This window comes from Novosphingobium sp. SG720 (genome assembly GCF_012275365.1).
In the GTDB taxonomy this organism is placed as follows: Bacteria; Pseudomonadota; Alphaproteobacteria; order Sphingomonadales; family Sphingomonadaceae; genus Novosphingobium; species Novosphingobium rhizosphaerae.
Window position 1 is genome coordinate 1 of record NZ_JAAZQN010000008.1, and the last position, 56,403, is coordinate 56,403.

Below are 56,403 nucleotides of genomic sequence, written 5' to 3' on the forward strand. Positions count from 1 at the left end.
TTGTTGCTAACATCGCGGGGTGGAGCAGCCCGGTAGCTCGTCAGGCTCATAACCTGAAGGTCGCAGGTTCAAATCCTGCCCCCGCAACCAGAATCCCACAAAGCCCCGTCGCTAACGCCTCGGGGCTTCGTTGCACCCAGCACGCGCGCAAGCTCGCAACAGCCCCTCCCACTCGCGGGAGGGGCTGTTGGCGTCAGGGGATGTGGAGAAGGGCGGTGATCGTCAGCCGGGTGCCGGACTGCCAGGACGGGCCGATATCGCCGCAATGCAGGCAGTTGGCGGGATAGACCACCAGGCGATTGTAGCGCAGTTCTGCGGTGCCGATACGGGTGAAGGTGGCGGTATCCGCATCGTGATACGTGGCCTCTGGCATCCCGTGGCGTGCGGCGTCCGTGGCGAGGGCCTGGCGCCAAAGGGGTGCCCGTGCCGGCGTGATGCGTTCGAAGCCCGTGGCACGATGGCGGTGGAAGCTGGTGCCGCCATGCGGCGCGTTGCACAGGTAATGGATCGCGGCATAGATCTGCGGGTCGCTGTCATCGAAATGCGGGATGCGCTGTACCGGCGCGAGACGGCGCGGATCGCGGTCGGCCACGGCGAAATCCCCGCGCAGCACGCGCGCACCCGACAAGCCGGGCAGCGCGGCCAAGGTCTGCCCTAGCCAATCGCACCAGGCCCGGGGTGCTGGCGCGCGGCGGCCTGGATAGAAGTCGCCCTCGCTTGCGGCGAAATCCGCACCGGCAGCAGTGGCTTCCAGGCTTTGCGGGGCAGGGTGCGCCTGATCGACCAGCCATAGCGGCACGCCTTCCTGCCCCATGGACTGCGAGGGATGCACGTCCATCCTAGGCGCCGGGGGTGAACCAGGCCGCTTGCGCCGCCAGCCGCGCGTTCTTGCGCCGCACCAGGCCTGCCACGTGATCGAGCGACAGGCACATGGCGGCCAGGATCATCAGGTCGGCAAAATCGGCAATGGCGCTGCGCGCCCGGCCCAGTGCCACTTCGTCCACGCCATAGAGGCCGGTCAGCAGGCTGGTGCTGCCATCGTGAAACGCCAGGTCCAGCTTCATTTCCCGCACCACCTGGTGCTCGAGCGCGAGGTCGACGAACCGCCGGGTGGCGTCGCGCCCTTGCGCCAGCCGGCCCAGCATGGCCTGCACCGCGCGGAAATAGTCGCTTTCCCGGCCATCCTCGGTCACGATCGGGCAGGGGCCGGCCGGATCGATCGCCGGGCTGGCCATGTCCACGCAGATCACCGCCTCTTCTCCTTCGCCGCCGATGAAGAACGGCAAGCGCAGGAGATTGAGCGGCAGGACGTCGGCCTCCAGCGCGGTACCGTTCCAGAACAGGTTTTCCTGCGGCTCCAGCCCCATCAGCGCGGCGGGGTAGAATTGCCCGGTTTCGCCGTCCTTGGCCAGGAACACCGGGAACTGGCCGGCGACCTTGCGAATCTCGTCGGCCACCAGGGGCACGAGATGGATGGCCGCAGCGCTGGCCGCGGCCTTGGCGGGATCGATGCGCAGGCCGGCGTGGTCGCTGCGGGTCAGTTGCACAAGGTTCATGGCGGCTCTCACAGCGTGGGGAAACGGTGCTGCGCCAGCTTGCCGAGCAAGGCGCGGTTGGTGGGCATCATGCCGGTCAGCTTGCGCTTCATGGCGGCGGTGCGGGTAAAGGCATCTTCGGCCGCATCGCGCTGCGCCAACTGGCCGGCGCGGGGGCGGGTGCGGAAGCCCATGCCATAGAGCACATATTGATAGCTGGCGGCGGGAAACATCTCGTGCGCGCTTGCGAAGTCGTGCTCGCCGGGCGGATTGTCGCGCCACAAGGCCAGTTGGTCCTGCAGATCTTGCGGGATCGTGGCCGGATCGCGGTTGTCGCGCCAGAACGCGGTATCCTCCCGTTCAGACAGGATATAGTGCAGCTTGAGGAACTCGATGATGCGATCCCAGCGATAGCGCGTCATCGTGTTGAAGCGCCGCGCGACGAAATCCATGGCACCGCGCGTGGCGGGCATGCTGGTGGCGATGTAATCGGCCGACAGCTCGATCAGCACCAAGGCCGAGGCCTCCAGCGGTTCGAGGAAGCCAGCCGCCAGCCCCACGGCAACGACATTGTTTTTCCAGAACAGTTCGCGATGGCCCGAGCGGATGGGAATTTCGCGCGGGGTCAGCTTGGCAAAGCCGGGGCCGACATAGGCGGCCAGTTCCTCTTCCACGCGATCCGCACCGGCGTGGCGGGTGGACCAGACATAGCCGATGCCGCGCCGCGTGGGCAGGCCGATGTCCCAGATCCAGCCATGCTTCTGCGCGGTGGAGATGGTGTGCGAGGCGATCGGGCTGTCTTCCTCCACCGGCAACTGCACGGCCATGGCGCGATCGATGAACAGCACGTCGGATCGGTCGATGAATGGCACGCCAAGCGCTTCCCCCAGCAGGCGCGCGGCAAAGCCGGTGCAATCGACATAGAGATCCGCCGCGATCGGCCCATTGCGCTTGCCGACGACGGCCGCGACATCGCCGTTTTCGGCCAGGGTCACGTCCACGATCTCGTCATCGATGTGCGTCACGCCGAGTGTGTCGACGCAATGGCGGGCAAGCAGTTCGCCCAGCTTCACCGCATCGAGATGATAGGCATAGTTGGCGACCCCGGCATATTCCGGCGAAGTCATCAGCTTGGGCGCAAGGGACTGCTCGCACAGCGCCTCTTGAAAGCACACCGCATCGGAGAACGATGGCACGCCGTTGCCGGGCGCGGCGGCCTGGGCATTCCAGTAGGGCGCCAGGTCGAGATCGGGAAAGCCTTCGGGCAGGACCAGCGGATGGTAATAGAAATCGTCGGCCGCGCCCGTGCGCCAGCGGGCGAACTTGGCGCCCTGCTTGAACGAGGCATGGCAGAACCGCATGAAATCGGTTTCGCCAATGCCGATCTTGCGCAGCGTGTTGCGCATGGTGGGCCAGGTGCCTTCGCCCACGCCGATGGTGCCCCGGCTCACGCTTTCGACCAGCGTGACGGCCAGATCGGGGCCATGGCGCGCGGCGATCAGGCCCGCGGTGAGCCAGCCGGCCGATCCGCCGCCGACGATGCAGACCGAGCGGATCGCGCGGTTTTCTGTGGCGGACATTGCCTTCCTTCTCCCATCCCGCCGCCCGGCCCCGGGCGCCAAAGGCACGCGCCGGTCGTTGCCAGCGCGTGCCCCTTGATCATCACGTTATGTTATACAGGTATCGGTGCACCAGGCATTCAGAAGTTGACCCGTGCCCCGACCTTGAAACGCCGCCCCGAATCCTCGGCATAGAGGAACTGGTTGGTATAATAGGCATATTTCAACGTGCGGGAATTGGTCAGGTTCGCACCTTCGACAAAGACCGAGAATTGCGGCGTGATGTGGTAGGTCGCGCTCGCATCGATCTGCGAATAGGGGCGAACCTGCGTAACGGCCTGGCCGGCGCCGTTGAGCGGCGGCGGGGCCAGGTATTGCAGGAAGCGATCGCGCCAGTTCCAGGCAACGCGCGCCTCGATCCCGTTCTTGTCATAGAACAGCACCGCGTTGGCCGAGTTGGACAGCCCGGTCAGCGCGAACTTGTTGCCCAGGTTCTGCGGATCGAGATGGCGGTTGGAACCGACCAGCGTGCCGTTGAGCTGGAAGCCGAAGCCGCTGTTACCCAAGGTATGCTGCCACGCGGCCTCGATACCGGTGACTGTGGCGTCCTGGCCGTTGACCGGCGCGGTCACGGTGAACTGCGCGGGCAGGCCGGTGGCCGGATCGAGCAGCGGGCCGCCCGTGGCATTGGCGACCGTGCCGGTGGTCTGGTTCAGCACGATGAAGTTGTTGACGCTCTTGAGGTAGACCCCCACCGAAACATAGCTGCCCGCCGCGTAGTACCATTCGGCCGAGAAATCGAGATTGCTCGATTTGAACGGCTTGAGATCGGGATTGCCCCTGCTGGCGGCAAAGTTGCCCGGGCGCAGCGTGACCAGCGTGGTGACCGGCGAGAGCTGCTCCAAAGTGGGCCGGGTGATGGTTTGCGAAGCAGCGAAGCGCAGTGTCACCGCGTCGGTCAATTGCCACTTGAGCGCGATGTTGGGCAGCACGTCGAGATAGTGCGCGCGGCCCACGGTGCGCGTGGTGCCCGAGGATTCCGAACCATACTGGGTCTGGTCGTTGGCCAGCTTGACCAGGCCGGTGTAGGCGGTGGCGAGGCCATTCACATCGGTGCGGGTGTCTTCGAAGCGCACCCCGGCCACGATCGACAGCGGCCGGCCGCCGACATCGCCCTTGAACTCGGTTTCGAGATAGGCGCCCAGCACGCGTTCGGTCACGATGGTGTCGTTCACCAGCGGCGGGGCAAAGGTGAAGCCCGGATTGGTGGCGCGTTGCTGCGCGGTGATGGCGTCGAACAGCGTGGGGCCATCGAACGTCAGCCACTGCGTGGGCAGGCGGTTGGACCCGCTCAACCCCGAGAGGAAATTGCTGCCGGCGTTGAACGTGGTGATCGCCACGCCCGCCGGGGCCGGGGCGTTGTAGCCGCAGGTGGTGCAGCCGGTGCCGCCGTCGTTGGAATAGAGCGAGGTATCCTTGCGGTCGCGCGAGTAATAGAACCCGAAGTTGGCGTTCACCAGGCCTTCGCTGCCATCGCCCTTGTAGGCGAAATCGGCGCGGCCCTGGGTCACCTGGTCACGAATGCCATAGCCGCGCAGCAGCATCACGTGCTGGCACATCGGCTGCCCCGCGCCCACCGGGGTGGTGCTGCCGGCCTGGCCCGAATTGGTCACCGCGCTGCCGCAGGGGCTGGCGGGGTTGGCAAACGTGGGCAGGGTTTCGGTCTGCCACGGCAGGATCGAACTGTCGGACTGATAGCGCGACGAGCCGGTCAGATAGCCGAGCAGCGCGAGATAGGCTTCCTGCCCGCCGTTGGGATCTTCCTTGGCCAGCGAATAGGTGCCGTCGAACGAGGCGGTGAGGTTGGGCGTGACTTTCCATTCCAGGTTCAGCCCGAATTCGCGCGTGTTGGTGCGCTTGTCGAACTTCTTGTAGTGGAAATCGGTGGCGATGCCGCTGGCCTGCGTGAGATCGGTGGCCGTGCCGTTGGCATCGGTGACCACGTCGGTCAGGTTCGAGGCAGTGAACCAGTGGCCGTAGGAGCGGGTCTGCGTCTTGTTGGTGAACTTGGTGTAGAGCGCATCGGCGGTGATCGTCACGGCATCGCTGGGGCGGTATTGCAGCACCACGGTGCCGCCGATCCGCTCGCGGTCCTCGCGCGTGATCTTGCTGTCGAAGTTCTGCGGGATGAAGATGTTGCCCTGCGGGTTGCTGGCGCTCACCGTGCCCTTGCCGCCGTTGACCTGGTCGGCCGGCACCGCCGGGTTGACCAGCCAGCCATCGGTCTGCGCCTGTTGCAGGCGGGTGAAGCGGTGCTGGTAGCTGCCCGAAATCAGGATGCCCAGCTTGCCGTCGTCCAGCGTGTCGGAAAACAGGAACGAAGCGTCGGGCGCGGCTTTCTTGGCGTTGCCATCGTAGTTGGCATCAACCGTGGCGGAAAACTTGCGCCCGCGGTAATCGAACGGGCGCGCGGTCTTGATGTTGACGGTGGAGCCGACCCCGCCCGACTGGTAGCGCGCGGTGGAAGACTTGTAGACTTCCACGCCCGAAACCAGTTCGGACGCCAGCGTGTCGAACGAAAAGGCCCGACCCGAGGCCTGGCTCGGGTCGGTAGGGGTGGCCACCTGGCGGCCATTGACCAGAACCGTGTTGAATTCCGGGCCAAAGCCGCGAACCGTGATGAAGGCGCCTTCGCCGCCGGAGCGGTCGATCGAGACGCCGGTGATGCGCTGGAGGGATTCGGCCAGGTTGGCATCGGGCAGCTTGCCGATGTCCTTGGTGGAAATCGCGTCGACAATGCCGGACGAGGCGCGCTTGATCCCGCGTGCGTTGTCGAGGCTGGCGCGCAGGCCGGTCACGACGATGGCCTGGGGTTCTGCCTCGGGCAGGGCGGCGGGCGGCGGCGGGGGAGCGGCGGCGGCACGGGCCTGCGGTTCGGCGGGCTGGCTGGCCAGGGCCACGGCCGTGCCACCCAGCGGGGCACGCGCCGCGGCGGGGCGAGCGACGACGGCGAATGTGGCCGGGCCGGTTTGCCGCGCGGACAGGCCGGTGCCGGCCAGCAGCCGCTCCAGCGCGTCGGACACGGTCAGGCGGCCGCGCACTTCGTTGGTGCGCACCGAACGGGTCAGCTTGCGCGAGGCGATGATCTGGACATTGGCCTGGTGGCCCAGCACGCCGATGGCGGTTTCAGCCGGCTGTGCGGGAATGGCGAATTGGCGCAGTTCGGTTGCGGCCTGTGCAGCGGCGGGCATCGTCGTCATGCAGACGACGCTGGCCGATGCAAATAAAACGCCACGCAAGGTGGTCGTCATCATAGATCCCTCCCATCAGGATTTCGTATCGCTTCAGACCTTTTCGGTCTGTATCCGCCTAGAGACATGCTCCGGCTGTTTTCCTTCTGCGAATGTGAAAATTTATTTCATGGAATTCACCTCGGCCGCCCGCTCGATACGGATGGTGCGTGGGTCGCTGGTGTTGATGGAAACGTTGAGCGTGGCCTTGATCGTTTCGGCAAAGCCTTCCGGATCGCCGATGCGGAACAGGCCGTCGAACTGTTCGCCCGCCACGTCGGGATCGGCGATGACGATCTGGCGCTGGTTGTAGCGGTTGAATTCATCGGCCGCATCGCGCAGCGTGGTGCCATTGAGATCGATCATGCCGTTGCGCCAGGCCAGCGCGCGATCGACCGGTGCGGTTTCGCTGGCCTGATAGTGCACCAGCGCGCGGGCATTGATCATCGCGCGCTCCCCGGCGGCAACGCGCAGCTTCTGGCTGGCGTCCTGCGCGGTCCAGGTTTCCACCACGCCTTCGGTGACCAGCACTTCCACGCCTTCCTCGCGCTTGCGTACCGAAAAGGCCGTACCGATCGCCTGCGCCCGCACCGGGCCGGACGCAACCACGAAGGGGCGCTGGGCGTCCTTGGCCACTTCGAACCAGGCCTCGCCCTGCGCCAGTTCGATCTCGCGCGCATGGGGCGTGAGGTTGACCTTGAGCGCGGTGTCGGAATTGATCGTCATGACCGTGCCATCGTCGAGCGGCACGCGGCGGATTTCGCCCAGGCGGGTCACATAGTCGGCGCCCTGGGTCATGGCAAAGCGGGTGGCCACGGCGGCCACGGCGCTGGCCGCGACCAGGCCGCCCAGCACGCCGCGCCGCGCCCAGCCACGGCGGCCGCCCACCGGCTGCGGCACATCGGCAGCGGCTTGCGGCGTGACGGCATCGGGCAGCAGCCAGGCGGCCTGCGCCTGAAGCAGTAGGCCGTGGCGGCGCGGATCGGCGGCCAGCCAGGCTTGCAGGCCGGCTTCGTCTTGCGCGGTCCAGCCGGCGCCATCCATCATGGCCACCCACCGGGCGGCCTGGTCGCGATCGGCAGAAGCGGTGTTGTGGTCCATCGTCATACCGCCTTGCGCCCGGCCTGGTGACCATCGGGCTCACGTTCCAACTGGTCCCACCCAGCGCGGATGGCGCGCACGCCCGACCACACCTGCTTTTCCACGGCCTTTTCGGTCATGCCCATGTGGGCGGCGATTTCCTTTTGCGACCAGCCTTCGATCTTGCGCAGTTCCACGATGCGCCGGCAGCGTTCGGGCAATTGCGCCAGCAGGGCACGCACCCGGTCGAACGCCATGCGCGCGGCGACTTGTTCCTCGGGAGACGGAGTGCCGCTGTCCCGGTAGCTTTCGATCTCGCTGATCGCTTCGAACGGCGCGATCTGCTGCCGCTTGAGCCGGCGCGCCAGCAAGTTGCGGCAGATCGAAAAGAAATAGGCATGCGGGCAGTCGATGTGATCGACGGTATCGAGCATGGCCACGCGGCAATAGGCATCCTGCATCAGTTCATCCACCACGTCAGGCGCAATCCGCCGCTTGACGAACCACGCACGCATGCGCGGTTCGTGCGGCATGATCTCGCGCGCCACCCACAGCGCCAGGGCGCGGCGACGCTCGAGTTGCGCTCGCAGATCCGGTCCCGTCCCATCCTCCATCGGCTTTGGGTTTTCCCTCTTTCCCGTCCCTAGAGACCTGTCCGTCTCGTTTCCTTCCGATTGCGCCAAAATATTTCCAATGAGAAGCGCCGGCTGTCGCTTCTCCCCGTCATCGCGCCGCCATATCGTGCAGCTAGACCGCGTGCCCTTGCTATCACGAAAGACGATCATGACGCCCAAGCACGCCAGGAACGAAACGTCGGCCGGCATTGCGATGCAGGATCGCCGCAGTTTCATCCGCGCGCTCACCGCCGGGGCGGGCGCCGCCGCGCCGTTTACCCAGGCCATTGCCCGCGCGCTGGATATTCCCGGCCATCGCCGCACCGGCACGGTGCAGGATGTGGCGCACGTGGTGATCCTGACCCAGGAAAACCGCGCGTTCGATCACTACTTCGGCACCATGCGCGGGGTGCGCGGCTTTGGCGATCGCTTTGCCGCGCCGGCCCCGGCGTTGCCCGATGCCCCGCGCCGCACCGTGCTGGTGCAGCCCAACGAGCACGAGGGGGCCAGTCCCGCGCTCATCGCGCCGTTCCGCCTCGATACCGCGCACGATTTCCGGCTCTATCGCCCGCTCGGCACGCCGCACAATTTTGCCGATAGCCAGGCCGCATGGGACAATGGCCGCATGGGCGCGTGGACGCGGGCCAAGCACAACCACGCCATGGCCCATTTCACCCGGGCCGACCTGCCGTTCCAATATGCCCTGGCCGAAGCGTTCACCCTGTGTGACGCCTACCACTGCGCCATGCACCTGAGCACCAATCCCAACCGGCTCTACATCTGGACCGGCACGCACGATCCCCTGGGCCGGGCCAATGGCCCGGCGATCGACAACGGCTATGACGAAGCCGGCGCAGATCCGCGCAGCCATGGCGGCTATCTGTGGACGACCTATCCCGAACGGCTCATGGCGGCGGGCATCGGCTTCCAGATCTACCAGGACATGGCCGACAACTTTTCCGACAATCCGCTGGTCGGTTTCCAACGCTATCGCCGGGCGAGCGAGCCAACGGCGAGCGCGGCCGAAGCGCTGCTGGCGCGGCGCACCCTGGCCACGCGCACGCTGGACGATCTGCGCGGCGATGTGATGGCCGGCAAGCTGCCCCAGGTTTCCTGGGTGGTGGCGCCAGCCACGCTTTCGGAGCATCCGGGGGCATCAACCCCCTTGCAGGGTGCAGACTACACCGCCCGCGTGCTCGATGCGCTGACCGCCAACCCCGATGTCTGGGCGCGCACCGTGCTGTTGATCAATTTCGACGAGAACGACGGGTTGTTCGACCATGTCCCGCCGCCCGCCCCGCCTGCCCAGGGGCAAGGGCGGCTGCACGGTGCCACCACCATCCCGGCCGAGGACGAATACCACCGCCACAGCCAGGGTGCGCAGGATGCGCCCTATCTCGGCCGGCCCTATGGCCTGGGGCCGCGCGTGCCGCTCTATGTCGTCTCGCCATGGAGCGCGGGCGGCCATGTCGCGTCCGAAGTGTTCGACCACACCAGTATCCTGCGCTTCCTGGAAACCCGCTTTGGCGTGGCAGAGCCCAATATCAGCGCGTGGCGCCGCGCGGTCTGCGGCGATCTCACGTCGTGCTTCGATTTTGCCAGTGCCGATACGCGCCTGTTCATGGCCGGCCTGCCGGCAACCGCGCAGTTGAGCGCCGCGGCGGGCAAGCTCAAGGAAATCCCCCCGCCGCTGCCGGCCGAACTGGCCGCGCCGGTGCAGGAAACCGGGCTGCGCCGGCGCCGGCCCACGCCCTATCGCCTGGATGCGCGCTTGCAAGCCGATGCGCTGGTCATGGCCAACCGATCGGCCGCGCGGGCGGCGGTGTTCCATGTCTATGACCTGGCAGACCTAGCGGCTGGGCCTGCGCGCTATACCGTGGGGGCGGGGGCAGACCTTGCCCATCCGCTGCCCGGCACGGATGCACCGGTTGATCTCTTCGTGCTGGGCCCCGATGGCTTCCATCGCCGCTTGACCGGCCGGCCCGGCGTTTTTTCGGTGAGTGTGCGTGGCACCGGCGCTGGCCAGGCGATGCTGCGCTGTGAAAACCTTGGGCCTGCGCCGCTGGCGCTGGCCATGCGCGACATGGCCTATGGCGCCGCGCCCGAAACCATCCGCCTTGCTCCGGGCCAGGTGCGCAGCCTGGCCGTGAACCTGGCCGCCAGCCATGGCTGGTATGATCGCGCATTTACCGGCGGCGGGCAGACCTGGCGCATTGCCGGCCACCTGGAAGACGGCGCGCCATCGTGGTCAGACCCGGCAGCGGGCGGGGCCGGGCCGCTGGTGCTGGCCTGATCCCCAAGGGGAATCAGGCCAGCACCAGTTCAGGCCACGGTGCCCAGCGGCAGCGAACGCACGCGCTGGCCGCGCAGGCGCGAAACCGCGTTGGCCACGGCCGGCGGCACGGCGGGCAGGCCGGGTTCGCCGATGCCGCCCATCTTTTCGCCGCTTTCCACGATCTTCACATGCACGCGTGGCATGCGATCGGGGGTGAGGATCGGATAGCCGTCGAAATTGCGGGCGACGCGCTCGCCGTTCTTGTAGGCGGCTTCTTCCACCAGGGTTTGCGACAGGCCCAGCGCCACGGCGGAATTTACCTGCGCCGCGATGATCGCCGGATTGACCACGCTGCCCGGATCGATGGCCTGCCACACCTCGTGCACTTTCACCTGGCCATCGGCGATGGAGACTTCGGCAATGGCCGCCGTCTGCGTGCCGAACGGCGAGGCCATGGCCATGCCGCGCGCGCGCGTGGTGCCATCGGCGGCCTTGAACGGCCCACGCTTCCATCCCCCCGAAAGATCGACCACGGCCTTGAGCAGGGTGGTGAGCCGGGCATTGCCGGAAAGCAGGTGCAGGCGCACCGCATAAGGATCCTGCCCGCCCTTGTCGGCCAGCTCGTCGAGGAAGGCTTCATAGAAGAAGTCGTTCATCGAATTGCCGACCGAGCGCCAATAGGCAACGGTCGTGGGGCTTTTCACGAAGATCTGGGCAATGCGCTTGTTGGGCAGGGCATAGCTCTTGCCCGCCAGCCCTTCGAGCGCGGTGGGATCGATCTGCCCGCTGCGCTTGTCGGCAATGCCCTCGGTCGGCCCTTCGGTGGCGCTGATCGCCTCGATCGCAACGGGCATGCCGGCCGCGTCCAGCGCGCCGCGAAACCGCACGGCGGCCATCGGGCGCAGCGGATCGCGCAGGAATTCCTCCTCGCGCGTCCAGATCAGCTTGACCGGGGCGTTGACCCGCTTGGCCAGTTCGATCGCCTGGGGATAGGGATTGCCGTGCGGATAGAGGAAATGCCGGCCGAAGAAGCCGCCCAGCAACGGCGAGTGGATGCGGATCTTTTCCGGCGGCAGCGCGGCAACCTTGGCCACTTCGGCCAGGAACATGTCGGGCGCCTGGTTGGGAAACCACATGTCCAGCGTGCCATCGGCGTTGAACCGCGCCAGCGCCGAAGGCGGCTCCAACTGGGCGTGGTTGAGATACTGGCTGTGATAGGTGGCGCTGACCGTGGCCTTGGCCGCGGCAAAGGCCTTGGCCACGTCGCCGGCAGTTTCGGCCACTTCCTCGGTGCCCTGTACCGTGGCGAGGTGGGCGGCATGGGCCTGCGTGGAAAAGCTGGCCGGCATCGCGCGATAGGTGGCGCCGGTCGGTTCGGCCCAATCGACTTGCGCGGCTTCCACCGCGCGGCGCGCGTGCCAGAACCGTTGCGCCACCACGGCCACCGCGCCATCGAGCACGTGGACCGAGTGCACGCCCTTCATCGCCTTGATTTCGGCCTCGTTGCGGATCTTGCCCACGGTCAGGCCCAGGCGCGGCGCATGCTGCACGGCGGCGTGCAGCATGCCATCCACTTTGGTGTCGATGGCGAACTGGGCCTTGCCGGTGGACTTGGCGCGCACGTCGAGCCGCGCCTGCGGCTTGCCGATCCAGCGGAAATCCTTGGGGTCTTTCAGCGTGGGCGGGGTGGCCGGCACCGGCAGATCGAGCGCGGTGGGCGCCAGTTCCCCATAGGTCACGCTGCGGCCCGAAGCCTGGTGGACCACGCGGCCCGGCTGGGTGGAAAGCTGGCTTGCCGGCACGCCCAGGCGCTTGGCCGCCGCCTGGATCAGCAGCGCACGGGCGCTGGCGCCCAGGCGGCGCATGGTGTCATAGCTGGTGCGCACCGACATCGAGCCGCCGGTGATGCGCATGCGGCCATAGACCACCTGATAGTCAGGCCCGGTGGGCGCGTTTTCCACCACGAACGTGGCGGGATCGGCATCGAGTTCCTCGCCCACGATCTGGGCCATGGCCGTCCACACGCCCTGGCCACCTTCGGCAAACGGGCTTTGCAGGCGAATGGTGTTGTCGGGATTGATCGCCAGGAACGCGGGCACGCGGGTGCCCGGCGTTACCGCCGGCGCGCTGCCGGCGGCCTGGGCGCGTGCGGCCACCGGCAGGCCAAAGCCCAGCACCAGCGCGCCAGCACCGGCACTGCCGAGAAAGCCCCGGCGCGAGACGTTGACCGGATCGCCGGTGGGCAGAACCTTGGCGAGCGCGGGATCAAGCGGTGTCCATTCGGTCATGCGCCTTGCTCCTGCGCGGCCAGGCCGGCCACGTCGCGCACCGCCGCCTTGATCGCGTTGTAGGTGCCACAGCGGCACAAGTTGGTCATCGCCGCTTCCACGTCGGCATCGCTGGGCTTGGCGTTCTGCTTGAGCAGCGAAGTGGCCGCCATGACCTGACCGGACTGGCAATAGCCGCATTGCGGCACCTGGTGCTTGACCCAGGCTTCCACCACGCGGGCGCCCACGGGATCGGCTTCCACAGCCTCGATCGTGGTGATCTGTGCGCTGGCGACCGATTCCACCGGGGTGACGCAGCTGCGCGTCACCGTACCGTCGATCATCACGGAGCAGGCGCCGCATTGCGCGATGCCGCAGCCATACTTGGTGCCGGTCATGCCCAGGTCGTCGCGCAGCACCCACAGCAAGGGCGTGTCGCCTTCGGCGTCAACCCGACGCTTTTGGCCGTTGATGGTCAATTCGATCATGTGGCGGAGTATTCCCGGTTGGCATTGTGCATGTCCGTTGCATATCGCAATGGAACGGATCTGGCACGTGGAATTTGGGCGGGGCGGGCCTGCGCGCGGGCCTGCCCAAGGCGCCATAGTGGCGCAAAACAGGCGTGAAGGCGTGATGAAAGATGTTCATAGCGGCTTGAAGCAGCCTTCACCAATCGCGGCCGCCGCATGATCGCCTGCAACCCTGCGCGGGCATCGCCTGGCCCTTGAACTCGCTTGCGGCGGGGCACATCTTGCAAGCCATCGGTTTACTTTTTCACCAATGGAGTCTTGCCCGCCCATGACCGCCGACGTTCTGGACGAAACCGCCGCTGCGCCGCAAACCCATGCCTTCGAGGCAGATGTGGCCAAGCTGCTGCACATGATGGTGCATTCCGTCTATTCGGACAAGGATGTCTTCCTGCGCGAGCTGATCTCGAACGCGGCCGATGCCTGCGAGAAGCTGCGCTATGAAGCCATCGCCCAGCCCGATCTGCTGGGTGACGATCCCGCCCCGCGCATCACCATCACGCTCGATGCCGATCAGCGGCAGCTGACGATCGAGGACAACGGCATCGGCATGACCGCCGCCGACATGGCCGAAACGTTGGGCACCATCGCGCGGTCGGGCACCAAGGCGTTCATGGACCGGGTCGCCGCCGCCCAGGGTGGGGAAGACACCCAGTTGATCGGCCAGTTCGGCGTGGGGTTCTATTCCGCGTTCATGGTGGCGCAGAAAGTCGACGTGATCTCGCGCCGCGCCGGGCAGGACGGCGCCGCGCAGTGGTCGTCCGATGGCCTGGGCACTTACACCATCGCGCCAGTCGCGGCCGACCAGGCGCCGGCGCGCGGCACCCGCATCGTGCTGCACTTGCTGGAAGACGCGGCCGACTATGCCCAAGCGCACCGCATCGAACAGATGGTGCGCGCGCAATCGGGCCATGTGCCCGTGCCGATCACGGTGAAGGACAAGCCCGACGCCGAAGGCACGCAGGTGGCCGACGGCACCGCGCTGTGGACCAAGCCGAAAAGCGCGATCACGGCCGAGGAATACAAGGACTTCTACCGCAGCGTGGCCGGGCAGTGGGATGATCCGGCGCTGACCCTGCATTACCGTGCGGAGGGCCGGCACGAATATTCGGTGCTGGCCTTCGTGCCCGAAACCCGGCCGTTCGACTTGTTCGATCCCGATCGCAAGGGGCGGATGAAGCTCTACGTCCGCCGCGTGTTCATCACCGACGAGGCCGAGCTGCTGCCCCGCTACTTGCGCTTCGTGCGCGGGCTGGTGGATTCGGCCGACCTGCCGCTCAACATGTCGCGCGAGATGATCCAGGACAGCCCGATCCTGGCCGCGATCCAGAAAGGCCTGACCGGCAAGGTGCTGGGCGAACTGGAAAAGACCGCCAAGGATGATCCCGCTGCCTATGCCAGGCTGTGGGACACGTTCGGCGCGGTGCTCAAGGAAGGGCTCTACGAGGATTTTGAGCGGCGTGAGACACTGCTGCGCCTGGCCCGGTTCAAGACGACCACCTCGGGCGGGGAATGGCGTTCGCTGCAGGACTATGTCGCGGCGATGAAGGAAAACCAGACCGCGATCTATTATGCCACCGGCAGCGACCTCGATCGCATCGCCAGTTCGCCGCAGCTCGAAGGGTTCCGCGCGCGCGGGGTGGAAGTGCTGCTGCTGCCCGACCAGGTGGACAGCTTCTGGGTGCGCGGCGCGATCGACCTGGATGGCAAGCCGTTCAAGTCGGTCACCCAAGGGGCGGCCGATCTTAGCCTGATCCCGCTGCCCGAAGGCGCTGAGGCGCCCAAGGCCGAGGCGAGCGACGCGGTGGGTGCGTTCCTCGGCTTCGTCAAGGAAACGCTGGGCGATGCGGTGTCCGACGTGCGCGCGTCGGACCGGTTGACCGACAGCGCGGTGTGCCTGGTGGCAAGCGAAAGCGGGCTCGATCGCCAGCTGGAAAAGCTGCTGGCCAATGCCGGGCAATTGCCGGCGGGTTCGGCCCCGGTGCTGGAGGTCAACCCGGCCCATGCGCAGATCGCGCGCCTGGCCGCGCTACCGGCCGAAGACGAGCTCCGCGTGGATGCGGCGCATCTGCTGCTGGACGAAGCGCGCATCGTCGATGGCGAACCGCCGCGTGATCCGCGCGCCTTTGCCGAGCGGCTGGGCCGGTTGATCGCGCGGGCCACGGCCTGACGCGTGCCATGGTCACTGCGCGCCGGATTGCGGTTGCAAGCCCGGCGCGCAGGCGCCAAGGCCGCGCGTGATGCCACGCCTTGCAGGACCAACACCATGAAGATGCGCCACGCAGTCCTGGCTTTCGCTCTGGCGCTGGGCAGCGTCGGGCCCGCCCACGCGCAAGCCGACCTGCCCGCCAAAGTGAGCGTGGACATCTACGCGATCCCTTCGCGGCCGATCGTCGCGGCCGTGGACCAGGCCAGCGCGGATCTGGGCAAGCTGGGCATGACGACGTTTCGTGCGCGCGGCCAGGCGGTGCATGCCACGCTCTATCTCACGCAATATCCCGCCAGCGCGTTGCCCCGGCTGAAAGCCGCGATCGCCCGGCTGGCGCGGGGCCGGCAGGCCATTCCCCTGGCGGTGGACGGCACCGAGCGCACAGCCACCAACTGGCTGTTCCTGCGCGTGAACCGAACCCCGGCGCTGCAGCGGCTGGCCGATGAAGTGACCCTGGCGGCAGAGCCGCTGCGCGATCACGACTTGGCGCCCCCGGCCTGGATGAAGGACTATCCGGCCAAGCTGCCCGCGTTCGAACGCTATGGTTCGCCCAACGTGTTCATGCAGTTCGATCCGCACCTCACCCTGCTGGCCAACGAAACCAATCCGGCACTTGGCACTTATCTTGCCACGCGCGCGCAGCATCCGCCCCAGGCGCAGGGACAGGTGGTCGGGATCGGCATCGGCCTGGTCGATGCCAACGGCCAGATCGTCAAGACTTTGGCGGAGTATCGTTTTGTCGCGCAGCGCTGATCGGCCGCGCTGACGATGGGGGCAGGGGAACATCGTGTCCATGGCATGGGCACCGGCCTTGAAGCGCCGAGTTGGCCCGCCATCACCGCTGTTGAAGCGGCCGAGGCACTGGCGCACTTTCCGACGGCGGGGCGGCTGGCACGGCTTGAATGGCATTCGCCGCGCCCGTTCTCTTCGGCAACGCTTGCGCGCACGAGCACAGGCGAACTGTTCCTCAAGCGGCACCATCGCCGCCTGCGCGATGCGCAAGCGCTGGCCGGCGAACATGCATTCATCGCGCATCTCGGCGCTCGCGGCGTGCCCGTGGCCCAGGTGCTGACCGCCCATGATGGTGCGGGGGCCGTGACAATCGGAGACTGGACCTGGGAAGTGCATGGCAAGGCACCTGGGCTGGATCTCTATCGCGATCGGCAATCGTGGACCCCGTTCCTCGATCCTGGCCATGCCCGCGCCAGCGGCGCCATGCTGGCACGGCTACATCGCGCGGCCGAGGATTTTGCCGCGCCGTCCCGTCCCGCCCGCCCCTTGGTGACGAGCCTGTCGATCCTGCCGGCCGCCGATCCGCTGGCCGCGGCCCAGGCCTATGTCGCGGCGCGGCCGGCGCTGGCAGACTATTGTGCCGCCTTGGACTGGACCGGCCAGCTGGGGCGGGTCCTGGCCGACCATGATGCGGCCACGCTGGCGCCGCAACTGGCGCAGCAGCCTTCGCTCTGGACCCACAACGACTGGCATCCTTCCAATCTGCTGTGGACCGAGCATGGCACCGTGGCGAGCGTCCTCGATTTCGGGTTGGCCGATCGGACTTGCGCACTGCACGACCTGGCGACAGCGCTCGAGCGCTGCGCGGTTCGCTGGCTCGAGCTGCAACCCGACGCACCATTGGACGAGGCTGTCTCCATTGCCGAGCCCGAGACGGCCCGCGCGCTCTTGGCAGGCTACGCGCAGGAACGGCCGCTGACAGCGGGCGATCGCCAGTTGCTCGCGCGGCTCCTGCCGCTCGTGCATATCGAATTCGCCCTCTCCGAGGTCGATTATTTCCACGGCGTGCTGGCGCGCAGGGCCGATGCCGATCTTGCCTGGCATGGCTATCTCATCGGTCATGCCGACTGGTTCAAGACTCCGCCGGGGCAGGCGCTGCTGGGGGTGGTGGCGGGCCAGTGAGGCCGGCCTTGTCGTGGCGCTGAACGTGCCGCAAAAGCGCACCATGTCCATGCTCGAGATCGTTGCCGTCATCGTCAGCTTCCTGACCATCTGGTTGACCGCGCGCCGGCACATGTTGTGCTGGCCGCTGGGGATGGTGGCCTGCGCGCTCTACTTCAAGCTGTTCCTCGATGTGCGGCTCTATGCCGACATGGTGCTGCAGGCGCTGTTCGGCCTGTCGATCGTCTATGGCTGGGTTGCCTGGGCGCGGGGAAGGGACGCGCAAGGCGAAGTGGCCGTGCGCCCGCTGCCGCTGCATGAGGCTGGCGCAGGACTGGCCGTGGGGGCACTGGGCGCGCTGGCGATCGGCTGGCTGACCAGCCGCTATACCAATGCCGCCTTGCCCTGGCTCGATTCCGCGCTGAGCAGTTTCAGCCTTGTCGCGCAACTGTGGACCGCGCGCCGGCAGGCAGCCAGCTGGCTGCTGTGGATCGCGGTCGATGTGATCTATGTCGGCATGTTCGTGTTCAAGGGGCTTTTGCCAACCGCAGGGCTCTATGCCGCGATGACCGGCCTTGCCGTGGTCGGCTATGTGCGTTGGATTGCGGACGAACGTCGCCGCGCGGCGGCATGATTTCTCGCTCCTGAAAACACATCGTTCCGCTGCCTGTCCGGTTTGTCAGGCGGGTTCTCCCAGGCGAACCAGATCGGTGATTGTTTGCAGGGTAGGGGTGGCCACTGCATGCCGCGCGGCGATGGCCAGGATCGCGCCGTTGATCGATTCGATCTCGGTGCGCCGGCCGGCCAGCCTGTCTTGCAGCATCGAGGGTTTGTGCCCCCCATGGTTGGCCAGGGCGAAATCCACTTTGGCCATGGTGCGTGCGCGATCGAACGCGATGCCTTCGGCCTGCGCGACGGCGTCGATTTCGTCGACGATGAGGCCCACGATTCGGCGTGCCGGCGCGCAGTCGAGCCGGCCGACCGGCACCTGGCCCAGCGTGCACAGGGCATTGAGCGCGCTGTTGAAAGCCACCTTGTCCCACACCATCGCTTCGACCGCGGGATCGAACCGGGCGTTGAGACCGGCCTGGTCGAGCGCGCTGGCCACCGCCCGCGCCCGATCGTCGGCCGCCTGGGTCAAGCCCGCCAGCCAGACGTGGCCTTGTCCGTGCGAGGCGACGGCGTTGGCGCCGTGAAGGTCGGCGGGAAAATCGGTAACGCCCCAGACGATGCGATCGCGCGGAAACACCGTGGCGATTGCATCGGTGTTACCCAGCCCGTTTTGCAGCGTCAGCACGGTGCAGCCGCTGTCAACCAGATGCGCTGCCGAAGCGATCGCGCCGGCGCTGTGCATGCCCTTGGTGAACAGGATCACGAGATTGACCGGTCCGGTTATCTCGGCTGCCGGCCGTGCATCGACGCGGGCGTTGCACCGCCCATCGTCCAGCGCCAGGTCGATGCCCTGGCTCGCGATGGTGGCCATGCGCGCCTGGTCAACGTCGGTCACGGTCACGGCATGCCCGGCCAGGGCCAGCTTCGCCGCAAACAGGCAGCCCATCGCCCCGGCGCCGATCACCACAATCTGCTGCATCCGAAAATTCTCCCTCGTGCATGGGCACGCGTACATGCCCATGTGGGTGCGAGTATCCGGACCCGGTTCTGGCGCTGTCAACCCGGCGGCAGAACCGGCATGTAGCGCAGGAAAAAGCGCGCCGCATCGGGCAGCAGACCCGCGCGGCGGCGATAGACCCAGAACTGTCGCTGCGTTTCCAGCGCGGGCACGTCGAGCCGGCGCAACTGGCCGCCGGCAACGTAGGGCGCCAGCAGCGGAACGGGCAGCCAGCAGAGCAGCCGGCTGGCCCCGGCAATGGCGATCATGGTTTCGACCGAACTGGTGCGGGCCACCACGCGCGCCTGGTGACCCAGTTGCCGTGCCAGCGCGTCGAACCGGGTGCGCGGGGTCATTCCGGCATCGGGCATGACCCAGCCTTGCGCAAACACGCTGGCCAGATCGGGGCTGTCGGCAATCGGGTGATCGGCGGCGCAGAACACCGCGAACAGATCGGTGTGGTCGCACTGGCCCAGGCACAGCACGTCCTCGGCATCGTCCTCGACCCGGCCCGATGTGATCGCCAGGTCGATCAGGCGCTGTTCCAGCGCGCGCACCAGCCCGCTATCGACATCCTCCATCGCTTCGAAGGTCAGGTCGGGATTGTCGGCCAGCATCCGGCCGACATGCGTGGCCACCAGCGTGCGCATCACTGCCGCCGCGGCTCCCACGCGCACCACGCCGCGCCGCAATCCGCGATAGGCGGCCAGTTCATCGCGCAGCGTGTCCATTTCGGCCAGCAGATGGCGGGCATGGCGAAGCAGTAGCGCGCCCGGATCGGTCAGCACCATGCCGCGCGTGGTGCGATCGAACAGCGGCTGCTGCAAGCGTTCCTCCATGCGCTGGACCAGGCGGCTGAGCGCGGGCTGGGTGAGATTGGCCTGGCGCGAGGCGCGGCCGAGGCTGCCGCATTCGGCCACGGCGAGAAAGGCTTTCAACTCGCGTTCGTCAAAATCCATGCAGCCAGGTTATGGCTTTTAGCCCAATTTGCAATTGTGCTTATCGTTGAGCGCGTCAGACTGCCGCAAAACACCGGGAGAGTTGCCAATGCAGACCGTGCGTGACGTGACGATTGCGCTGTTGCGCGAACTGGGCATGACCACGGTTTTCGGCAATCCGGGATCGACCGAACTGCCCATGTTTCGCGATTTTCCCGAAGACTTTCGCTATGTCATGGGGCTTCAGGAAAGTGTGGTGCTGGGCATGGCCGATGGCTTTGCCCAGGGCATCGGCTGCGCGGCCATCGTCAACCTGCACAGTTCCGCCGGTGTCGGCCACGCCCTGGGCAACCTGTTCACCGCGTGGAAGAACCAGACGCCGCTGGTGGTTACGGCCGGGCAACAGGCACGCTCGATCCTGCCTTTCGAGCCGTTCCTGTTTGCCGAACGGGCCACCGAGTTCCCGCGTCCCTTCGTCAAATGGGCGTGCGAGCCGGCCCGCGCCCAGGATGTGCCGGCCGCGATCGAGCGCGCCTGGCTGGTGGCGATGGAGCCGCCGCGCGGGCCGACTTTCGTTTCCATCCCGATCGATGATTGGGACCAGCCATGCCCGCCGCATCGGACCCGGCAGGTCCATGCCGATCGACTGGCAGACCCGGCGGCGATCGCCGAATGCGCGGCCAGCCTCGATGCCGCGCGGCGGCCTGCGCTGGTGGTGGCAGCCGGCGTGGCACGGGACGGCGCCTGGGACCAGGTGGTTGCCCTGGCCGAACGCCACCAGGCCTGCGTCTATGTGGCGCCCATGGCGGCGCGCTGCGGTTTTCCCGAAGACCACGCCCTGTTCGGCGGCTTCCTTACCGCCAGTCGCGAGGCGATTGTGAGTGCGCTGGCGGGGCATGACGTGATCCTGGGGCTGGGCGGGCCGGTCCATCTCTATCACGTGGAAGGGCAGGGGCCCCACGCCCCGCCCGATGCCGAGGTGTGGCTGATCGGCGACAATCACGTGCATGCCGCCTGGGCCCCGGCCGGCCGGGCAATCGTGGCGCAGTGCCATCATGCGCTTGATGCCCTGCTTGCCCTGTCCAGCCCGCCCCCGCGCGCGGCGCCGGCGCCGCTGGCGCGCCCCGCCCGGCTCGATGGATCGGCGATGACCGATGGCTATGTGCTGCAACAGCTTGCCGATCTGCGCGCGCCGCAATCGATCATCGTGGAAGAAGCGCCTTCCAGCCGGGGGCCGATGCACGATCACCTGCCGATCGTGCGCCCCAACACGTTCTATACCACGGCGAGCGGCGGGCTGGGCCATGGCCTGCCCGCGGCAGTGGGCATGGCGCTGGCACGGCCGCACGAAAAGGTGATCGCGGTGCTGGGCGATGGCTCTTCGATGTATGCGATCCAGGGGCTGCATGCGGCGGCGCAATGGCATCTGCCGATCACGTTCCTGATCCTCAAGAACGGGCGGTATGAAGCCTTGCACCACTTCGGCCGTCATTTCGGCATGCAGCAACTGGTCGGCACGCATTTTCCAGAGCTGGATTTCGTGGCGCTGGCCGCCGGGCATGGCGTGCCCGGCCGCTCCGCGCACGACACGGCTGCGCTGGATGCAGCGCTGGCCTGGTCGCTGTCGGCCGATGGGCCGACCTTGATCGAAGCCATCATCGACTGAGCCGAGCGGGAGACGGACGATGGGCAATTTCACACTGCGCGACCTGGTGGACGATCGACCAGAGGACGGCGTTTTCCGCGTCAACCGCGCGATATTCACCGATGCCGCGGTGTTTGCGGCAGAACAGCGTGCGATCTTTGAACAGGGCTGGATGTTCCTGGGCATGGAATCGCAGGCCGCCGGGCCGCACGACTTCTTCACCACCACAGTGGGCCGGGTGCCGGTCCTGGTGCAGCGCGATGGCGAGGGGCAGTTGCGCGCTTTCGTCAATTCCTGCCCGCACAAGGGCGCACGCCTGGCCCAATTGCGCCAAGGCAACGCGCGGTTGCATGTCTGCCCCTATCATAGCTGGAGCTTCGACAGCGCGGGGCGCAACCGGGCGATCAAGTGGAAAAGCGCGGGCTGCTATGCCGAGGCGTTCGACCGCGATGACCACGGGCTGGCGGCGCTGCCGCGTTTTGCCAACTATCGCGGTTTCCTGTTCGGCAGTCTTGCCACGGGCGAGATGACGCTGGCCGACTATCTGGGAGATGCGGCCAAGCTGCTCGATCTGGTGGCCGATCAAAGCGAGGAAGGGCTGGAACTGGTGCCGGGCCAGGTGACCTTCACCTTTGCCGCCAACTGGAAGCTGCAGCTCGAAAACTGTTCAGACGCCTATCACTTCACCTCGGCGCATCCCTCTTACATCAGCGTGCTGGAACGACGGCAGCAGGAGATGAGCGCGGATGTCGTCGCCTCTGTCTGGGAAAACAGCGACTACTGGAAGGAAGAGGCCCAGGGCGTGGCCGGGGGCAGCTTCAGCTTTGCCCATGGCCATGTGCTCAACTGGGGCATCTTCGGGATCACGCCGGCCATCCCGCTCTACGAGCAGGCCGGCGCGCTGGGTGAGCGGCTGGGCGAGGGCAAGCGCGACTGGATGTTCAACATGCGCAACCTCACCATCTTTCCCAACCTGCAGATTGCCGAAAACGCGTCTAGCCAGTTGCGCGTGATCCGTCCGATCGGACCGGGGATGACCGAAATGCGCACCTGGTGCATCGCGCCCAAGGGCGAAAGTGCCGCAGCCCGGCGCCAGCGCATCCGGCAGTACGAGGATTTCTTCAACCCCACCGGCATGGCGACGCCCGATGACACGGTGTCTTATGAAAACTGCCAGGCGGGCTTTGCCGGCATGGTCGACCCCTGGCTGCAAGGCCATGGCCGCGGCATGACGGCCAGCGTTGCCGGCGGCAATCGGTTTGGCGATCGCATCGACCTCAAGCCCGATCGCAGCGTGCTGGCGGATTCGCGGCTGTGCGATGAAACGCTGTTGCAGACCTATTATCGCGCGTGGGTGGCGCGCATGGCAAAGGAGCTGGAGGCATGACCGCGGCCCTGACGCACGAGGCGGCGCGCGACCTGCTCTATCGCGAAGCACTGCTGATCGACACCGGCCGCTATGCCGAATGGCTGGCGCTGTTCACTCCCGATATCGAATTCTGGATGCCCACCTGGCGCGACGAGGGCACGCTTTCGACCGATCCCGAGCGCGAGCTTTCGCTGATCTACTATCGCGGCCGCCGCAATCTGGAAGATCGCATCATGCGGCTGCAATCGGGCCTTTCCGTGGCGTCGACCCCGCCGCCGCGCGTGGTGCACATGATTGCCAACATCCTGGTCACCGATGCAGCAAACGGGGCGGTGTCGGCGGCTTTCACGTGCCATCGCTTTGATGTGCGGATGGATCGGACCGACGTGTTCTTCGGGCGCTATGAATACCGGCTGGTTCCCGCAGAGGGCGGGTGGGCCATCGCATCCAAGAAGATCATCCTGCTCAACGATACGATTCCTACGGTGGTGGATATCAACGCGATCTGAGCCCAGTCACACCCGCTCGATGACCATCGCGATGCCCTGGCCCACGCCGATGCACATAGTTGCCAAGGCCAGGTTCCCGCCGGTCAACGCCAGCTCTTCCGTTGCGGTTTGCGCCAGGCGCGCGCCCGACATGCCGAGCGGATGGCCAAGCGCGATGGCGCCGCCATTGGGATTGACGCGCGGGTCCTCGCTCGACAGGCCAAGCTTGCGCAACACGGCCAGGGCCTGGCTGGCGAAGGCCTCGTTCAATTCGATCGTGGAGAGCTGGTCGATGCCGATGCCCAGGCGGCCGAGCAGGCGCTGCGTTGCCGGCACCGGCCCGATGCCCATCACCCGCGGCGCGACCCCGGCCGTGGCCGCACCCAGAATGCGCGCACGCGGGACAAGGCCATGGCGCTTGGCCGCCGCTTCCGAGGCGACGATCAGCGCGCCGGCGCCATCGTTGACTCCGCTGGCATTGCCCGCCGTCACGGTGCCATCGGCGCGCACGACCGGGCGCAGTGCGGCCAGCGCCTCAAGCGTGACTACACGGGGATGTTCATCGCGCTCGACCCGCTGGGGCTCGCCCTTGCGCTGGGGGATGGAGACCGCCACGATCTCGCGCGCCAGGCGGCCCGATTGCTGGGCGGCAGCGGCCTTGGTCTGGCTGCCTTGCGCGAAGAGATCCTGGTCCTCGCGCGAGATGCCATATTCGCTGGCAACGTTTTCCGCCGTTTCCGGCATCGAATCCACGCCATGCGCGGCTTTCATCGCCGGGTTGACGAAGCGCCAGCCAATCGTGGTGTCGAAGATGGCATTGGCGCGCGAAAATGCCGTTTCGGCCTTGGGCATGACGAAGGGCGCGCGGCTCATGCTTTCGACGCCGCCGGCAATCACCAGTTCCGCTTCACCCGACTTGATCGCGCGGGCCGCGATCGCCACGGCGTCAAGCCCGGAGCCACACAGGCGATTGACCGTCGTGCCGGAAACATCCAGCGGCAACCCGGCCAGCAGGCTGGCCATCCGCGCCACGTTGCGGTTGTCTTCGCCCGCCTGGTTGGCGCAGCCCAGGATCACATCGTCGACTTGGGCCCAGTCCACGCCCGGATTGCGATCGGCCAGGGCCCGCAAGGCCATGGCCGCCAGGTCATCGGCACGCAGCGATGACAGCGCACCGGCATAGCGCCCGATCGGGGTACGGATCGCATCACAGATAAAGGCTTCTGGCACTGGGTTTTCCTTGAGCAAACGTGCGGTCGCGCCGGCTTTATGCGGCGGCTGGGACTGCTTTTTCAGGTTTGGCCGGCCGCCGGTAAGCCGCAAAAGTCGATCCGTCCGCCCAGCGGTCGCGGCCGATCTGGACGCATGGAACGCCGGCAGGCATGCCGCCTGGGCAGGCCTGTTCCGATCGGCGGGACAACAGCAGGTTAGGAAGCGACAGCCCATGAGCACGATTTTGGACGCCACCGATCCGAGAACCTTCCGTGACGTTCTGGGATGCTGCCCCACGAGCGTTGCGGTGATCACGGCGTGCGAAGGGGACGAACGGTTCGCGCTGGTGGTGGGTACGTTCACGTCCATCTCGCTCGATCCGCCGCTTGTCGGCTTCTTTCCGGGCAAGGGTTCGGGCACCTGGCCCAAGATCGAGAAGACCGGGCGGTTCTGCGCCAACGTCCTGTCGGCCGAGCAGGTCGCGCTCTGCAAGACGTTCTCCTCGAAAGTCGAAGACAAGTTTGCCGAGGTTGCCTGCGGGGTCACCCCGGCCGGCCTGCCGCTGATCGACGGCGCGGCCGCCTGGGTGGAATGTCGAACCGAATCGGTGATCGAGATCGGCGATCACTATCTGGTCGTTGGCGCGGTGGAGGCCTTGGGGCAGGGCACGGCGTCACCACTGGTGTTCGTCAAGGGCGGCTTTCACGCCCCGCACGCCCTTTAAGCGGCAGTGGGAGCCATGGAACCAGCCGAGCAGGCCGAGCCAACCTGGCGCTTGCGGGCGCAGGCCCCCGCGCCCGGAACGGCGCTGGGCCCGATTGCCGATATCGGGGCGGGCGGAAGGGAATATGTCTTTGGCACGGGCCTCAACGCCTTTAGGATGTTCGTCATCCGCCAGGGCGCGCAGGTCTTTGGCTATCTCAACTTGTGCCCGCATTATTCGCTGCCGCTCAACGTGCGCGAAAACGAGTTTCTTGCGCGCGATGGCCGCCGCATCATGTGCCGCCGCCACCTGGCGGTGTTCCAGGTCGAGGACGGGCTCTGCATCGATGGCGCCTGCGTCGGCAGCAAGCTCGATCCCGTGCCGCTGCGCGTCGATGCTGCGGGCCTGGTGGTGATCGGATAGCCGGCCATGCCCTATTTCATCTTCCGCGCCTATGACGAGCCCGCCACGTCGGCCGAAATCCGTGCCCGCGTGCGGCCCGCCCATCGCGATTATATCCGGCAGGAGCATCACGGCGTGCGCGCAGTAGCAGGCGGCATGGTCGTGGACGACCGTGGCGAGGCGGCACACGGAACCATGCTGGTTCTCGAGGCGCCCGACCGTGGCGCCGTGCTGCGCTATCTCGAAGGCGATCCCTATTGGCACGCAGGATTGTTCGCGCGGTTCGAGGTGGACCGCTGGGAATGGGGGCTGAGCACGCCGCCATAGCGCGCCCAGCCAAGTATCCTATCGCGCGTAGAAAGGTGGAATCTGCGCGTCGACATTGACCCAGACCGATTTGGGCTGGGTATATTCGCGCATCGCTTCAAAGCCCATCTCGCGGCCATAGCCCGATACGCCCACGCCGCCAAAGGGCGAGGCGGGATGAACCCGCTTGTAGCAGTTGATCCAGACCATGCCGGCATGGATCTGGTCGGCAAAACGATGCGCCCGCGTTACGTTCTGCGTCCACAGCCCCGAGCCGAGACCGTAATCGGTCGAATTGGCAATGGCGATCGCTTCCTCGTCGGTCTTGAACGTGGTGACCGTTACGAAGGGGCCGAAGACTTCTTCGCGCTGCACCCGGTCGCCCGGTGCGGCGCGCACGATCGTCGGCTCGATGAAAAAGCCCTTGCTCAGTTCAGGTGCGGCCGGGACTTGCCCGCCCGACAGGATTTCGCCGCCCTGGTCTTGCGCCACCTGGACATACGACAGCACGCGCTCGTGGTGGACGCGCGAGGTCAGCGGCCCCATTTCGGTGTCGGTGTCGAGCGGATCGCCCAGCCGGATCGAACGGGCCAGGCCGATGAACCGATCGAGAAATTCATCGGCGATCTTTTCATGCAGGATCAGGCGCGAGCCGGCGATGCAGGCCTGCCCCTGGTTGTGAAAGATGCCGAAAGCCGATCCGCCAACCGCCGCCGGGATGATCGCGTCCTCGAACACGATGTTCGGTCCCTTGCCACCCAGTTCGAGCTGCACCTTCTTGAGATTGCCGGCCGAGGACCGCACGATCTCGCGCCCGATATTGGTCGATCCGGTGAAGGAAACCTTGCCGATGCCGGGGTGATCGGCAATGCGCTGGCCGGCCGTGTTGCCATAGCCGGTGACGATGTTGACCACGCCCTTGGGAAAGCCGACCTGCTCGATCAGTTCGGCCACGCGCAGGGTGGACAGCGGGGTGATTTCGCTGGGCTTCATCACCACCGTATTGCCCGCTGCCAGCGCGGGGCCGAGCTTCCAACTGACGAACATCAGCGGGAAATTCCAGGGCACGATCTGGCCGACCACGCCGATCGGCTCGCGCTTCACATAATTGAGAAAGCCCGCGTCCACCGGGATGACCGAACCTTCCAGCTTGTCGGCCATGCCGCCGAAATAGCGAAAGCACAGCACCGTGCGCGGCACGTCGAGCCCGATGCAATCGCGCACCGGGTGGCCGGTGTTGGTGGCCTCCAGCCTTGCGAGGTAGTCGGCATCGGCTTCGATCGCATCGGCCAGCTTGAGCAGGAGCCGGCCGCGTTCGTGCGCGGGCAGGCGTGCCCAGCCCGGTGCTGCCGCGCGCGCGGCCTCGACGGCCAGGTCGACATCCTCGGCGCGCGCCTCGGCCACCCGCGTCAGGACAGAGCCGTCGAAGGGGTTGATGACATCGATCTCGCCGCCCGCCAGCGCGTCGACCCACTGACCGTTGATGTAAAGGCGGGTCTTGAGTTCGGATGGGGCAATCGGCTGTAATCTGGGCACGGGGGCATATCCTTGAAAACGGGACAGAAAGGGGCAGGAACTTTGCCAAGTGCCTGCCCCCTGAGCGCGAAATCCGGCTCGGGTGCTACCAGGTGACCGCGACGATCGGTGCCTCGCCCTTGGCGATCAGTTCGGGGATCATCGGCGAACCGTTTTCCCAGACCAGCAGCATGGCACGCTTCTTGGCAAAGCCCTTGTGGCGGATATCGGCGGGCATGCACGAGACGTCGCCCGCGCGGGTGACGACCGTGGCGCGCGGCTTGGCGCTTTCCTTGTCCTTGATTTCCCAGTCGATTTCGTCCGACAGGGTGATGAACCATTCGCAGCGGTCGTTGCCATGGTCCACCGGCAGCGTAAACTCCTCGGTCGTTGGGCAGAACAGGCTTTCGCCCACCACCGAACAGACCGAGGGGTTCCACGTCACGTCCGAACGCGAGAGGTAGTCGAACAGGTTGTAGGCGTGCACTTCGCCTTCAAATCCCGGCTCCGCTTCGATCACCGGCGCCGAGCGATCGATGTCGGGGAACATGCGGTTGGCGGGAAAGCCGTTGGCATCTGTGCGCAGCGGGGTGTCACCGGGCAGGCCGACCATGCGCTTGGCCGAAACACGGGTGCGGGTGATGGCGTCTTCGTTGCTGCCGTTCTTCGATCCCCAGGCCGATCCGGTTTCCATCGGTGCGGCAAACGGGTCGAACCCCTGGTTGGTCCAGTCGCTCATGATCGCCTTGAACAGCGGCATGAGCACTTCGCTGGGGAAGCGCTCCTCATGGTCGCGGCCGGCATCGTGATAGGCGTCGTTATAGCGGCCGGCGAACAGCGTCACCTCGCCATAATGGTTCACCGTGCCCACCACGTCGTCGAAATTGACAGTGCCGTAGAAGAAGCCCCAGGCCACGTCGCGCATCATGGCGCGAAGGAAGGCATCGACCGGCATGGTGTGGGTGCCCTTGGGCCAGCTGATCCGCGCGAAATACTCGTCGCGCGAGAACGTGAAGCTGCCGGCTGTGAACGAGCGGTAGCCGGTGGCGTTGTCGATCGGTCCGATTTCGGTGTGGGTGACAAGCGCTTCGCCCGAGGGCGCTGCGGTCGGGGCGTCTGCTGACATGGCCATGATAGGGATCCCAATCTCAAGAGTTCTGGCAGATCTCTGCCCATTTCTGCACCGTTTCCGGACCTTCGACGGTCTGGATCATGAGGCATCCTGGGCTGGCGGCGTTGAAACGATAGGCGGCGCCACGCGGCAAAAGGCCCTGGTGCCCGCGAGACAGGACGATCCGTCCCATCCTGCGCCCTTCGGGTTCGCCGCCCAGCTTGCGTGCTCCATGGCTGCCTTCGGGGGCGAAAGCGGCGGGGGCGTCGAGCTTGAACAGTTCGATTTCGACTTCGCCGTCCATCGCCAGGGCGAATTCATCATGCGCGGCGGTGTACCAGTCCGATCGACCTTCGGCGCGAGCCACTTCGATCACGTATTCGAAGTTCTTTGCAACAGCCACGCGTTCGTAGGGGCGCGATGTTGCCGCCACTTCGAAGACGTTGGAGAAGACGTAGTTCTTGGGGTCATCATCAATGGGAATGACCTTACCCTTCTCGTAGTCGGTCAGTGAACCGAGACTGGTGCTGTAATCCATTGGTAAGTCCTTGTTCGTCTTGTGTCTGTTCGGCGTCAGAGCGAATGGGGATAGTTCCCAGACAAGGCCGTGGATTGTAAATCGGCAATGGCGGCCCGTCCGCTGGGCGTTCGGCGCGGGCTCAATCGGCGGCGGGTGGCAGGCCCTCCCAGGCGCGTTCGAGCAAGGCCTTGAGGCGCCGTGCCTCGAGCGGGGCGGGGTTCCAGTAAGGCTTGGCGAGGGTCAGTTCGACCACCCGGTCCAGCCCGTCACGCGGCATGCCCAGTTCCTTGAGCGAGACCGGCGCGCCCAGCGCCTGGGCGAGGTTGTGCAGCGCCAAGGGCGCGTCCCTTCGGCCCAGGGCCGCCTCGATCCGCGCGATGGCGTCTGGCGCGTAGGATGCGTTGTAGGCCAGGGCATGGGGCAGGATCACGGCATGGGTCTGGGCGTGGGGCAAGTCGAACGTGCCGCCCAGCGTGTGGCAAAGCTTGTGGTGCAGGGCCATGCCCACCGCGCCCAGCGTCGTGCCGCAGAGCCAGGCGCCATAGAGCGCGTCCGAGCGCGCGGCCAAGTCATGCGGATCGCGCACCAGCCGGGGCAGGGCTGCCGCCAGCGCACGGATGCCCTCTTGCGCCATCAGCGAGATTACGGGGTTGGCCTGCTGGGAATAGAGCCCTTCGACCGAATGGGCGATGGCGTTGAGCGCCGAAACCACCGAGATCGCCACCGGCAGGCTGGAGGTGAGGTCGACATCGTAGAGGATCACCTCGGGCAGGACCCGCAAGCTGGTCTGCGTGGTCTTGATGCCATCTTCGGTCTGACCGATGATCGCGGTGGCTTCCGATCCGGCATAGGTGGTGGGGATGGCGATCTGCGGAAGATCGGTGCGCAGGGCGATCGCCTTGGCCAGGCCGATCGTGGATCCCCCGCCCACGGCGACCAGGCAATCCGCCCCGGCCGCTGTCACGTCGGCCATCGCGGCCAGCGTGACATCGACCGGGGTGTGCATCCGCGCGCCCGTAAACGAGCCGCAGGCCAGATCACCCAGGCGCGCGACCAGATCGCTGGCGACGCCGGCCTGGTCGGGCGTGGAAAGCACGAAGGCGCGTTGTGCGCCAAGCCGGCCGATTTCCTCGGCCAGCGTGCCAAGGCTGCCTGGCCCGAACACGACCCGGGCGGGATGCGATTGGTAGACGAAGGGGGATACCACCGGGGTTCCTCTCAATGCTGGGGCGCGAGCGCCGCGTGCGGCACGGCAAAGCCGCAGCCGGTCTTGGCACGGACTTCGTCCACGCTGACGTTTGGGGCGAGTTCGATCAGCGTGAGGCCATAATCGGGCGATACGGTGAACACGGCCAGGTCGGTGATGATCATTTCCACGCAGGCCATTCCGGTAAGGGGAAGGGTGCATTGCTCGAGGATCTTGGCGCTGCCATCCTTGGAAACGTGGTCCATGATCACGATCACGCGTTTGACGCCGGACACCAGGTCCATCGCCCCGCCCATGCCCTTGACCATCTTGCCCGGGATCATCCAGTTGGCGATGTCACCCTTGGCCGAAACCTGCATCGCACCCAGGATGGCAGCATCGATATGGCCGCCGCGGATCATGGCGAAGCTCTGCGCACTGTCGAAATAGGTGGAGGTCGGCAACTGGGTGATCGTCTGCTTGCCGGCATTGACCAGATCGGGATCGACTTCGTCGGGATAGGGAAACGGCCCCATGCCCAGCATCCCGTTTTCCGATTGCAGCGTGATCTTCACGCCTTGGGGCAGATGATTGGCCACCAGCGTGGGAATGCCGATACCCAGGTTGACGTAATAGCCATCGTGCAGTTCGCGGGCCGCACGGGCGGCCATGGCGTCGCGGGACCAAGGCATCAGGCGTTCTCCAGGCGGGGACGGGTGGTCAATTTTTCGACGCGGCGTTCGGCAATCGTGCTTTTGACAATACGGTCCACGTAGATGCCGGGGATGTGCACCCCGTCGGGATCGAGCGTGCCGTCGGGCACGATCTCATCCACCTCCGCCACGGTGATCTTGCCAGCGGTGGCCATGGGGGCGTTGAAATTGCGCGCCGTCTTGCGGAAGACCAGATTGCCTTCGCTGTCGGCCTTCCACGCCTTGATGATCGACAGATCGGCGCGCAGCCAGGTTTCGCGCACATAGAGATGGCCGTCGAACATCTCGGTCGGCTTGCCTTCGGCCACCACGGTGCCAACACCCGTGCGGGTGTAGAACGCCGGAATGCCCGCGCCACCGGCCCTGATCCGTTCGGCCAGGGTGCCTTGCGGCGTCAGTTCCAGGTCCAGTTCGCCCGACAGATATTGCTGCTCGAACAGTTTGTTGTCGCCGATATAGGACGCGATCATCTTGCGCACCTGGCGGCTGTGCAGCAGCATCCACAGACCGAACCCATCAGCGCCGGCGTTGTTCGAAATCACCGTCAGATCGCGCACGCCCGAGGCGCGAATTTCCGGGATCAGGCTTTCGGGATTGCCGACCAGGCCAAAGCCGCCCGACATGATGGTCATGCCATCGAACAGCAGGCCGGCAATCGCCTGGGCAGGGGTGGCGTAGAGTTTTGATGACATCGATCGATCCCCGAAAATCCCGGCCCTGGATCTAGGCGCTGGGGGCAAGGCAGAAGTTGTAGGAAAGGCAGTTCCACCCCTGGGGGCAGTCCCGCCCATCGGGCGCACGGCCCGCGGCATGGCGTTCCAGATCGACCACCAGCCCCTGCTTCACGCCGAACACCACATCGGAATCGAGATAGTCCCCGCCACCGATGAAGAGATGCGTCACCAGCGTGCGGTGCTGTTCGGCCGCGATCAGGAAATGGACATGGGCGGGGCGCCACGGATGCCGACCGGCAAGGCCGAGCAGGTCACCCACCGGCCCATCGTCGGGAATGGGGTAGGGCGGCGGGGTGATCGTCCAGAATCGCAGGCAGCCTTGCGCATCGGTGCGGAAGCGCCCGCGCAGGAAATAGCCGCTGCCGGCCTCGTGCTGGATATCGTAAAGCCCGTCGTTGTCGCTGTGCCAGACGATCACTTCGGCATCGGGCAAAGGCTGTCCTTCGCCGCCTTTGACGTCGATGGTGACCCGCAGCGGCACGCCGCTTTGTCCGGCGTCCATGGCGGCATCGATCGGCAGGTCCGGCGCGTCCTCGACAAAGAAGGGGCCCAGGATGGTCGATTCCGATGCGCCGTCGGCATTGCGGTGGTCGATCGTATCGACCAGCATCGACAGGCCCAGCACGTCGGACAGGAGAATGAACTCCTGCCGATCGCCGGTGCACATCTGGCCCACGCGGGTGAGAAACGCGATGCCCTGCTGCCACTCGGCAAAAGTCAGCCCGGTTTCCCGCGCAAAGCCATGGAGATGGGTAATGAGAGAGCTCAGGATCTGCCGCAGGCGCGGGTCCGGTGTGTTCCGATACTGGGCAAGCACACGGTCGGTCAGCGCGGCTTCGCTAGCGTGGTTCATAGGTAATGCCTGCTGATGCTGTTCTCCAGCGCCCTGGCGATGTTGGTGGCGCGCATGGCCTTTTCCGCTTCGCTCAAGCCGCTGTCGTCGCGGTGAAAGGGGTGCGGTCTGCCATCGGTCAGCCGCGGTGCGGTTTCCTTGAGGAAGGCCATCAGCACGCCGCCGACCGACAGGCCGCCAAGCGCGACGTAGAGCATGGCCTGGATGCCGAAGTGGCCGATCACGATGCCCGACACCACCAGTGCAAGGCCACCGCCGAAGATTTCTCCCGCGCCGATGATCAGCCCAGCGGTGCTCGAAATCCGGCCTGCGGGTGCAGCTTCGGTGGCGACGGGGCCGGTCAGCAGCGACAGCAGGCCAAAGCTGAAGGCGCTCGCCACGAACAGCAGGGTGAACAGTACCGGCGTGTCTGCGCCGATCCGCGTGAACCAGAACAGAAACGCGGTGCCCGCCACAAAGCCGATGATCGCAGTGACGCGCCGGCCGATGTGGTCAGACAGCGCAGGTAGGCCCCACTGCCCGGCAAACCCGCCAAAGCCGATGGCCGAGGTGACGATACCCATCTGCGCGGGCGTGAGCTTGAGATAGCCGGTCAGGTAGAGAGGAATGTTGGCGCTCAGCACGAAGATCCCGCACATCGCGCAAAACAGCCCCGCCATGGCCAGGGCGACGTTGCGATGGGCAAAGAGATCCGCCAGCCTCGGCTTGTCCGGGTTGGCGTCTTCTGCCTTGGACGGGCGCGCGATCGGGCGCGGCTCGCGGATGACCGAGGCCAGCAGCGCCGTGAGGATCAAGCCCGGTATGGCCACCAGCAGAAAGATCACGCGCCACGAAAAGACGGCGAGCATCTGTGTTGCCAGGATGGGGCCAAAGCCGAGCCCGAACAGGGCAAACGCGCTTTGCTGCAAGCCCTGGTTGAAACCGCGCCGCTTGGGGTGCGAAGCTTCGGCGGTGGAGGCAAAGCTGGTGGGGCAAAAGGCCCCTTCGGCCACGCCCATCAGCCCCCGCGCGACGAACAGCGCAGCCAGCCCGCTGACCATGCCGGACAGGCTCGACATCAGCGAGAAGGCGAGCAGCGAGGGGATCAACACTTTCTTGCGTCCGACGCGGTCGGACAGACCGCCCAGCAGCACCGCGGCAATGCCCCAGCTCACCCCCAGTGCGGCGATGAGATTGTTGAGATTTTGCGGCGTCAGGCCCAGGTCCGCGATCATGCTGGGGCCAAGCGGCGCCACGATCCAGCGATCGAGCCCGACTAGGCCAAAGCCGATGGTCAACAGCGCCACCGCCCGCCGCTCGTAGGCGGGCGTCCAGTCCGCGACCCCGGCATCTTCGCGTAAACCTTGAATTTCCATGACATTCCCCCGCTGCTTCACGCTGCTGACGCGCGCGATTATGGCCGGAACGAGCCACGCCCGGCGCGCCGCGACAAGACGGCGCGCAACACCCATCCGCTGGGTGTACGCTTTTTGTCAGGCGTCCTTCGGGAACAGGGCCTTGCCGGCGACCAGGAAAACCGCCGTCACAAGGTTGAGCGCCACCAGCGCGGCGAACAGCGGCATGTAGGTGTGCTGCGTGTCGAACATCCAGCCGCCCAGAAATGGCGTGATCGCGCTGGCAATGGTCTGCAGCGAGATCGCCACGCCCGAGATCGCGGCAAAGCGATCAGGCGAGGTGCAGCGGCTGAGCAAGGCCATCGCGCCGACCTGGACCGCGCCAAAGCCTGCGCCCAGCACCGGCGGATAGGCATAGAACAACAAGGTGCCATGGGCATTGGCCAGCATGACGAGGCCGAGTGCGAAGGTCACGCTGCCCGCCGCGAGAATGCGCCGCACCCCCAGCTTCTTGCCAAAGGCGCCGATCAGGAAATTGCCGATGAGGGTTGAGGCGGCCATGATCGACATCGAGCTGGCGGCCGCATTGGGATTATGGCCAAAGTCCTGCAGCATGGCCAGGCCATGGGCGATATAGAGCGAACTGCTTGCGCCGGCCGCCATGATGCACAGGATGATCAGCCAGATGCTGATCGAGGCCAGGTTGCCGTTGCCGGTGCCTTCGCCCGGAGGGCCGAAATCCACCACGTGGGCCGAGCGCGGCGCATCGCGCACCACGAAGACGGACAAGGCCAGCGCCACGCAACCCACGGCGGTGAACACCAGCCAGCCCGCGCTCCAGCGATGGCTGTGCTCGATCACCGCGCTGATCACCGGCGCGGCGACAAAGCCGCCCGCACCCATCGTGGCATAGAGAACGGCAAAGGGTCGTGCCCGGTCCTCCACGAACCAGCCGGCGACGCAGGCCTGGTTTGCCACGAAGCCGCCCGCGCTCATGGCCAGGCCCACGATCAGGCCGAACACCCCGATCGCGGCGAGCGAACCATGCACCAGAAACGCCATGATCAGCGAGCCGACGATCAGCGCCGAGCTGCCAAAGATCAGCGTCCGCTGCGCGCCAAAGCGCCCGACGGCACCACCCATCAAGGGGGCGGTCAGGCCGGTGACCATCATGTTGGCCGATACCAGCAAGCCGAGCAGGCTGCGGTCGAGCTTCATTTCCGACACCATCGCGGTGTTCACGACGCTGGCGCCATAGATCGGAAACGCCGCATTGATGCACAGAATGCAGGCGCAGGCTGCAAGAATGCGCAGCTTTTGACTCCGCGTGCCCGTGTCGAATCCGGTTTCCGCCGCAAGGTCCATGATGATCTCCCGAACCCCTCTTAGGTCTTGAGCGCAGGGGTGCCTAGCTCAGCTATGGGAAAGGGCGCGCGCCGTCAGCCGCACAAGGTACGGCGTCCGTGCAGCGTACCAGGTGCGATTGTACGCTGCACGGACGTGCATGGCTCGCTGGTTGCGATGCGTCGGCGGCATGGACCAACACATCCTTCAAAGCTCGTCACCGCGAGCAGACGATAAAGCGAGGAAGGTCATGGTTGTGCTAGAGGCGCGTTCAAAGACATTCGCCGATGTTCCCGAACCGGGCCTGAGCCCGCAGGACATGATTGCACGGGCACGGGCGATGATCCCCACCTTGCGTTCGCGCCAGGCCCAGGCCGAAGCGGCGGGGCGCCTCCTTGAGGTGACCAACCAGGAATTTCTCGACGCTGGCTTCTATCGCATCGTCCAGCCGCGCGTGTTCGGCGGCTACGAGTTCGAGCTCACCACGTATGTCCAGGTGATGATGGAAATCGCCCGGGGCTGTCCGTCAAGCGCCTGGGTCCTGGCGCTGGTTTCGGGCCATCCCATCATGCTGGCGGATTTCGATATTCGCGCGCAGGAAGAGGCCTATGGCGATAAGGGCGATTATCGTTGCCCCTCGGTCGGCTCGCCGGTGCTGATGCAGCGCGAGGGCAATGGCTATCGCGTGTCGGGTAGCTGGGACTATGCCTCGGGCTGCGACGTTTCGACCCATGCCATGGTTAGCGGCATGGCGCGCGACGAAACTGGCGCCATGAGCGCGATGTTGCTGCTGATCGACCGCAAGGACTTCACGATCACCGACAACTGGTCGATGATCGGCATGCAGGGTACCGGATCGCGCAAGGTCGTGGTCAAGGATCTCTACATTCCCGCCTACCGCACGGCGCCGATGTCGATGTGGCAGGCCAGGGGCGGCACGGCGGTTCATCCCAACCCGATGTACAACGGTCGCAAGGGCTCCTACTTCCTGATCGAACTCGGCGCGGTGGTGGTTGGCACGGTGAAGGGCGCGCTCGATCTCTATGAAGAGATCTGCCGCACCAAATCCATGCGGTTCCCGCCCAAGATCCCGCTGTTCGAAAGCCACGAGTTCCAGCAGTATTTCGGCGACGCCCAGGGCAAGGTCGATGCGGCCGAAGCCTTGTTGCTCAAAGTGGTGGAACGCTACGTCGAGGCTTGCGCGGCCGACCCCGTCACGGGCGGCGATTTCAGCGAGGAAACCGACCGCCGGCTGTTCGTCATGGCGCAGGAAGCCTGCCGCCTGGCGTGGGACGCGCTGGAAATCATCTTCACCACGGCCGGGACCAGCATCGGCGCGAAGGATTCCATGCTGGCGCGGATATATCGCGATGCCAGCGTGCAAAAGACCCATTTCGTCCAGCAGCGTTCGCGCACGGCGGTCAACGCTGCCCGGCTGCATTTTGGCCTGCCCGCGCTGACGCCGTTCTGATCCATGGTTGACCAAAGCAAGCTGGACCAGGCGCTCGACCCTGCGGTTGTGCGCGAAGAGTTCAAGCGCAGGAGAGGGCACTGGAACGATGACTGGGAGGCCATGCTGGCCTATTCGCCAGCCTATGTTGCCGCCTATCTGGATTTCTCGGCCTATGTGGCGGACAGGGGCACGCTCAGCGCGAAATTTCGCGAGCTGATCTATGTGGCGACCAACTGCACGCCCACGCACATGTTCGCCAAGGGCTTTCGCAACCATGCGCGCCAGGCGCTGGCGCTGGGTGCGACGCGGGATGAATTGATGGCGGTCGTCGCCACGGTCAGCGCGATGGGGTTTTCGTCCTATGTGATGACCGCGCAGGTCGTGGCCGAGGCACTGCCCAGCGCTCGGTCAGCGCCGGCCGATGCGCAGGTATGGGCCGATCACGCCGCCTTGTTCGGCGATGTTCGGGACGAATTTGCCGCCGGCATCCGGCTCGATCCCGACTTTCATGGCCGCTGGCTGGCATTCGCCACGGCACCCTTGCGTGGCGCGGCGGGCCTGTCGGCCAAGGAGATGCACCTCATCGCGCTGGCGGTCCACGCGCAGTGCACGCAGCTCAACGCCGCCGGCGTGCGCCAGCACGCGCATGCCGCGCTGGCCCACGGCGCAAGCCATGACGAAGTGCTGGACGTGGCGCGTCTGGTATCGAGTATGGGCATCCACGCGATGGTCTTTGCGCTGCCCCTGATCAACGAACTGAGCGGAGAGCAGCCATGAATCTGGGCCGCGCAATTGACTATCCCGCCGGTTCCGTCACCGCGCGTGGCTATCTGGCACTGCCGGCCGATGGCAAGGCCAAGGGCGGCGTGCTGGTCGTGCACGAGGCGCCCGGCGTTGGCCCGCATGTTCGCGCCCGCGCTGAAGCCCTGGCCGGGCTGGGCTATGCCGCGCTCGCTGCAGATCTGCACGGCGAAGGGCGGCTTGCCGCCAGCCCGCCAGAGGCGCGCGCCTGGGTGGACGCGCTGAAATCCGATCCCGACGAATTGATCGCCCGCATGAACGGTGCGCTCGACGCGCTGGTGCGCCACGGCCATGTCAGCAACGGCAATCTGGCCTTGGCGGGTTATTGCTTTGGCGGCTGGTGTGCGCTGGAACTGGCGCGCAGCGGCGCGCCCGTGCGCAGCACCAGCGTGTTTCACGGGGCGCTGGCAAGCGCGCGCGATGCCACGGCCATTCGCGGATCGGTGCTGGTCTGCAGCGGTGACGCCGATCCCTTTGTTCCGGCGGCGCAGATTGCCCATTTCACCGACGAGATGCGGGCGGCCGGCATCGATTGCCAAGTGAGCCTCTACTGTGGGGTGGCCCACGGTTTTACCGACCGCGACGTGCCGGCAATGCCGGGGTTTGGCTATTCGCCCAAGGCCGACCAGCGCGCGTGGCAAACCTTCTTGAACCTGCTGGCAGAGCACTCGGCCGACTGACGTGTCGGCGCAAAGGAACGAGCACATGAAAGATTTTGTCGACAAGGCTGTCCTGATCACCGGTGCTGCCAACGGAATCGGCCTGAGCACGGCGCGCCGGCTGGCCGGTTTGGGCGCGCGCATCGTCATTGCCGATCTCGACCGGGCCGGTGCAGAAGCAGCGGCGGCGAGCCTGGCCAACGGCGCCAAGGGCTATGGCTGCGATGTCAGCAACGATGCTGACGTTGCGGCGCTGCGCGAGGCGGTGGTGGGTAAATTCGGCGGGCTGGACCTGCTGATCAACAACGCTGCCAAGCCGCCGGTGACGGGCTCGGTCCTCTCTACCGAGTTGGAGGAATGGCGGCAGGCGCTCGATGTCAACGTCCTGGGCTATGTCCGCATGATCCGTGCCTTCCTGCCCGGCATGCTGGCGCGCCGCAGCGGCCATATCGTCAACACCTCTTCGGGGCTGGCGCTGCTGCCCGATCCGCCGATCCGCTTCATGGGGCCCTATATCGCCTCCAAGGGCGCGCAGCTGGCGATGAGCTATGCCTTTGCCCATGCGCTCGCGGGCACGGGCGTTTCGCTGTCGGTGTTCTGCCCGGGTATTACCGCCACGTCGGCCAAGCCCGGCGGCCCGCCGCCGGCTATCCCTGGTGCGCCCAAGCCAGAGGATTTCCGCATCGGGGTGCCCGAGCGGCGCACGGTGCGGGTCAGCGCCGATTATGCGTCGGGCGTTTTCGTCGATGGCCTGATCCGCGGTGATTTCCTCGTCTGCTCGCAGGAGGGCTACCTGCCGGATCTCGTCGATTTCGCCGCCGGCAATCTCGATCCCTTCGCGATCGTGCGCCAGGCGCAGGCCGAAGCGGCCTGAACGGGGGGCGACATGGGACGTTTGCGCTATCTCGACAACGCCGATCTGGGGCCTGACCATCAGGAAATCCCGCGGATGAAGTCGAACATCACCCGCGCCGTGGCACATAGCCCTGATCTGGCCCGCCTGGTGGCCGGGCGGGGCATGTATTTCCGGCATAAGAGCAAGCTCGAACCGCGCCTGCGCGAGTTGGCGATCCTGCAAGTTGGCTGGTCCACCCGCTCGGCCTATGAATGGGCGCATCATGTCGATGTGGCGCTCTCGTTCGGGGTGAGCGAGGCGGACATCCACGCCATCGGCCAGGTGGCGCGCGGCGAGGCAACGCATCTCGATCCGCTCGCGCTGGCGGTGCTGGAGGCGGCGCGCAGCCTGACCGAAGACATTGCGCTGGCGCAGGGCGTGTTCGATGCGCTCGCGGCCGCGCTCAGCGCCGACCAGCTTGTCGATCTGCTTGTGGCGATCGGTGAATACAACGGGCTGGTGCGCGTGATGGCCGCGATCGAGATCGATCTTGAGCCCGAGTACGAGGCGTTTCTGGCCCGCTTTCCCTTGCCCGACGCAGCGTGAGCGCAAGGCCTTCGGCCATTGCCGAGCCCTGCCGGCGAAACTGACAAGAAATTGAAAAAAGGAATGAAAAGATGAAACTTCTCAGCTTTACCAAGGATGGGCGCGAAAGCTTCGGCGCGGTTGTCGGGGACAAGGTCGTCGATCTGGGCCGCAAGTTTGCCGGCCGCTATGCCGATATCGTCAGCGTGCTCAAGGCGGATGCGCTGGGCGAGGTGGAAGGCGCCTTGGCGGGCGAGGCGGGCGACTATGCGCTGGCTGACGTCGAAATCCTGCCGGTGATCCCCAATCCGCCCAAGATCATCTGCATCGGCGTGAACTATGACTCGCACCGCACCGAAATCGGCCGCGATCCCAGCGCCCGCCCGATGGTCTTTGCGCGTTTCCCCGCCAGCCAGGCCGGCCACCTGGAGCCGCTGCTGCTGCCCCCCGAAAGCCCGACTTTCGATTACGAGGGCGAAATCGCCGTGATCATCGGCAAGGGTGGCCGGCGCATTTCCGAGGAGGACTGCTGGGAGCACATCGCCGGCTATGCGCCCTACAACGATGCCACGATCCGCGACTGGCAGCGCCACACCGCGCAGTGGGGGCCGGGCAAGAACTGGTACAAGACCGGCGGCTTCGGCCCCTGGATGGCCACCCGCGGCGAGATCGCCGATGGCCAGACGCTGCACCTCAAGACCCGGCTTAACGGGCTGGAAGTGCAGAATGCCACCAGCGACGAGATGATCTTCTCGATCCCCTACCTCATCGCCTATTGCTCCACCTATATCCCGCTTGAGCCCGGCGACGTGATCGTGACCGGCACGCCCGGTGGCGTGGGCGTCCGTCGCGAACCCAAGCTGTTCATGAAGGACGGTGACCTGGTCGAGGTGGAAATCACCGAGGTTGGCGTGCTGCAGAACCCGATCAAGGCCGAACAGGCCTGATCATGGTGGCAGAGGCCGAGCCGGTCATCGACCGGACCACCTTGACCTCGGCCTATGATGGCTTTCGCTTGAGCGCGTGGCACCTTGCCGCGCGCTCAACGCGTCGTGGGGGTGTTGTCGTCCTCCACGAGGTTTTCGGCCTGACACCGCATATGGCCGATGTGATGCAAAGATTGGCGGCACAAGGCTATGACGTGGTTGCGCCCTCGCTGTTCGACCGCATCGAGCCCGGCTTTTTGCGCAGCAACGCGCAAGAAGGCATCGCGGCCGCGCGTGCCACGCCCAATGCGCAGGCGCTGGGCGATATGCACGCGGCCTTTGCCAGGCTGGGAGAAGGGCCGCACTTTGCCGTGGGCTTCTGCTTTGGCGGGGTAATGGCGTGGATCGCCGCGCAGCATCTCGATGGCCTTGCCGGTGCCGTGAGCTTTTACGGGCGACGGATCATCGAAGAGTTGCAGGCGCCGCTGCAATGCCCGGTGCAGATGCATTACGGCGATCGCGACGGCAGCATTCCGCTGTCCGATGTCGCCCAGGTCGCCGCGCGCTATCCTGCCGCCGCGATCCATGTCTATCCGGCCGGCCATGCCTTTTGCCGCGAAGGCGGGAGCAATTTCGATCCGGCCGCACGCGATCTGGCGTTTCAACGCACGCTGGCCTTCATGGCAGGCCTTGCGCGCTAAAGGTGGTGCCACATGGGGGCCCCGGCCACCGAGCTGCGGAACGTGACGAGATGATCGGCGCGGATCGAGCCCACGAACACGGTTCGTCGGTCCGCACCGCCAAAGGCGATGCTGGCAGGGAAATCCACCACCGCGCCTGCCGGATCTTCAAACAGGCATTGGGCCCGCCCATCGGGGGTGATGCGATGGATGCCGTTGCGGGTAACTTCGCTAACCCATAGGCCGCCTTGCGCGTCGAAGGCGAGCCCGTCGACGATCGCGCCATCGAACAGCCGTTCCGGCCCAAAGGTTTCGGCCGTGCCCAGTGTGCCCTCTGGCCCCACCGCCATGCGCAGCACTCTGCCCATCCGGCTTTCCGCCAGATAGGCAAAGCGCATGGCCGGATCGAACCGGATCTCATTGGCAAAGCACAGGCCGCCTGCAGCCAGATGGGCCACCCCGTCTTCCACTTTCAGCACATAGCCATCGGGAATGGGCTGTTCGATCGCGCGCGAGCGCGGTTCGACGCGGGTTGAAATGGTCACCCACAGCCGGCCGTGCGGGTCGAAATGGACGAAGTTCACCGCGCCCAGGGGCTGGCCTTTGAACCGGTCGATCACGCATCGCGTCGTGCCATCGGGCGCAAGCGCGTGCACTGTGCCGCTGTCGATGCCAGCCAGATAGAGCGTGCCGTCGCGATCGAGCGCCACGCCATTGGTGGCTCCGCCCGGGCAGGGGCGATGGTGCCAGGCGCCATCTGCGGCGCAGACGCTGACGCCGCCGCGGCTGTCCGAAACGATGACGCTGCCGTCTTGGGCAACCACCACGCATTCCGGCCGCTGCAGATCGCGTCCCATGCGGCCCAGCGGGGTGAGCGTGACGGCCATGGTTCAGTTGGCGGCAAGCGGCAGGGCGGCGACCAGATCATCGAGTTCGGCGGGCGTTGCAGCGGTGCCGAAGATATAGTGGTCTGGCCGGATGATCACGGCGTCCGTGCCCAGTTGATCGAGATATGCATCGCATTCGCCCTCCACCGTCACGGCGCGGGCCCTTTGCAGCCGGACCTGGCTGGCTGGGGCAAGCTGCGCCACCGTCCCGGCCCTAGCGATCACCGCGACATGGAGGCCGACGCGATCGTCCAGCAAGCGACCATCCGGCAGGCGCGGCTGTGCCGCAAGCGTGCCGGCGACGGGATCGTGCTGCTGCCCCCACAGGCTGCCGCCCAGCCTTGGCCGGATCGGGGTGAGTACCTGGGGCTGGTCGAGCAGCAAGGCGTCGCGCCGGCGCGCCTTGTCGGGGTCGGTTTCCTGGATGATGTCGCCGATGCGGTTGGCCTCGGCGATGTATTGGCTGACGTGCGGGGCCAGTTCCTGCTGATAGCTGTCGAGCAGGTCAGGGCTGGCGCGGCCGTCGAGCGCCCAGTCGATCTTCCAGGCTATATTGATGATGTCGCGCAGGCCCGAACACAGGCCCTGTCCCAAAAACGGCGGCGTCTGGTGCGCGGCATCGCCGGCAACCAGGATGCGCCCGTTGCGCCAGCGCGACGCGATCGCCGAACCGAATGTATAGACCACCGCGCGTTCCAGCACGGTGTGTTCGGGGGTGATCCACCGTTTCAACAAGGCGTAGACGCGCTCGGGCTCGGCAAAGGTGGCGGGATCGTCGCCGGGCATGAGCATCACTTCCCAGCGTCGCCGCAGGCCGGCGCCCTCGATATAGGTAAAGGGGCGGGCCGGATCGCAATATTGCACCGTGCCTTCCGGCAATTCGGGCGCGCCGGGCTGCATGATGAAATCGGCCACCAGCCATTGCTGCGAAGGGGCCAGCACCTTCAGTTCGGCGCCGATCAGGCCGCGCACCGTGGAATTCGCGCCATCGCAGCCGACCACGAAGCGTGCGGCGAATTCCGTCGTTTCGCCCCGGTCGTTCCGCGCGGTGATCGCGACGCGTTCGGCATCCTGTGCCAGGGCGGTGACGCGCAAGCCACGATGCACCGTCACCAGCGAAGACCTAGCGAGGCGCGCCTGCAGCGCATTTTCCAGATCGGGCTGGTGGAACCGGTTGCTGTCGCGCCAGCCGTGCGTGCCAGGTGCGATCGAGCGAGGCCAGTCGATCAGCATTTCCCCTTGCGCGTTTTCGAAACGCATCCGCGCGTAGATGCCCAGCTTTGGGGCCAGCGCTTCGCCGATGCCGGTTGCCTGCAGGATGCGCATCGCCTCACCATCGATGTGGGTGGCGCGCGGCAGCGGATAGGAACTGGGGAACTGTTCGATCACCAGCACTCGGCGCCCTTGCCGCTCCAGCAGGTTGGCAAGACTGGCGCCTGACGGCCCATAGCCGATGATCGCTACGTCGAATATCTGGGTCATGATCTGGTCCGCGGCGCCGTGTCAGAGCGCGCGGATGGTGCGCGCGGTCATGTCGCTCCAATCGGCCATCGGCTTGAAGCCGGGCGCAGCGCGGCAAAGCGCTTCGGTCTCCGCATAGATGTCTTCTTCGCTGTCGAGCAGGTCGATCGGCGTGCGATAGGGCTGGGTGATGTACCAGGGCGTGTCGGTATAGGCTTCCACCCGGTTGCCTTCGGGATCGGCGAAATAGACCGACCAGGCGATGCCGTGGGTCAGCGGTTCGAGCTTGGCCACGTTGTTGTCGACCAGATAGCGGTACACGCGTCGCAGCTCGCCCAGCGTCTTGAGGCGGAACGAAAGCTGGTTGATCAGATGCTGCTCCCCATCCGGGCGCCCGGTTACCAGCACGAGTTGGTGATGCGAGGTGCGGTCGGCCGTGAGGAAGACGATCGAGCGCGCGTCGCTGCGGGCGATGTCGGTGACGGCAAAGCCGAATGCGCCCTGGTAGAAGGCCAGCATCCGATCAAAGTCCTTCACATACAGACCGATATGTCCAATTTCCATCGCTGCACCATCCCGCTTGACCTGGGCGTCGCCCTACCGGCGCGCCCTTGTTGCCGCGGACGGTAGGGGGATGGTGCGCGGCGCGGAACCGACTTGCCTTGGGCGTCCGCCCTGCGAACGGGGCCCAGGCGCGCCGCTAGCCCAAAGTGTCGAAGTTGTAGCTGGTCAGCCTTTCCTCGATCTCGGCCTTGGCGTTGAGCAGCGCGGCGAGAAACTTGTCGATCCCATCGGACAGCCGCACGGCGCGCGAGATCCAGGCGATGTCGATGCAGGCCAGGACGCGGCCGTGAAACTGGATCGGCACCGCGATCGAGGTGGCATGCGGATAGGAAAAACGCTGTTCCACCGCATAGCCCTTTTCGCGAATGGCCTGCAGCATCGGCCGGGTGTGCTCACCCACTTTCGCTTCGGGATCGACGCTGTCGCCGAACTGTTCGAGATGCGACAGGATCTGCTCGGCTTCCTGCGGCGGGCAGAATGCCAGATAAGTCCGGCCTACCGCGCTGGTCAGCATCGAGCGTTGCTGGTCGTTGAATTCCTGCACATCGATGCGGAACGGGTTCTGCAGGTGGGTCGAATCGCGCTGGACCATGGCATAGTCCTCAAAGGTCGCGATCTCGCAGGTCCAGATCACTTCCTTCTGCAGCTTGATCAGGGTGGGCAGCGCCGCCCAATGCGCCCACGCCTTGGCGGTCAGGCCGTTCTCCAGCGTGCGGGTGGCTACCGTGGGGCGATAGATCTTGGCATCGTCCACGCTGATCAGGCCATCGTCGACCAGGGTTCCCAGGATGCGATAGACGGTGGGGCGCGATAGCTGGAGTTCGTCGGCAATGGCCTGGCAGGTGGTGCCGCCGGTCTCGCTGATGATTCTAAGTGCATTGAGCCCACGGGACAGTGCGCGAATGGTGTCGTTCATGGCGTGCCTGACTGTTGAATTGCCCCTCGTGCAAGGCGTTTATCGAACTCCGCGTCGTGACGCCAGAAATGCAGGTACACCAGACGGACCCTTGGCCACTATGGTTGGTCAGCCAAACCCAGACAGCGCATTGATGCCCTGGAGAGCAAAATCGCCTCGGGCAATTTTCAAGCTGGAATGCGGTCGATGTCACTGGAAGATCCTGCGCGCGGCAAGGGCTATGGATGGCGGCTGCGCCTTGGCATGCTGCTGCCGTCCAGCAATCCGGTGGCAGAGCCCGAACTGATCCGCTTTCTGCCCGAAGGCGTCTCGCTGCACACCACCCGGCTCAAGCTGGCCGGGAGCACCCGCGACGATCTCCTGGGCATGACCGATGGCGTGGAGCAGGCGGTCGCGCTGCTGGTCGATGCCGGTGTCGATCGCATCGTGTTCAACTGCACGGCGGTGTCCACGTTCGATCCCGCGATGGGCGAGACATTGCGCCAGCGGATGGAAGTGACCAGCGGCAAGCCTGCCACCAGTACATCGGACGCGATCACCGCGGCCCTGGCCGAACTGGCGCCGCGCCGCATTGCGCTGGTCACCCCGTATATCGATCCCGTGGTCAAGCGCGAAATCGCGTTTCTCGAACACTATGGCTATGAAGTGGTGGTCGATTTCGGGCTCGGGCTGGGCGAGGGCAAGGCCATGTCCGCGATCGAGCCGGGCGAGTGGTATCGCCATGCCATGGCGACCGCCGGCAGTGGGGCGGACCTCGTGTTCCTGAGCTGCACCGCGATCCGCGCCTTCGATGTGATTGCCGATCTGGAGCGCGATCTGGGCCTGCCGGTGATCAGCAGCAACCAGGCGATGCTGTGGTGGTGTTTGCGGCAGGCGGGCCTGCGCGACCGCATTCCCGCGCTTGGCAGGCTGCTGGCCTGACCAGACCAAAATCAAAAAATACTGGGGACGATCAAGGATGGAAGCCGACCAATGAGCATCAGGGGACAGGCGCATATCGTCGGTGCCTTTGAGCATCCGCTGCGCGATCTGCCGCAGCATTCCGTGCAGCAAATCCATGCCGAATGCGCGATGGGCGCACTGGCCGATGCCGGGCTGTCGATCCGCGATGTCGATGGCTATTTCTCGACCGGGCAACTCGGCTTCGGCGGCGTTTCGCTGACTGAATATCTTGGCCTGCGGCCCAGCTGTGTCGATGCCACTTTCGTTGGCGGTTCGTCCTATATTTCGCATGTCGGCCATGCGGCGGCGGCCATTGCCGCGGGCAAGTGCAAGATTGCCCTGATCACCCAGGGCGCGAAAGTGCGCGGCGTGATCCGCGGCGCCAAGCACACCGCCGATACGCCCGAATTCCCGTTCGAAACCGTCTATGGTGAAACCAACGCGGGCATATATGCGCTGGCTGCGCGGCGGCACATGCACGAATACGGCACCACGCCCGCGCAACTGGCCGCGGTCAAGGTGGCGGCCGCTGCCTATGCGCAGCACAATCCCCATGCGCTTTTGCGCAAGCTGGTGACCATCGAAGACGTGGTCAATTCGCCGATGATCGCCGATCCATTGCACCGGCTCGATTGCTGCGTGGTGACCGATGGCGGCGGCGCCATCGTGGTCGTCGCCCCTGAAATCGCGCGCGATCTCAAGCGGCGGTCGGTCAAGGTCCTGGGCCATGCCGAAGCGATCAAGCACAGCGGCGGCCGGCCCAACGATTTCACCAGCACGGGCGCCACCCAATCGGCGCCGCGCGCGCTGGCCGAAGCCGGGATCAGCCTGGCCGACATCGACTATGCCTCGATCTACGATTCCTTCACGATCACCGTGATCATGACGCTGGAGGATTTCGGCTTCTGCAAAAAGGGGCAGGGCGGGGCGTTCGTCGCCGATGGCGCGCTGGCGCTGGATGGCGCGATCCCCGTCAACACCGATGGCGGCGGCCTGTGCAACAACCATCCGGGCTATCAGGGCGGCTTGGTCAAAGTGATCGAAGCCGTGCGCCAGTTGCGCGGAGAGGCCAATGCCAACACGCAGGTGCGCGATTGCCGCATCGCGGTGGCCCACGGCACGGGCGGCGGCATGTCGCGTCAGGCCAGCGTCACGCTTGTGCTGGGCCGGGAGGACGCATGATGAGCAACAGCCCACTGCCCACGCCCGCCCCGTTCGTCTCGCCCGAAACCGAACCTTACTGGTCGGGCGCCAAGGCCGGCAAGCTGGTGCTGCCGCACTGCCGCGCGTGTGACCACACCATCTGGTATCCCAAGGCCTTTTGCGGCGAATGCGGCGCGTTCGATGTCGAATGGCGCGAGGCGTCAGGCCTGGGCACGCTCTACAGCTTCACCCAGGTGTTCCGCGGCGAAGGCCCCTATCGCGAGTGTGCCAGCTTTGTCCTGGCGCTGGTCGATCTGGACGAGGGCGCCCGGGTGCTGACCAATATCGTTGATGCTGATCCCGCCGGCCTTGCCGTCGGCCAACGCCTGCGCGCCGTGTTTCACGATGCCGGCGAGGCCGCTGCGCTGGTGCGATTTACCCCCATTCCAACATCGAGCGACACGTGATGCAGAAGATATTTGACGATTGCGCCGCGGCGCTGGCCGATGTTGCCGATGGCGCTTCGGTGGCCATCGCCGGGTTCGGGGTGGGGCATTCCTATCCCAACAGCCTTGTTCTGGCGCTGCGCGAACAGGGCGCAAAGGGCCTCAAGATCGTGGCCAACTCGCTGGGCGCGGGGGAGGATTTCCGCCCTCACATCCTGGTGAAGAACGATCAGGTGAAAAGCGTGGTGCTCTCGTTCTCGGCGCGGCCGGGTCTGCCATCGCCCGAACAGGCGAAGATCGAGGCGGGCGAGATCGATCTGGAGCTGGTGCCACAGGGCATCCTGGTCGATCGGCTGCGTGCGGCCGGTGCCGGGCTGGCTGCCTTCTACAGCCCCGTCACCGTGGGCACGCCGTTGCAGCAAGGCAAGGAAGTGCGCAATTTCAACGGCCGCGATTTCGTGCTCGAACATGCGCTGCCGGTCGATGTCGCGCTGATCCGTGGCTATCGCGCCGATCGGTTCGGCAATGTCGAATTTCGCGGTAGCAGCGCGCATTTCCACGCCAGCTTTGCCAAGGCGGCGCAAATGGCGGTGGTCGAGGTGGAGGAGATCGTCGAGCCCGGCGTGATCCCGCCAGAGCGGATTGGCCTGCCCGGCATTTTCGTGTCGCGGGTGGTGCGCACCACCGAGCGCTATCCCGCACCCAAGCGAGGGATGGGGCGCCGCGGCGCGGACACCAACCGCGAATACTTCGGCAAGCCCGCGCTTAGCCGCTCGGCGATGGCACGGCAGGTGGCGGCGATGCTGCCCGAAGACGCCTATGTCAATCTCGGCTCTGGCCTGCCGACGCTGGTGGCGGGCCATGCACAGGGCAAGTCCTTCATCCTGCACGCTGAGAATGGCGCGCTGGGTTATGACCTGATCGAAGACCCCGACCTGATCGATGTCGATTTCTTCGATGCCGCGGGCAATTTCATCAAGCTGCGCCCCGGCGGCGCGGTGTTCGACAGCGTGGTTTCGTTCGAAGTCGCGCGCTCGGGCAAGCTGTCGGCCATCGTGCTGGGCGCCTACCAGGTCAGCGAGCGCGGAGACCTGGCGAACTATGGGCTGCCCGGCCAGGTTGGGGGCGGCATTGGCGGCGCGATGGACCTTGCCGCCTCGGGCAGCCGCGTCATCGTGTTGATGGAGCACAGCGACAGCAAGGGGCGGCCCAAGCTGGTGTCCGAGTGCACTTATCCGCTGACGGCGCCGGGCTGCGTGAACGTCGTGGTGACCGATCTGGCCATCATGGAAATGCGCGAAGGCACTTTCACCGTGACCGCTATCGTCGAGGGCTTCTCCAAGGAAGAGATCGCCGCATTGACGCCGATGGCACTCGCATTTTCCGAAGAAATTGCATCCATTCCCGTGAGTTAAGCGCGCCATTATAATAAGCAGGAGGATATTCGCTATGAAAGTTTCCCAAACAGTCACGCTCAACGCTTCGGCCGACGAGGTCTGGAACTACGTGCGCGATTTCTACAACTTTGCCGAATGGCAGCCGCACATCACGTCGATCGAGCGCGGGGTTAACCCCGGTGAGCGCAAGGTGCTGATGAAGCGCGGCAACACCGTGCTCGACCGCATCCACACCCTCGACGATGCCGAAAAGGTGCTGGCCTACGAAATGGTCCCCAACCAGGACCTCCCCCCCGGCGTGCCGCGTCTGGAAGGGTTCCTCGCCAAGTTCCACGTGACTGCCGAGGGCGACAAGGCGCAGGTCGCCTACAGCATCGAAGTGGAAATCCCCGAACCGATGCGTGAAATGGCCGAAAAGGGTATCGGCGCCGATATCTCCGGCGCGCTTGATGGACTCAAGGCCAAGTTCGGCTGAGCCCGCATCGTCCGGCTTGAAAATCGCGTCGCCTCAAAGGCGGCGCGATTTTGCGTTTCCGGCCTGTCGCCAGGCCGGCCTGCTGCGTTGGTCCGCCTGGTGTACATTTTCGGGATTTGCCGCAGCGGCAAAAATATACATATTTATCAATAGTATAATTGATGTTTTCCGGTGAGATCAGCCGTCCGGGGCTGGGCGCGGGGGCCAACAGCCTGCTTTGCGGCCCCCGCCCGACGTAGTATCGTCGCTGGCATAGAAACAAAAATATTTGGGAGATTGCCGGTGACCTACAGGCGCATCCGCTCGCTTCAGCGCGGCATCGATGTTCTGCGCTTCCTCAATTCCGTCAAAGGCGCCCAGCCGACCGACATTTGCAAAGAATTGAAACTGCCTCGCCCCACTGTCCATCGCATCCTTGAAACGCTCGAGGAGATGAAATTGGTTCATCGTGGCTACAACGCCCGCGAATTTCGCCTGACCGGCGGGGTGCAGCGGCTGGCACGGGCCAAGGGCGTGCACGAAGAACTGCGGCAGGCGGCTTGGCCGGTCATGCATGAATTGACCGCGCGCTATCTGTGGCCGTGCGACCTGGCGGTGTTCCAGGACAACGCGATGCTGATTATCGAATCCACCCATCGGCTTAGCCCGTTCTCGTCGGACATCGGCATGGTCGGGCGGCAGCGCTTGATGCTGCTCAGCCCGCTTGGCCGCGCGTTTCTGAGCCATTGCGATGCCCCGCAGCGCGCGCTGATCCTGGAAGCGTTGGCCGCACAGAGGCTGCCCGACGATGGGTTGATGGCCGATCGCGAGGCGATCGATCGCATCGTCGAGCAAGGGCGTCGTGACGGTTTCAGCATGTGTCCCGAACTGCCGCATACGCGCTGCGCCAGCATTGCCGTGCCCATCCGGGCCGGGGGCGAGGTCGTGGCGGCGATGAACCTGGTCTGGGACCTCAAGGAAATGCCGTTCGATCAGGCCCGTGAACAGCTGGGCCCGCCCTTGCTTGCCGGGCGCGACCGGATCGAGCGGCACCTTGCGGATCTCGTCGCCGATGCCCTGTCGGCGCTTGGGGGGGAGCAGGCGATCCCGGTTCATGATGCGGCCTATGCCGCGCTGCCTTTGGCGCAAGACGGGCTTGCCGTCGAATTTGCGGAATAACCACCCGATCCACCTTTCCTTTCTGCAGTTGGAGTGTTGCCTTGAGTACGATTGGTTTTCTCGGAGCCGGGCGCCTTGCCCAGATGCTCGCCCCCAAAGCGGCCAAGGCCGGCTGGGATGTCATCCTGTCAAACTCGCGCGGGCCCGAGAGCCTTGCCGAACTGGTGGCCAAGATCGAAGGCAACGTGTCGGCAGCCACGCCGGCAGACATGGTCAAGGCGGCCGACGTCGTGATCCTGGCCATTCGATGGCCGCAGATCGAAAGTGCGGTCAAGGATATCGACTGGACCGGCAAAGTGGTGATCGACGCCACCAACAACCGCCTTGGGCCCAAGCCCGAGGATGTCATCGAAATCGGCGACGTGCTGTCGAGCGATGTGGTTGCGGGGCTTCTGCCCGGTGCCCGGCTGGTCAAGGCGTTCAACCACGAGCCCATTCCGGTCTATGACCAGACGCTGCCGCCGGCGGGCGAAGAGAATGTGTTGTTCCTGGCCGGTAGCGACAGCGAGGCCAATGCCCTGGTCGCCAAGCTGATCAAGGACCTTGGGGCAGAGCCGGTCGACCTTGGCGCGATCGACGAAGGTGGCAGGCTCATCGCCATGGGCGGGCCGCTCGCCAACAAGTTCAAGCTGTTTACCAAGGCGGGCGCCGAAGCGGCCATTGCTGCTGCACGCTAAGCCAATGCGCGGCGCGTTTCGTGGGGGAGAGTCTCCTCTCGAAACGCGCCGTTCCTTTATCCGGCAAAGTCACGCAGACCGGCGGCGCGAAACGCTTTCGCAATCCGCGCCTGCGCCACGCTTCCCCGCAATCCATCCCGCTGCGGCGCGGTATGCGCCCGTTTTCCGGCATTTCTGACCCCGCGGTCCCGTCCCAATCCACGACACCAAGCGGACGCGCCAAGGCTGGGCGTTGCGCAAACCCCCGGTAAAAGTCTGGATGGGGAGCAGGCCACACAATATGGCAAAAGGGGAGGAAAATGAAAAAGTCTCTACTTGGGCGTCCGCACTTGGCAGCATCTTGCGTCAGTCTGGTCGCTCTTGTGTCCTATGCATCGCCAGTTCTGGCGCAGGCGCAGGACACGCCGGCCAAATCCGCTCCGCAGGCTCCCGAAATCATCGTGACGGCGCAGTATCGTTCGCAAGCGCTTCAGACCATCCCGCTTGCCGTGACCGCCGTTTCGTCCGAACAGATGAAGCAGCGCAACCAGTTGAATCTGGTGGACCTTGCCGCTTCGGCGCCGAGCGTGACCATTCAGCAGGGCAATTCGGGCTATGGCGCCACGCCATCGGTGGCGATCCGCGGCATCGGCGCCAACGACTACAATTTCGCGCTTGAGCCGGCCGTCGGCATCTATGTCGATGATGTCTATCAGCCCACGCTGTTCGGTTCGGCGCTCGATCTCATGGATCTGCAGCGGGTCGAGATCCTGCGCGGGCCCCAAGGCACGCTGGCGGGCCGCAACTCGATCGGTGGCACGGTCAAGCTCGTGTCGAGCCCGGTGACGAACGAGTTGGGCGGTTCGCTGACGGCGGCCTATGGCAGCGCCAACAAGGCGACCATCCGTGGCATCCTCAACCTGCCGCTGACCGATACCCTCGCGGTCCGCGTCTCGGGCTATTTCTCGCGGCAGGACGGCTATGTCGATCGTCTCGACTATGGCTGCCTCCATCCCAATTCCGGCGTGGCGGCACAGACCACTGCGGCGGGTTGCAAGCTCGGTACCGAAGGCGGCACCAAGCATTTCGGCACCCGCGTGGCCTTGCGCTGGACGCCGACCGACCGGCTGGAAGTCAACCTGTCGGGCGATCTCAATTTTGCGCGCGACGAACCGGCTGGCACCATCTTGATCGCGGCGCGCGATACCTATGCCCCGTTTTCCAACAAGACCAATTTCCCGCAATTCGTCACCGGCGGCGGCTTCGTCAACTATTCCACGTATGCTGTGCCCGAGGAAAACTGGAGCCCGGGCGCCTATTCGCGCTCCAACAGCCATGCCGCCTCGCTGAAGGTGGAATACAAGATTTCGGACACCGTCTCGCTGACCTCGATCTCGGCCTATACCGGCTACACCGCCCAGTTCACCAACGACGCCGATGGCGGGCCGCTCAACGCTTCGCTTGAACAGAACGACCTGACGTTCGATGCCTATAGCCAGGAACTGCGCCTGAGCGGCAAGATCGGTGCGTTCGACTGGATCGTTGGCGGCTATTTCTTCAACGGCGATGGCGTGCAGGCGGGCCGTTTCAACCTGGGCTTCACGGGCCCTGCGTTTCTGGTCAACGCCGACACGCAATATACCGACTTCACCCAGGGCGATATCGTGAAGTCCAAGAGCCGCGCCGTGTTCGCGCACACCGACTGGCACCTGGCCGACAGGACGACCCTCACCGTGGGCGCCCGCTACACCCACGAATCCAAGGACTATCATTTCATCCGCGCGGCTGTGACCGTGCCAGAGAGCGACCTCAACGCCTCGGTCAACGGGCTGACGGGCACTTACTCCAAGGGCATTGTCGATTTCCGCGTCAGCCTGGACCAGCGCTGGACGCCCGATGTGATGACTTACGCGACGTTCTCGACCGGTTTCCGCGGAGGCGGCGTGAACCCGCGTCCGTTCGTGCCCTCGCAGATCGCCTCGTTCGGGCCGGAAAAGCTCTACAATTTCGAACTCGGCACCAAATCCTCGCTGTTCGATCGCCGGGTGCAGCTCAATGCTGCGGCATTCTATGACATCTACAATGATTTCCAGCGCACGATCACCAATGGCTATGGCGGTTTTCCCGCTTCGGCGATTCCGCTCAATTCGGGTGACGGACGCCTCTATGGCTTCGAACTGGAACTGAGCGCGCGTGCCACCAACGCTTGGTCGTTCGATGGATCGGCAAGCTACACTCGGTTCAAGACCACGCGGCTCAGCGCCGATGCGCAGGCATCGGGCGTGACCGAGACGATGGACCCGATCTATATGCCCCGGTGGCGCGCCAACTTCGGCACGCAATATGAATTCGATCTGGGCACCGTCGGATCGCTCACACCGCGGATCGATGCGAACTATCAGTCCGATCTGTTCACCAATACGGTGAACGCGGAAGTCAACCGGCTGAAGGGGCGCACCATTTTCAATGCGCACCTGACGTGGAAATCTGCCGACAAGCTGTGGCGCGCGGCGCTGGATGTCAGCAACCTGACCGACAAGTACTACTATCTCAACATCGACGATACGCTTCAGGGCAAGGGCACGGTGCGGGCAACGCCCGCGCGCCCGCGCCAGTTCGTGCTGACGGTCGAACGCAAGTTCTGAACGCCATGGGTGCAGTGCCGCCCGCAGGACGTTCTGTCCTGCGGGCGGCTTGCCGTCGTGTCAGGAAAAGGCGGATGGGTTGGGCGGCGACGGGTTGCGCGCCACGTTCATTACCATCGCCAACATCGCATAATAGCCACAGATCGCGCAGAGCTCGACCACGCCTGCAGGGGCCAGAAGCGCTTGGGCGCGGGTGAACGTCTCGTCGTCCACCTGGCCGGTCGCGTGCAACTGGCGCGTGAAATCGAGCACGGTGCATTCGTCGGGCGCCAGGTCTTGCGGAACGTCGCCGGCGGCGATCGCCGCGATCGCTGCCTCGGCAAGCCCCGCATCGCGTGCAAGCGGAGCATGCACCTGCCATTCGTAGTCCTGTCGCCAATGCCGGGCGGTGGCAATGATCGCCAGTTCGCGCAGCCGGGCCGGGATCGTGCTCTCGAACCGCAAGTAAGCCCCCAGCGCCTGGGCTGGTCCAAATACCCCGGTGCTGTGCAGCAATACGGCAAACGGGCCGCGCACGGCCTGGCGCGGGCCGGCGGCCAGCGCGTCTGCCGCCGCTCTCTGGTCGGCCGTCATCGCCTCGGGCGTGACGGCAGCGATCCGCGGGGCATTTTCGAAGTCCATGTTTACACTCCCATTTCTTGGCAATTCTGTCATCCGGCAAGTCTTGCCGGGTAACAAGGCGGCGTTTTGCTTTGCCCGGCTGATGTACTCGTGGCGGACGAAGACGGGCGGCAACTTGTCCGCTGAACCCATGCGCAGCAAGGTCGATGGCATCAGTTCGCAGGAGTAACGAAGCTGTGCCGAAACCCATTCATGCCGTGATCGAAAGGCAGACCAGTCTGCCTCAACCCGAACCGGGGCTGACACCTGACGAAGTCATCCGGCGCGCGGCGGCGCTGCGTCCGCTGCTGCTCGAAGACCAGGCCAACAGCGAAAAGCGGGGCTGCTGCTCGGTGGAAATGCACGAGCGTTTCCGCAAGGCCGGCTTCTACCGCATCCTGCAGCCGAAAATGTACGGCGGCTATGAATTCGACCTCACCGTCTTTGCCCGCGTGATCATGGAAGTCGGGCGCGGCTGCCCGGGCACGGCCTGGGGGCTGAGCCTGGCGTCAGGGCATGCGCTCAACGTCGCGGCGGTGTTTCCCAAGGACGCGCAGGACGCGATCTTTGGCGAAACCGGCGAATTCTGTGCGCCGGCGCGTGCCGTGCCCAGCGGTACGGCCACCGAAACCGACGATGGCTGGATCATCGATGGCTTGTGGGACTATTGCTCGGGCTCGCCACACAGCAACTATGCCATTTTCGGCGTGCGCATTGCCGGCGGAGATCCAGCCGGCCCGCCGCAGATCGGTATCGCGATCGTCCCGCGCGCGAACTGGGAACTGCTCGACAACTGGCGCGGCTTCATTGGCCTGCATGCAAGCGGATCGAACAGCATCCGGATCAACAAGGTCCTGATCCCCAAGAATTTCCTGGTCCGGCAGAATCTGTTCGATCTGGATATTACCGGCGGGACGGTGGGGTATCACCTTCACGGCAACCCGATGTATTCGGGCCGCATGTTCGGCTTTTTCCAGACCGAGATCTCGTCCATTCTGGTGGGTGCGGGCTTTGCCGCGCTCGATGAATTCGAGCGCATCGCGCGTGACAAGATGGCCGGGCCGAGCACGCCGATCGTCAGCGCTGGGTTGCAGGATCTGACGCGGCCCTATGGTATCGCGCTGGGTCTGCTGGAAGCGGCCCGCAATGCGGTGCTGGCGGGCGCGCAGTCCTATCTCGATTACTGCGCTGCCGGGATCAAGGACCCGGCCGCCTATACCGCACTCGACGACATGCGGATCCAGGCCGGCATGCAGCACGCCGCGCGCCTCGCCGGCGAAGCGATCGACCTGCTCTACACCTCGGTCGGCACCAGCGCGGCGGCCAAGGATGGCACGCGCCTCCAGCGCTATTTCCGCGACATGTCGATGGCGCGCACCAATCCGGGGCTGGCCGTGGAACGGGCTGCCGTTCAACTGGCGGGTCGTTCCATGAAAGAGCGCCTGGCACCTGCCGGTGTGCAGTGAACCTCGAAGCCGGGCAGCAGGGTGAAAAGGCACTGGTCGCGTCTCCGGCGGAGGCGCGACCAGTCGCTTTGGGATTGCTGCAACGCCCGTTCCTGTCGATATGGGCGTTGCGTGGCTTGTCGGTGCTGGGCACCCAACTGATCGCCTTTGCCCTGTCGCTCGAACTGTACCAGACCACCGGCTCGGTGCTCTATCTTGGCCTGCTGGGGTTGATCCAGTTCGTGCCGGGCATCTGCTTTGCATTGCCTGCCGGCCACTTGATCGATCGCTTCCCGCCCGGCCGGGTGGCCGCGATCGCCCAGGTGGTGAATGCTCTGGCGGGGCTCATTCTGCTGGTGCCGACGGTGATGGGTTCGCCCGTCACCGCTGCCGCGCTGTTTGCCGCGGCGTTGATCACCGGTTTTACCCGCGCGTTCGAGCATCCGGTCAATACGGCGCTCATCCCGCTGGTTGTCGCGCCCGAGCATGTCGGCGCGA

The 56,403-nt window shown here is 65.5% G+C and carries 53 protein-coding genes and 1 tRNA gene (1 of these 54 only partly in view); 29 read left to right on the plus strand and 25 right to left on the minus strand.

What is annotated here, in order from left to right:
* The first annotated feature begins 13 nt into the window (after positions 1–13).
* Positions 14–90 (plus strand) — tRNA-Met (locus FHW94_RS21010).
* Between the two features lie 103 nt (positions 91–193).
* Here the strand turns inward: FHW94_RS21010 and FHW94_RS21015 are convergent.
* The 6 genes from FHW94_RS21015 to FHW94_RS21040 all read right to left on the minus strand — a co-directional run bounded on the left by FHW94_RS21015 (position 194) and on the right by FHW94_RS21040 (position 8,078).
* Positions 194–838 carry a DUF6445 family protein gene (locus FHW94_RS21015; RefSeq protein ID WP_168557805.1) on the minus strand — a complete coding sequence of 215 codons (645 nt, stop codon included), beginning with the start codon at positions 836–838 and terminating at the stop codon, positions 194–196.
* A gap of 1 nt (position 839) precedes the next feature.
* Complete coding sequence (locus FHW94_RS21020; RefSeq protein WP_168557806.1) at positions 840–1,556, minus strand: SapC family protein; 717 nt, start codon at positions 1,554–1,556, stop codon at positions 840–842.
* Between the two features lie 8 nt (positions 1,557–1,564).
* Entirely contained in the window at positions 1,565–3,115 is a 1,551-nt protein-coding gene (locus FHW94_RS21025; protein ID WP_168557807.1) for a tryptophan halogenase family protein, read from the minus strand.
* 119 nt (positions 3,116–3,234) lie between these two features.
* A complete protein-coding gene (locus FHW94_RS21030; RefSeq protein ID WP_246866319.1) occupies positions 3,235–6,354 on the minus strand; it encodes a TonB-dependent receptor in 3,120 nt (1,039 codons plus the stop codon).
* 153 nt (positions 6,355–6,507) lie between these two features.
* Positions 6,508–7,485, minus strand: coding sequence for a FecR domain-containing protein (locus FHW94_RS21035; protein ID WP_168557808.1), 978 nt, complete (start codon positions 7,483–7,485; stop codon positions 6,508–6,510).
* 2 nt (positions 7,486–7,487) lie between these two features.
* The gene (locus FHW94_RS21040) at positions 7,488–8,078 is read right to left on the minus strand and encodes a sigma-70 family RNA polymerase sigma factor (protein ID WP_246866320.1); all 591 of its coding nucleotides are present in this window, start codon (positions 8,076–8,078) and stop codon (positions 7,488–7,490) included.
* 169 nt (positions 8,079–8,247) lie between these two features.
* On the opposite strand from FHW94_RS21040, the gene FHW94_RS21045 reads away from it, so the two are divergent.
* Positions 8,248–10,371 (plus strand): phospholipase C, phosphocholine-specific, encoded by a 2,124-nt coding sequence (locus FHW94_RS21045; protein WP_246866321.1) that lies wholly within the window; start codon positions 8,248–8,250, stop codon positions 10,369–10,371.
* Between the two features lie 29 nt (positions 10,372–10,400).
* On the opposite strand, the gene FHW94_RS21050 is transcribed toward FHW94_RS21045, so the two are convergent.
* Together FHW94_RS21050 and FHW94_RS21055 are read right to left on the minus strand one after the other, a co-directional pair.
* Positions 10,401–12,641: a xanthine dehydrogenase family protein molybdopterin-binding subunit gene (locus FHW94_RS21050; protein ID WP_168557809.1), complete on the minus strand. Its 2,241-nt coding sequence runs from the start codon at positions 12,639–12,641 to the stop codon at positions 10,401–10,403.
* Positions 12,638–13,108 carry a (2Fe-2S)-binding protein gene (locus tag FHW94_RS21055; RefSeq protein ID WP_168557810.1) on the minus strand — a complete coding sequence of 157 codons (471 nt, stop codon included), beginning with the start codon at positions 13,106–13,108 and terminating at the stop codon, positions 12,638–12,640. Before FHW94_RS21055 ends, FHW94_RS21050 begins: the two co-directional genes overlap by 4 nt.
* A gap of 310 nt (positions 13,109–13,418) precedes the next feature.
* Between FHW94_RS21055 and htpG the strand changes: the two genes are divergently transcribed.
* The 4 genes from htpG to pnuC all read left to right on the plus strand — a co-directional run bounded on the left by htpG (position 13,419) and on the right by pnuC (position 17,883).
* Positions 13,419–15,317, plus strand: coding sequence for a molecular chaperone HtpG (htpG, locus tag FHW94_RS21060; RefSeq protein WP_168557811.1), 1,899 nt, complete (start codon positions 13,419–13,421; stop codon positions 15,315–15,317).
* 96 nt (positions 15,318–15,413) lie between these two features.
* Complete coding sequence (locus tag FHW94_RS21065; protein ID WP_168557812.1) at positions 15,414–16,109, plus strand: 2'-5' RNA ligase family protein; 696 nt, start codon at positions 15,414–15,416, stop codon at positions 16,107–16,109.
* Positions 16,110–16,154: 45 nt separating this feature from the next.
* Positions 16,155–17,270 (plus strand): phosphotransferase, encoded by a 1,116-nt coding sequence (locus tag FHW94_RS21070; protein ID WP_246866322.1) that lies wholly within the window; start codon positions 16,155–16,157, stop codon positions 17,268–17,270.
* 43 nt (positions 17,271–17,313) lie between these two features.
* Positions 17,314–17,883, plus strand: coding sequence for a nicotinamide riboside transporter PnuC (gene pnuC / locus FHW94_RS21075; protein WP_168557814.1), 570 nt, complete (start codon positions 17,314–17,316; stop codon positions 17,881–17,883).
* A gap of 45 nt (positions 17,884–17,928) precedes the next feature.
* Here pnuC and FHW94_RS21080 read toward each other — a convergent pair whose 3' ends face one another.
* Positions 17,929–18,840 (minus strand): 2-dehydropantoate 2-reductase, encoded by a 912-nt coding sequence (locus FHW94_RS21080; RefSeq protein ID WP_168557815.1) that lies wholly within the window; start codon positions 18,838–18,840, stop codon positions 17,929–17,931.
* Positions 18,841–18,917: 77 nt separating this feature from the next.
* Positions 18,918–19,817: a LysR family transcriptional regulator gene (locus FHW94_RS21085; RefSeq protein ID WP_168557816.1), complete on the minus strand. Its 900-nt coding sequence runs from the start codon at positions 19,815–19,817 to the stop codon at positions 18,918–18,920.
* Positions 19,818–19,905: 88 nt separating this feature from the next.
* On the opposite strand from FHW94_RS21085, the gene mdlC reads away from it, so the two are divergent.
* Genes mdlC through FHW94_RS21100 form a run of 3 tightly spaced genes read left to right on the plus strand, consistent with a single transcriptional unit; the run spans position 19,906 to position 23,319 of the window.
* Positions 19,906–21,462, plus strand: coding sequence for a benzoylformate decarboxylase (gene mdlC / locus FHW94_RS21090; RefSeq protein WP_168557817.1), 1,557 nt, complete (start codon positions 19,906–19,908; stop codon positions 21,460–21,462).
* 19 nt (positions 21,463–21,481) lie between these two features.
* Positions 21,482–22,828, plus strand: coding sequence for an SRPBCC family protein (locus tag FHW94_RS21095; RefSeq protein WP_168557818.1), 1,347 nt, complete (start codon positions 21,482–21,484; stop codon positions 22,826–22,828).
* Positions 22,825–23,319 carry an aromatic-ring-hydroxylating dioxygenase subunit beta gene (locus FHW94_RS21100; protein ID WP_168557819.1) on the plus strand — a complete coding sequence of 165 codons (495 nt, stop codon included), beginning with the start codon at positions 22,825–22,827 and terminating at the stop codon, positions 23,317–23,319. Before FHW94_RS21095 ends, FHW94_RS21100 begins: the two co-directional genes overlap by 4 nt.
* Positions 23,320–23,325: 6 nt before the next feature.
* Here FHW94_RS21100 and pcaF read toward each other — a convergent pair whose 3' ends face one another.
* Positions 23,326–24,528, minus strand: coding sequence for a 3-oxoadipyl-CoA thiolase (gene pcaF, locus FHW94_RS21105; RefSeq protein ID WP_168557820.1), 1,203 nt, complete (start codon positions 24,526–24,528; stop codon positions 23,326–23,328).
* A 214-nt stretch (positions 24,529–24,742) separates the two neighbouring features.
* On the opposite strand from pcaF, the gene FHW94_RS21110 reads away from it, so the two are divergent.
* Genes FHW94_RS21110 through FHW94_RS21120 form a run of 3 tightly spaced genes read left to right on the plus strand, consistent with a single transcriptional unit; the run spans position 24,743 to position 25,942 of the window.
* Positions 24,743–25,234 (plus strand): flavin reductase family protein, encoded by a 492-nt coding sequence (locus FHW94_RS21110; RefSeq protein WP_168557821.1) that lies wholly within the window; start codon positions 24,743–24,745, stop codon positions 25,232–25,234.
* Between the two features lie 15 nt (positions 25,235–25,249).
* A complete protein-coding gene (locus FHW94_RS21115) occupies positions 25,250–25,636 on the plus strand; it encodes a Rieske 2Fe-2S domain-containing protein (protein WP_168557822.1) in 387 nt (128 codons plus the stop codon).
* Positions 25,637–25,642: 6 nt separating this feature from the next.
* A complete protein-coding gene (locus FHW94_RS21120) occupies positions 25,643–25,942 on the plus strand; it encodes a YciI family protein (protein WP_168557823.1) in 300 nt (99 codons plus the stop codon).
* Between the two features lie 18 nt (positions 25,943–25,960).
* Here FHW94_RS21120 and FHW94_RS21125 read toward each other — a convergent pair whose 3' ends face one another.
* The 9 genes from FHW94_RS21125 to FHW94_RS21165 form a co-directional block, all read right to left on the minus strand.
* Entirely contained in the window at positions 25,961–27,457 is a 1,497-nt protein-coding gene (locus tag FHW94_RS21125) for an aldehyde dehydrogenase family protein (RefSeq protein ID WP_349237580.1), read from the minus strand.
* An 85-nt stretch (positions 27,458–27,542) separates the two neighbouring features.
* Entirely contained in the window at positions 27,543–28,568 is a 1,026-nt protein-coding gene (locus FHW94_RS21130; protein WP_246866323.1) for a hydroxyquinol 1,2-dioxygenase, read from the minus strand.
* 16 nt (positions 28,569–28,584) lie between these two features.
* A complete protein-coding gene (locus tag FHW94_RS21135; RefSeq protein WP_168557824.1) occupies positions 28,585–29,085 on the minus strand; it encodes a hydroxyquinol 1,2-dioxygenase in 501 nt (166 codons plus the stop codon).
* A 121-nt stretch (positions 29,086–29,206) separates the two neighbouring features.
* On the minus strand, positions 29,207–30,274 hold the full coding sequence (locus FHW94_RS21140; RefSeq protein WP_168557825.1) for a maleylacetate reductase: 1,068 nt from the start codon (positions 30,272–30,274) through the stop codon (positions 29,207–29,209).
* 11 nt (positions 30,275–30,285) lie between these two features.
* The gene (locus FHW94_RS21145) at positions 30,286–30,945 is read right to left on the minus strand and encodes a 3-oxoacid CoA-transferase subunit B (RefSeq protein ID WP_168557826.1); all 660 of its coding nucleotides are present in this window, start codon (positions 30,943–30,945) and stop codon (positions 30,286–30,288) included.
* Positions 30,945–31,658, minus strand: a complete 714-nt coding sequence (locus tag FHW94_RS21150) for a CoA transferase subunit A (protein WP_168557827.1) — start codon at positions 31,656–31,658, stop codon at positions 30,945–30,947. Before FHW94_RS21150 ends, FHW94_RS21145 begins: the two co-directional genes overlap by 1 nt.
* Before the next feature lie 31 nt (positions 31,659–31,689).
* Entirely contained in the window at positions 31,690–32,553 is an 864-nt protein-coding gene (locus tag FHW94_RS21155; protein WP_168557828.1) for a dioxygenase, read from the minus strand.
* On the minus strand, positions 32,550–33,908 hold the full coding sequence (locus FHW94_RS21160) for an MFS transporter (protein ID WP_168557829.1): 1,359 nt from the start codon (positions 33,906–33,908) through the stop codon (positions 32,550–32,552). The genes FHW94_RS21155 and FHW94_RS21160 overlap by 4 nt, the downstream gene beginning before the upstream one ends.
* 117 nt (positions 33,909–34,025) lie before the next feature.
* Entirely contained in the window at positions 34,026–35,252 is a 1,227-nt protein-coding gene (locus tag FHW94_RS21165; protein WP_168557830.1) for an MFS transporter, read from the minus strand.
* A 229-nt stretch (positions 35,253–35,481) separates the two neighbouring features.
* Between FHW94_RS21165 and FHW94_RS21170 the strand changes: the two genes are divergently transcribed.
* The 7 genes from FHW94_RS21170 to FHW94_RS21200 all read left to right on the plus strand — a co-directional run bounded on the left by FHW94_RS21170 (position 35,482) and on the right by FHW94_RS21200 (position 41,191).
* Positions 35,482–36,702 carry an acyl-CoA dehydrogenase family protein gene (locus FHW94_RS21170; RefSeq protein ID WP_210425800.1) on the plus strand — a complete coding sequence of 407 codons (1,221 nt, stop codon included), beginning with the start codon at positions 35,482–35,484 and terminating at the stop codon, positions 36,700–36,702.
* A 3-nt stretch (positions 36,703–36,705) separates the two neighbouring features.
* Positions 36,706–37,461, plus strand: a complete 756-nt coding sequence (locus FHW94_RS21175; protein ID WP_210425801.1) for a carboxymuconolactone decarboxylase family protein — start codon at positions 36,706–36,708, stop codon at positions 37,459–37,461.
* A complete protein-coding gene (locus FHW94_RS21180; RefSeq protein ID WP_246866324.1) occupies positions 37,458–38,165 on the plus strand; it encodes a dienelactone hydrolase family protein in 708 nt (235 codons plus the stop codon). The genes FHW94_RS21175 and FHW94_RS21180 overlap by 4 nt, the downstream gene beginning before the upstream one ends.
* Positions 38,166–38,190: 25 nt before the next feature.
* Positions 38,191–39,018: an SDR family oxidoreductase gene (locus FHW94_RS21185; RefSeq protein WP_168557831.1), complete on the plus strand. Its 828-nt coding sequence runs from the start codon at positions 38,191–38,193 to the stop codon at positions 39,016–39,018.
* Between the two features lie 12 nt (positions 39,019–39,030).
* Entirely contained in the window at positions 39,031–39,585 is a 555-nt protein-coding gene (locus tag FHW94_RS21190; protein ID WP_168557832.1) for a carboxymuconolactone decarboxylase family protein, read from the plus strand.
* A 71-nt stretch (positions 39,586–39,656) separates the two neighbouring features.
* Complete coding sequence (locus FHW94_RS21195) at positions 39,657–40,511, plus strand: fumarylacetoacetate hydrolase family protein (RefSeq protein WP_168557833.1); 855 nt, start codon at positions 39,657–39,659, stop codon at positions 40,509–40,511.
* 2 nt (positions 40,512–40,513) lie between these two features.
* Positions 40,514–41,191, plus strand: a complete 678-nt coding sequence (locus FHW94_RS21200) for a dienelactone hydrolase family protein (protein ID WP_168557834.1) — start codon at positions 40,514–40,516, stop codon at positions 41,189–41,191.
* Here FHW94_RS21200 and FHW94_RS21205 read toward each other — a convergent pair.
* The 4 genes from FHW94_RS21205 to FHW94_RS21220 form a co-directional block, all read right to left on the minus strand.
* Positions 41,188–42,057, minus strand: coding sequence for an SMP-30/gluconolactonase/LRE family protein (locus FHW94_RS21205; RefSeq protein ID WP_168557835.1), 870 nt, complete (start codon positions 42,055–42,057; stop codon positions 41,188–41,190). The two genes, FHW94_RS21200 and FHW94_RS21205, sit on opposite strands and share 4 nt — an antisense overlap.
* 3 nt (positions 42,058–42,060) lie before the next feature.
* Entirely contained in the window at positions 42,061–43,539 is a 1,479-nt protein-coding gene (locus FHW94_RS21210) for a bifunctional 3-(3-hydroxy-phenyl)propionate/3-hydroxycinnamic acid hydroxylase (protein ID WP_168557836.1), read from the minus strand.
* A 21-nt stretch (positions 43,540–43,560) separates the two neighbouring features.
* Positions 43,561–44,082, minus strand: a complete 522-nt coding sequence (locus FHW94_RS21215) for a VOC family protein (RefSeq protein ID WP_168557837.1) — start codon at positions 44,080–44,082, stop codon at positions 43,561–43,563.
* Between the two features lie 136 nt (positions 44,083–44,218).
* Positions 44,219–44,998 (minus strand): helix-turn-helix domain-containing protein, encoded by a 780-nt coding sequence (locus tag FHW94_RS21220; protein ID WP_168557838.1) that lies wholly within the window; start codon positions 44,996–44,998, stop codon positions 44,219–44,221.
* A 186-nt stretch (positions 44,999–45,184) separates the two neighbouring features.
* On the opposite strand from FHW94_RS21220, the gene FHW94_RS21225 reads away from it, so the two are divergent.
* From FHW94_RS21225 to FHW94_RS21260, 8 genes are all read left to right on the plus strand, one after another.
* Positions 45,185–45,919 (plus strand): arylmalonate decarboxylase, encoded by a 735-nt coding sequence (locus FHW94_RS21225; RefSeq protein ID WP_168557839.1) that lies wholly within the window; start codon positions 45,185–45,187, stop codon positions 45,917–45,919.
* Between the two features lie 51 nt (positions 45,920–45,970).
* Entirely contained in the window at positions 45,971–47,122 is a 1,152-nt protein-coding gene (locus FHW94_RS21230) for a thiolase domain-containing protein (protein ID WP_168557840.1), read from the plus strand.
* On the plus strand, positions 47,119–47,550 hold the full coding sequence (locus tag FHW94_RS21235) for a Zn-ribbon domain-containing OB-fold protein (RefSeq protein ID WP_246866325.1): 432 nt from the start codon (positions 47,119–47,121) through the stop codon (positions 47,548–47,550). Before FHW94_RS21230 ends, FHW94_RS21235 begins: the two co-directional genes overlap by 4 nt.
* The gene (locus FHW94_RS21240) at positions 47,550–48,944 is read left to right on the plus strand and encodes a 3-oxoacid CoA-transferase subunit A (protein WP_168557841.1); all 1,395 of its coding nucleotides are present in this window, start codon (positions 47,550–47,552) and stop codon (positions 48,942–48,944) included. Before FHW94_RS21235 ends, FHW94_RS21240 begins: the two co-directional genes overlap by 1 nt.
* Before the next feature lie 34 nt (positions 48,945–48,978).
* Complete coding sequence (locus FHW94_RS21245; RefSeq protein WP_168557842.1) at positions 48,979–49,401, plus strand: SRPBCC family protein; 423 nt, start codon at positions 48,979–48,981, stop codon at positions 49,399–49,401.
* Between the two features lie 171 nt (positions 49,402–49,572).
* Complete coding sequence (locus tag FHW94_RS21250) at positions 49,573–50,559, plus strand: helix-turn-helix domain-containing protein (RefSeq protein ID WP_168557843.1); 987 nt, start codon at positions 49,573–49,575, stop codon at positions 50,557–50,559.
* A 41-nt stretch (positions 50,560–50,600) separates the two neighbouring features.
* Positions 50,601–51,236 (plus strand): NAD(P)-binding domain-containing protein, encoded by a 636-nt coding sequence (locus FHW94_RS21255; protein WP_168557844.1) that lies wholly within the window; start codon positions 50,601–50,603, stop codon positions 51,234–51,236.
* Positions 51,237–51,565: 329 nt separating this feature from the next.
* Positions 51,566–53,860: a TonB-dependent receptor gene (locus FHW94_RS21260; RefSeq protein WP_168557845.1), complete on the plus strand. Its 2,295-nt coding sequence runs from the start codon at positions 51,566–51,568 to the stop codon at positions 53,858–53,860.
* Positions 53,861–53,920: 60 nt separating this feature from the next.
* Here FHW94_RS21260 and FHW94_RS21265 read toward each other — a convergent pair whose 3' ends face one another.
* The gene (locus FHW94_RS21265) at positions 53,921–54,481 is read right to left on the minus strand and encodes a carboxymuconolactone decarboxylase family protein (protein WP_210425802.1); all 561 of its coding nucleotides are present in this window, start codon (positions 54,479–54,481) and stop codon (positions 53,921–53,923) included.
* Between the two features lie 176 nt (positions 54,482–54,657).
* On the opposite strand from FHW94_RS21265, the gene FHW94_RS21270 reads away from it, so the two are divergent.
* Positions 54,658–55,926 (plus strand): acyl-CoA dehydrogenase family protein, encoded by a 1,269-nt coding sequence (locus FHW94_RS21270; RefSeq protein ID WP_349237581.1) that lies wholly within the window; start codon positions 54,658–54,660, stop codon positions 55,924–55,926.
* Positions 55,923–56,403, plus strand: partial view of an MFS transporter gene (locus tag FHW94_RS21275; protein WP_168557847.1) — the start only. 785 nt of this gene lie beyond the right edge of the window; the window shows 481 of its 1,266 coding nt (coding positions 1–481); the start codon lies at positions 55,923–55,925; the stop codon falls past the right edge of the window. Before FHW94_RS21270 ends, FHW94_RS21275 begins: the two co-directional genes overlap by 4 nt.

Excerpts from the sequence above, each read along its gene's own strand:
- FHW94_RS21015 (WP_168557805.1), bottom strand. The coding sequence starts at position 838 with ATGGACGTGCATCCCTCGCAGTCCATGGGGCAGGAAGGCGTGCCGCTA.
- FHW94_RS21020 (WP_168557806.1), bottom strand. The coding sequence starts at position 1,556 with ATGAACCTTGTGCAACTGACCCGCAGCGACCACGCCGGCCTGCGCATC.
- FHW94_RS21025 (WP_168557807.1), bottom strand. The coding sequence starts at position 3,115 with ATGTCCGCCACAGAAAACCGCGCGATCCGCTCGGTCTGCATCGTCGGC.
- FHW94_RS21030 (WP_246866319.1), bottom strand. The coding sequence starts at position 6,354 with ATGACGACGATGCCCGCCGCTGCACAGGCCGCAACCGAACTGCGCCAA.
- FHW94_RS21035 (WP_168557808.1), bottom strand. The coding sequence starts at position 7,485 with ATGGACCACAACACCGCTTCTGCCGATCGCGACCAGGCCGCCCGGTGG.
- FHW94_RS21040 (WP_246866320.1), bottom strand. The coding sequence starts at position 8,078 with ATGGAGGATGGGACGGGACCGGATCTGCGAGCGCAACTCGAGCGTCGC.
- FHW94_RS21045 (WP_246866321.1), top strand. The coding sequence starts at position 8,248 with ATGACGCCCAAGCACGCCAGGAACGAAACGTCGGCCGGCATTGCGATG.
- FHW94_RS21050 (WP_168557809.1), bottom strand. The coding sequence starts at position 12,641 with ATGACCGAATGGACACCGCTTGATCCCGCGCTCGCCAAGGTTCTGCCC.
- FHW94_RS21055 (WP_168557810.1), bottom strand. The coding sequence starts at position 13,108 with ATGATCGAATTGACCATCAACGGCCAAAAGCGTCGGGTTGACGCCGAA.
- htpG (WP_168557811.1), top strand. The coding sequence starts at position 13,419 with ATGACCGCCGACGTTCTGGACGAAACCGCCGCTGCGCCGCAAACCCAT.
- FHW94_RS21065 (WP_168557812.1), top strand. The coding sequence starts at position 15,414 with ATGAAGATGCGCCACGCAGTCCTGGCTTTCGCTCTGGCGCTGGGCAGC.
- FHW94_RS21070 (WP_246866322.1), top strand. The coding sequence starts at position 16,155 with ATGGGCACCGGCCTTGAAGCGCCGAGTTGGCCCGCCATCACCGCTGTT.
- pnuC (WP_168557814.1), top strand. The coding sequence starts at position 17,314 with ATGTCCATGCTCGAGATCGTTGCCGTCATCGTCAGCTTCCTGACCATC.
- FHW94_RS21080 (WP_168557815.1), bottom strand. The coding sequence starts at position 18,840 with ATGCAGCAGATTGTGGTGATCGGCGCCGGGGCGATGGGCTGCCTGTTT.
- FHW94_RS21085 (WP_168557816.1), bottom strand. The coding sequence starts at position 19,817 with ATGGATTTTGACGAACGCGAGTTGAAAGCCTTTCTCGCCGTGGCCGAA.
- mdlC (WP_168557817.1), top strand. The coding sequence starts at position 19,906 with ATGCAGACCGTGCGTGACGTGACGATTGCGCTGTTGCGCGAACTGGGC.
- FHW94_RS21095 (WP_168557818.1), top strand. The coding sequence starts at position 21,482 with ATGGGCAATTTCACACTGCGCGACCTGGTGGACGATCGACCAGAGGAC.
- FHW94_RS21100 (WP_168557819.1), top strand. The coding sequence starts at position 22,825 with ATGACCGCGGCCCTGACGCACGAGGCGGCGCGCGACCTGCTCTATCGC.
- FHW94_RS21110 (WP_168557821.1), top strand. The coding sequence starts at position 24,743 with ATGAGCACGATTTTGGACGCCACCGATCCGAGAACCTTCCGTGACGTT.
- FHW94_RS21115 (WP_168557822.1), top strand. The coding sequence starts at position 25,250 with ATGGAACCAGCCGAGCAGGCCGAGCCAACCTGGCGCTTGCGGGCGCAG.
- FHW94_RS21120 (WP_168557823.1), top strand. The coding sequence starts at position 25,643 with ATGCCCTATTTCATCTTCCGCGCCTATGACGAGCCCGCCACGTCGGCC.
- FHW94_RS21130 (WP_246866323.1), bottom strand. The coding sequence starts at position 28,568 with ATGGCCATGTCAGCAGACGCCCCGACCGCAGCGCCCTCGGGCGAAGCG.
- FHW94_RS21135 (WP_168557824.1), bottom strand. The coding sequence starts at position 29,085 with ATGGATTACAGCACCAGTCTCGGTTCACTGACCGACTACGAGAAGGGT.
- FHW94_RS21145 (WP_168557826.1), bottom strand. The coding sequence starts at position 30,945 with ATGCCTTGGTCCCGCGACGCCATGGCCGCCCGTGCGGCCCGCGAACTG.
- FHW94_RS21150 (WP_168557827.1), bottom strand. The coding sequence starts at position 31,658 with ATGTCATCAAAACTCTACGCCACCCCTGCCCAGGCGATTGCCGGCCTG.
- FHW94_RS21155 (WP_168557828.1), bottom strand. The coding sequence starts at position 32,553 with ATGAACCACGCTAGCGAAGCCGCGCTGACCGACCGTGTGCTTGCCCAG.
- FHW94_RS21160 (WP_168557829.1), bottom strand. The coding sequence starts at position 33,908 with ATGGAAATTCAAGGTTTACGCGAAGATGCCGGGGTCGCGGACTGGACG.
- FHW94_RS21165 (WP_168557830.1), bottom strand. The coding sequence starts at position 35,252 with ATGGACCTTGCGGCGGAAACCGGATTCGACACGGGCACGCGGAGTCAA.
- FHW94_RS21170 (WP_210425800.1), top strand. The coding sequence starts at position 35,482 with ATGGTTGTGCTAGAGGCGCGTTCAAAGACATTCGCCGATGTTCCCGAA.
- FHW94_RS21175 (WP_210425801.1), top strand. The coding sequence starts at position 36,706 with ATGGTTGACCAAAGCAAGCTGGACCAGGCGCTCGACCCTGCGGTTGTG.
- FHW94_RS21180 (WP_246866324.1), top strand. The coding sequence starts at position 37,458 with ATGAATCTGGGCCGCGCAATTGACTATCCCGCCGGTTCCGTCACCGCG.
- FHW94_RS21185 (WP_168557831.1), top strand. The coding sequence starts at position 38,191 with ATGAAAGATTTTGTCGACAAGGCTGTCCTGATCACCGGTGCTGCCAAC.
- FHW94_RS21190 (WP_168557832.1), top strand. The coding sequence starts at position 39,031 with ATGGGACGTTTGCGCTATCTCGACAACGCCGATCTGGGGCCTGACCAT.
- FHW94_RS21195 (WP_168557833.1), top strand. The coding sequence starts at position 39,657 with ATGAAACTTCTCAGCTTTACCAAGGATGGGCGCGAAAGCTTCGGCGCG.
- FHW94_RS21200 (WP_168557834.1), top strand. The coding sequence starts at position 40,514 with ATGGTGGCAGAGGCCGAGCCGGTCATCGACCGGACCACCTTGACCTCG.
- FHW94_RS21205 (WP_168557835.1), bottom strand. The coding sequence starts at position 42,057 with ATGGCCGTCACGCTCACCCCGCTGGGCCGCATGGGACGCGATCTGCAG.
- FHW94_RS21210 (WP_168557836.1), bottom strand. The coding sequence starts at position 43,539 with ATGACCCAGATATTCGACGTAGCGATCATCGGCTATGGGCCGTCAGGC.
- FHW94_RS21215 (WP_168557837.1), bottom strand. The coding sequence starts at position 44,082 with ATGGAAATTGGACATATCGGTCTGTATGTGAAGGACTTTGATCGGATG.
- FHW94_RS21220 (WP_168557838.1), bottom strand. The coding sequence starts at position 44,998 with ATGAACGACACCATTCGCGCACTGTCCCGTGGGCTCAATGCACTTAGA.
- FHW94_RS21225 (WP_168557839.1), top strand. The coding sequence starts at position 45,185 with ATGTCACTGGAAGATCCTGCGCGCGGCAAGGGCTATGGATGGCGGCTG.
- FHW94_RS21230 (WP_168557840.1), top strand. The coding sequence starts at position 45,971 with ATGAGCATCAGGGGACAGGCGCATATCGTCGGTGCCTTTGAGCATCCG.
- FHW94_RS21235 (WP_246866325.1), top strand. The coding sequence starts at position 47,119 with ATGATGAGCAACAGCCCACTGCCCACGCCCGCCCCGTTCGTCTCGCCC.
- FHW94_RS21240 (WP_168557841.1), top strand. The coding sequence starts at position 47,550 with ATGCAGAAGATATTTGACGATTGCGCCGCGGCGCTGGCCGATGTTGCC.
- FHW94_RS21245 (WP_168557842.1), top strand. The coding sequence starts at position 48,979 with ATGAAAGTTTCCCAAACAGTCACGCTCAACGCTTCGGCCGACGAGGTC.
- FHW94_RS21265 (WP_210425802.1), bottom strand. The coding sequence starts at position 54,481 with ATGGACTTCGAAAATGCCCCGCGGATCGCTGCCGTCACGCCCGAGGCG.